Origin of the sequence: Rathayibacter sp. PhB179, assembly GCF_004345345.1 — a bacterium.
Classification (GTDB): domain Bacteria; phylum Actinomycetota; class Actinomycetes; order Actinomycetales; family Microbacteriaceae; genus Rathayibacter; species Rathayibacter festucae.
The window spans coordinates 229,540-287,210 of sequence record NZ_SLVD01000004.1; the positions used below are offsets into that span (position 1 = coordinate 229,540).

Below are 57,671 nucleotides of genomic sequence, written 5' to 3' on the forward strand. Positions count from 1 at the left end.
GCAGCGTTCCGATTCCTCGGAATCGCCGCCGCCGGCTCCCTCCTCGCCGGAGGACTCGCCGCCTGCTCCACCGACAACGCGGGCACCAGCGCCGACGGTGACGTGACGATCAACGTCGCCCTGGCCGCCAACCCGCAGATGAAGACCGCGGAGTCGCTCATCAGCGACTTCGAGGAGAAGAACCCGGGCATCACGGTGAAATTCACCACGCTGCCCGAGAACGACCTCCGCCCCACTGTCACCAAGGACGTGGCCACGAAGGCCGGGCAGTTCGACGTCGCCATGATCGGCTCCTACGAGGTCCCCATCTGGGCTCAGAACGGCTGGATCGTTCCGCTCGACGACTACGCGAGCGAGGACGCGGCCTGGAACGAGGCCGACCTCACCGCGCCGATCAAGGACATCGTCTCCGACGACGGCACCCTGTACGCCGCACCGTTCTACGGCTCGTCCTCCTTCCTGTTCTACCGCAAGGACCTCGCCGAGAAGGCCGGCGTCACCATTCCCGAGAAGCCCACGTGGGACGAGGTCGCCGCTGCGGCGGCCGCGATGGACGACGACGCGGCCGGTGTCTCCGGCATCTGCCTGCGCGGGCTCGCGGGCTGGGGCCAGAACCTCGCCTCGCTCACCACCGTGATCAACACCTACGGCGGCAGCTGGTTCAACGAGGACTGGGAGCCCCAGCTCACTTCTCCCGAGACCAAGGAAGCTGTGCAGTTCTACGTCGACCTGCTCCGTGAGCACGGCCAGCCCGACGCCGCCAAGGACGGCTGGGAAGGCTGCCTGCAGCAGATGAGCCAGGGCACCACCGCCATGTGGTACGACGACACCGTCTTCGCAGGGTCCGTCCTCGACCAGGCCACGCCCGAGGTCGAGCCGAACATCGGCTTCGCGATGGCACCCACCGGACCCTCCGGTCTCGCCTCCGGCTGGCTCTGGTCCTGGGGCCTGGGCGTCACCTCGAGCAGCAAGAACCCCGACGCGGCCTGGAAGTTCATCTCCTGGGTGACCAGCGAGGACTACATCGAGCTCGCGGGAGAGAAAGCCGGCTGGGACTCGATCCCGCCCGGATCCCGCACCTCGACGTACGAGATCCCCGAGTACACCGAGGCCGCCTCGCGCTACGCGGACCTCACTCTCGCCTCCATCGAGGCCGCCAACCCCAACCAGCCCACGGTCGATCCGGTTCCGTACACGGGAGTGCAGTACGTGCAGATCCCCGAGTTCGTGGACATCGGCGACTTCGTCTCGCAGCAGGTCGCCGGTGCGATCAGCGGCTCCCAGACGGTCGACGAAGCCCTGCAGAAGAGCCAGGACTACGCCACCGAAGCCGTGACCTCCGCCGGCTACCTCAAGTAGCACACCCCCGCTCCGCCCGCGGGTCCTCTCACCGGACCCGCGGGCGGAGCCCTCCTGATCGGACCCTCATGGCCTCCACCACGATCTCTCCCGCCCCGCCCGTCGTCCGTCCGCCCACCGTCTCCCGACGCGAGCGCTGGAATCTGCGCGGACCGCTGCTGCCGGCGCTGATCTTCACCCTCGTCATCACCCAGATCCCCTTCGTGATGACCCTGATCTACAGCTTCCAGGACTGGAATCTGCTCGGCGGCCGCCCCGCCACCTTCAATGCCGGCGCCAACTTCCTCTCCACCTTCAAGGACGAGATCTTCTGGAAGTCGATCGGCAACACCACCCTGATGACCGGCATCTCCACGATCGCCTGCATCGTCTTCGGCCTGCTCCTGGCCCTCCTGCTCAACCACTCCTTCCCCGGCCGCGGCCTGGCCCGCACTCTCGCCATCACGCCCTTCTTCGTCATGCCCGTGGCCGTCACCCTCTTCTGGCGCTCCGCGATGTTCGACCCCGGCTTCGGCCTGTTCGGCTGGATCTCCCGCGGCCTCGGCCTCCCCCCGATCTCCTGGCTCAGCGAGTACCCGCTCGCCGCGCTGATCATCCTGCTCACCTGGCGCTTCACACCCTTCGCGCTGCTGATCCTCATCGCCGGACTCCAGTCCGCGCCTCAGGAGCAGCTCGAGGCAGCCCGAGTGGACGGCGCAGGACCCCTGCGCCAGTTCTCGGCGATCCTCGTCCCGCACCTGAGGCCCTACATCGAGCTCACCGCGCTCCTGCTGGCCATGAACCTCATCCAGACGTTCGGCGAGATCGCACTGCTGACCGCCGGCGGCCCCGCCTACGCGACCACCAACATCACGTACTACATCTATCTGAAGGGGTTCAACTCCTTCGACTTCGGAGCGGCGTCGGCCTTCGGCGTCGTCACGCTCGTCCTCACCATCGCGCTCATTCTGCCCGCACTGCGCCTGCTGTCCGGCATCTTCCAGAAGGAGGGGCGACGATGACCGCCACCCTGATCACCCCGCCCAGCACCGTCACCGAGACCGAGCGGAAGTCTCGCCCCCGCAGCGCGATCCGCGTGCACCGCACACCCTCCAAGCGCATCGCGAGCGCGCTCATCGGACTCGGCGGCTGGATCGGCAGCCTGATCCTCTTCCTCCCCATCGCCTACATGGTGCTGAAGAGCTTCCAGACGGAGCCCGACGCGGCCGCCGCGGTTCCCAAGCTGATCTTCACCCCGACGATGGAGAACTACGCGGGCGTCTTCGAAGCGGGATTCTGGCCGTACGCGATCAACTCCCTCGTCGTCGTCGGCGTCTCCACACTGCTCGTCATCGTTCTCGCGGTCCCCGCCGCCTACGCGCTCTCCGTGCGCCCCGTGGAGAAGTCGCAGGACGTCCTCTTCTTCTTCATCTCCACCAAGATGATGCCCATCGCGGCAGCGATCATCCCCGTCTACGTCGTCGCGACGGCGCTGGGCGTCCTCAACACGCTCGGACTGCTCATCGTGATGCACCTCGGGATGAACCTCCCGCTGGGCATCTGGATGATCCGGTCCTTCATGCAGGAGCTCCCCGGCGAGATCATGGAGGCCGCCGCCGTCGACGGCGCCTCCCGCTGGAGAGCGCTGCGCTCGATCATCCTGCCGCTCTGCCGACCCGGCATCGTCTCCACCGCGCTCCTGTGCGCCGTGTTCTCCTGGAACGAGTACTTCTTCGCCCTGAACCTCACGAACTCGAACTCCACCCTTCCGCTGTTCCTGCAGAAGTTCCTGAGCTTCGGAGAGCTCTACACCGCCCACGTCGCCGCAGTCGCGACCCTCGTCAGCATCCCTGTCGTCATCGCCGGATGGATCGCCCAGAAGTCCCTCGTCCGCGGCCTCCTCTTCGGCGCGGTCAAGTAGATCCGGCGGAGGGGGGCACTCGACCCCTCCGCCTCGCGCATCAGGTCCCCGTGATCCGGTGCGTCTGGACAGTACGTACAAGAAGAAGTAGAGTCGCCTCTGGTACTCACCACTCGCCTGATCCGGGCGGCGCGGCGAGTCCTCAGGGCCGAGGATTCTCTTCAGCCACGACCGATGAAAGGTATTCACATGCGCGCAGTGGTTCTCGACGGCAAGGGCTCGATCGACGTCACAGAGCTGCCCGACCCGGTAGCCGGCTCCGGCGAAGTCGTCATCGCCCCCGAGGTCGTCGGTATCTGCGGAACCGACATCCACCTTGCCTCCGGCGACTATCCGACCGGCACGTTCCCAGTCGTTCCGGGACACGAGTTCGCGGGGACCATCGTCCAGGTCGGACCTGGCGTCGACGGCTTCTCCGTCGGCGATCGCGTCTGCGTTGACCCGAACGTCGCCTGCGGCCACTGCGACCAGTGCGTTGCCGGTGCCACCAACCTCTGCCGCAACCTCGTTCCCATCGGCGTCACCTCCAACGGCGCCGTCGCCGAACTCGTCAGCGTCCCCGTCGGAGTCGTCTTCGCCCTTCCCGAGGGCATCGACTGGACAACCGGCGCCCTGATCGAGCCTCTCGCGTGCGTCCTGCATGCCCTGGACCGGGTCGACTCCGTCTCCGGACAGCGCGTCCTCATCTACGGCGCCGGCTCGATCGGCCTGCTCGCCGCCGCCCTCGTCCGCGCCCGCGGAGCGTCCACCATCGATGTCGTCGAGCCCAGCCCGGTCCGGCGCCAGGCCGCCCTGGAGTTCGGCGTCGATGCCGTCTTCGCGCCGGGGGAGCGCGCGACCGAGCGCGACATCGACCTCGTCATCGAAGCCAGCGGACATCCCACCGCCGTCTCGGACGCTCTCGTGCGCCTCGCCGAGCGGGGCACACTTCTGCAGATGGGCGTCGTCAGCCCGACCGCCTCCATCGACCTCTTCCCCTACGACCTCTTCGATCGAGAACTGAAGATCATCGGATCGCAGTCCCTCGCGACCTCCTACCCGGCGGCCGTCGAGGATATCACGTCCCTCCCCGAGCTCGCCGAGCGCATGGTGACCCACACCTTCGGCCTCGCCGAGTACGCGGAAGCGCTCGCGGCCGCCAGCTCGGAGTCCGCGCGGAAGGTCCACATCTTCCCCCAGCGCTGACGGAAGCCCGCGTCGTCAGCGCGCGGGACACCCGCGAGAAAGGAACGGCCCGAGTCCTCACGAGGGCCGTTCCACTCACCGATTCAAGTCCCTCCGCGAACTGAGCACATCGCGAGCCGCCGTGCTCGGAAACCCTGCAGGTCCCGGGTCCCCGCCGATCGCGGCGACGGCTTCGGTGATGGTGCTGCACGAGCAGTTCGCGAGCTGGGCCTGCCCTCAGCCCAGGGATGGGTCGGCCAAGCACGGCCGGCGCGAAGCGTGCGACCCTAAGGACTGCATGTCAGCAAACTGAAATGCTCTCGATTAGGAGCGGCGATGGAGGCGCCCGGGGGAGCGCGCAAGCCCTACCCCGCCCTCGACGGGCTTGCGTACCGTCGCTGACGACCCGCACCACTCCTCGAGGCACCGGACCGGTGCAGAACAGGTGACAGCACATGACTCGCGAGCAGAACATCGCCGCCCAGCAGGCCTTCGGCGAGGCGGTCAACGTCGGCGACTTCGCCGCGTTCGACGCACTCGTCGCGCCCGACTCGGTCGACCACGACCCGGCGCCCGGCCAGGCACCCGGCCCGGAGGGATACGCCGCGTTCTTCGGCGACCTGCGGACCGCGTTCCCCGACATGGCGCTCGAAGTCGAGAAGCTCGTCGCGGACGACGACAGCGTCGCTTTCGCCTACACGCTGACCGGCACGCAGACCGGTGTGTTCCAGGGCCACGCGCCGACGGGCAGGTCCGTGAAGATCCGCGGCATGCAGATCAGCACCTTCGTCGACGGCAAGCTCGCCGAGCGCTGGGGAAGCAGCGACGAGCTCGGCATCCTCACGCAGCTCGGCCTCGCACCCGGCGCCTAGCAGGCGGGACTCCGGCGGGCTCCGAGGCTCGTGTGCAACCCACGCCTCGGAGCCCGTCGAGCGGAGCCCCTGCGAGCGAACTGACATGGCTTTGATTAGCGGCAATTGCTAGAAGGCGCACCGGCGGCGGTGTCAGTCGGTCGGCTCGCCGCGATGATGCCGGCTCTGACGTCGACCGTTCGGTGTTCCTTCGGCGGCCGGGATTCGTGGGTGCAGGTGGCGACGGCCACCGCGGATGAGAATCCCACCGTCGGCCGGTGCGGCACGTCGCCGCGGAGCCGGTCGTCGACGAGCGCGAGGGAGACCCGAGCTGCCCAGAGAGGGACGGCTCCATCGCGCCCTTCTTCAGCTCGATCACGACGTATCGGAGCTGACGGACGTGGAAGAAGAGCAGATAGATGGAGAAGTCCGACCCGTCGACCTCCTGCTCCTCGAGCTCGTCGATGAGGACTCGGACGTGGACCACGGTGAAGGTGCAACAGCCTGTGCACATTTCTGAGGCCCGCCCACCAGGCCGCGACGGGCCGCACGGAGAGCGGATTCCTGCTCGACGACCCTGTGTCCCTCGGGCTAGGGACTGGATCCGTCCCCGCCGCCGGCGATGTCCGCGGTGAGCAGCGCCACCTGCGCGGCAGCCTCCGCGTGCGTCATCGGGCGGCCCGGGACGCCGGGCCGCGTCTGCCACGGCAGCGGTCCATCGGCGCGGCGGTACTCGACCCCGAAGGCGTCGAGCCGGGTCAGGTGGTGGGTCAGTCGGGCCTCGAAGTCCTCCGTGTCGCGGTGCCCGCCCGACCAGAGCGCCTCCGCCAGCGCGCAGAGCCGGGGGAAGGCGAGGTAGTCGAGGGTGCGCGGAGAGTCGGCGTGCTCGGTCCAGAGGTTCCCCTGCCCGCCGAGGACGTGCCGGGCCTGCTCGGGGGTCAGCTCGGGCGGGACCGGGTCGAAGGCGAGGACGTCGGCGACCGTCGTGACGGTCGAGACCGGGATCGGCTCCGACGCCGCCTCGGACTGCCGGTGATCGAGGTAGGCGGTGTCCTCGGGGCAGGCGATCACGTCGTGGCCGGCCCGGGCCGCCGCCACCGCCCCCACCCGTCCCCGCCAGGACAGCACCGTCGCGCCGGGTGCGAGGCCGCCCTCGAGGATCTCGTCCCAGCCGAGCAGGCGGCGCCCGCGGCGGGCGAGGTGGGCGCCGATGCGCCCGACGAACCAGCTCTGCAGCGCGTTCTCGTCCGGGATCCCCAGCTCGCGCATCCGCTCCTGCGTGCGGGCGTCGGCCGCCCACTGGTCCTTCGGGCACTCGTCGCCGCCGATGTGGACGTACGCGGAGGGGAACAGCTCGATCACCTCGTCGAGGACGTGCTCGAGGAACTCGATCGTGCTCTCCTCGACGTTGAAGACGTTCGTGCTGACGCCCCACTCCGTCCAGGTCTCGAGGCTCTCGCCCCGCACCCCCAGCTCCGGGTAGGCGGCCAGGGCGGCCTGCGCGTGGCCGGGCAGCTCGATCTCGGGGACGACGGTGACGCCCCGCGCCGCGGCGTAGGCGACGATCTCGCGGATGTCGTCCCGGCGGTAGTACCCGCCGTGCGGCCGGTCGTCCTGCCCCGCGGTCGGGCCTGCGCCCACCTGCGACCGCCGCCGCCAGGCGCCCGCCTCGGTGAGCCGCGGGTAGCGCGGGATCTCCAGGCGCCAGCCCTGATCGTCGGTGAGGTGCAGGTGCAGCACGGTCAGGCGGTGCAGGGCCAGCAGGTCGATGACGCGGAGCACCTCGCGGACGGGTAGGAAGTGCCGGGCGACGTCGAGCAGCATCCCGCGCCAGGCGAAGCGCGGCTCGTCCTCGATCGTCACGGCCGGCACCGCCCAGCGGACCCCGGGCAGGGGAGCGGACCGGTGGATCGCCGGCGGCAGCAGCTGGAGCAGCGTCTGCACGGCGTGCAGCGCGCCCGCCGGGCCTGCTGCGGTGAGGACGACCGAGCGGTCGTCGACGCGGAGGCGGTAGCCCTCGGGTGGGAGCGCCGGATCGAGCGCGAGCCGGATGCCGGCCGTCGCCTGGTCGCCACGCTCGAGCGCGGATCCGGTCGCCCGGCCGACCGTGGCGCGGAGCAGCCGCGCGGCGCCTTCGAGGGCCTCCGGGCAGGCGATCCGGGTGCTCGCGGAGAGCACGAACTCGCCGGTCTCCGGGCGCAGCGAGCGGGGTCGGGGGAGGAGGGACGGCACGGCGGGCTCCGTTCTGCGCGGGGGATGCGACTCTTCGCGCCTGTCAGTGAAGCCTCGTTGACAGGGGTTCGCAAGGGTTCTTTACTAACTCCGTCGCAACTGGCGCAGGATCCCGGATCGCGACGCGGCACCCATACGGAGGAGAGAGCTGTGGCCTGGAAGAACGTGGTCGGGAAGTACGCATCGGTGCGGCGCAGGGCGGTCGTGCTCGGCGCCCTGGGGGTCGCGGGCGTGCTCCTGCTCACCTCGTGCACGACCAGCGACGGCGGGCCGGACGGGGCACGCGAGGAGGGCCGGACGCTGACCGTCTGGAGCATGGACGGCGACTACTCGCCCGAGACCCTCGCCGCCGTCGAGGAGCGCTTCACGAAGGCCACCGGCGCGGAGGTCGACGTGCAGGTGCAGACCTGGGAGGGGATCGCCACCAAGGTCTCGACGGCGCTCGCGACCGACTCCCCGCCGGACGTCCTCGACATCGGCAACACCCAGGTCGCCGGCTACGCCGCGAACGGCGGGCTCCTCGACCTGACGGAGCACCGGGACGAGCTCGCGCAGGGGCAGACCTGGCTCGACGGCCTCGTCGACCCGGCGACGTTCGACGGGCACCTCTTCGCCGTCCCCGGCTTCGCGGGCGCGCGGGCCGTCGTCTACAGCAAGAAGCTCTGGGCCGAGGCGGGCGTGATGACCCTCCCCACCAGCTACCAGGAGCTCACCGCCGCGCTCGACAAGGTGAAGGCCGCGCACACCGGCACCCCCGACTTCTCGGCCTTCTACCTCCCGGGGCAGTACTGGTACGCGGGGCTGCAGTTCGTCTGGGACGCGGGCGGCCGGATCGCGATGCAGGACGGCGACACCTGGTGGTCCGCGCTCAGCTCGAGGGCCTCGCGGTCCGGTCTCGAGGCGTTCAAGGAGTTCCAGAACGCCTACTCCAGCGCCTCCTCGGCGACGCTGAACACCCTCGACCCCGACCAGAACCAGATCTTCGCCGACGGCAAGACCTCCGCGATCCTGACCACCGGCGTCGCCGGCGTCCTGAAGGCGAACCCGGAGCTGTCGGAGGACGAGCTCGGGACCTTCCCGATGCCGGGCGTCGACGGCGGCACGCAGCCGGTGGTGCTCGGCGGCTCGAACTGGGCGGTCGCCGCCAAGTCGCGGAACGCCGACCTCGCCCGGCAGTGGATCGCCGTCGCCACGAGCCCCGAGGTGCAGCGCGACTTCGTCCACGGCGTGGACGGCTGGATCCCGAACAGCCGGGAGGGGATCGAGGCGGCGCAGTCCGATCTGAGCGAGATCGAGCGCGCGTTCTTCACCGCCGCGCTGACCTCGGAGTCCGTGCCGGCCAATCCGAAGTGGGCCGCGATCGAGAGCAACCGGGAGATCGAGTCGCTGTTCTCCTCGATCGCCTCGGGCGCGAAGAGCGTGCAGGAGGCGTCGGAGGAGTTCGACGCCGCCGCCGACGACACGCTCAACGGCCACTAGGCCGGCCGGGCGATCGCGCGATGTCCACCGCCCCCGCCACCGCCCCACCCCGCCCGGCGGCGGCGGCCCGCCGCGCCCGGCGCCGCTCCTCGCTCGCCCCGCTGCTGCTGCTCTCCCCGGCCGGGCTGGTGCTCGCGGGCGTGACGATCGCTCCGATCGTCTTCCTCGTCCTCACCTCCTTCACCGACTACGACCAGCGCAGCCTGTTCACCGGTGCCTACGACGTCGTCGGGCTCGCGCAGTACGCCGACATCCTCGGCGACCCGGAGTTCTGGCTCGCGCTGGTGCGCACCCTCGTCTTCACGAGCGCTCTCGTCGCGGGCAGCGTGCTGATCGGCGCGGGGATGTCGCACCTGCTGACCCGGCTGCCGGCGGCTCTGCGCCTGCTCACGACCGTGGTGCTGATCCTCGCCTGGGCGATGCCGAACGTCGCCTCCTCGCTGATCTGGCGGTGGCTCTTCCAGCCGCAGTACGGCGTCGTCAACTGGCTGCTCACCCGGACGGGGCTGGTCGGCGATCTGACCAGCACGAACTGGGCCGCCGACCCGCGGCTCGCCTGGGTCTGCATCTGGCTCCTCGTCGTCTGGCAGGCCGTGCCCTTCCTCGCCCTCACCCTGCACGCCGCCGAGACGCAGGTGCCGATCGAGCGCAAGGAGGCCGCGCGGCTGGACGGCGCCTCCGAGCTCGCGGTCTACCGGGTCGTCGTGCTCCCCGCACTCCGGCCGACCCTGCTGCTCGTGACGATGCTCTCGGTGATCTGGGACTTCAACGTCTTCAACCAGATCTGGCTCGTCTCGGCCGGCGGGCCCGACGGCGCCACGTCCACGCTCGGTGTCTTCACCTTCACGACGGCGTTCTCGGGCGGCGCCCGGATCGGCACCGGCTCCGCCATCGCCGTGTCGTCGACGCTGATCCTGCTCGCCCTGAGCGCCGTCTACATCCTCACCCTCGTCCGCTCCGGAGAGGAGCTCTGACCGTGACCTCGACCTCGACCTCGATCCGGCGCCGGCTGCGGCGCTACCCGTGGATCAGCTCGGCGATCGCGGTGCTGTTCTGCCTGCTCTGGCTCTTCCCGGTCTACTGGATGGTCAACACGGCCTTCAAGCCGCAGTCCGAGATGCTCAGCTCCACCCCGCACTTCCTGCCCGAGTCGCCGACCCTGGACAACTTCGTCCGGGCGCTCACCCAGGGCGACTTCCTGCGCCACCTGCAGAACTCGGTCGTGGTGGTGGGCGCCGCGGTCGTCGTCGCGATGGTGCTCGGGCTGTTCGCGGCGGCGGCGCTGGCGCGGTTCCGCTTCCGGGGCCGGCGGGCGATCCTGGTTCTGCTCCTCGTCGTGCAGATGCTCCCGGCGACGGCGCTGCTCCTGCCGCAGTTCCTGCTCCTGAACGCGGTCGATCTGATCGGGACCTCCGCGGGTCTCGCCCTCGCCTACGTGGCGGGCGTGCTGCCGTTCTCGATCTGGGTGATGCGCGGGTTCTTCCTCGCACTCCCCGTCGAGCTCGACGAGGCGGCGCGCCTGGACGGCGCCTCGACCTGGCAGCTGCTCACCCGCGTCCTCTTCCCGCTGGTGATGCCCGGGATCGTCTCGAGCAGCGTCTTCGCCTTCATCGCCGGCTGGAACGACTACATCGTCGCCTACACGTTCCTGAAGGATCAGGCCCGCTACACGCTCCCGGTCTGGCTCGCGTCCTTCAGCACCGCGTCGGGCGGTCAGGTGGGGACGGACTACGGCGGGCAGATGGCCGGGGCCGTGCTCTTCTCGCTCCCGGTGGTCGTGTTCTTCCTGATCATCCAGCGTAATCTCGTGTCCGGGATGTCGGCCGGCGCCGTCAAGGGCTGAGCCGGTCACGGGCTGAGATGAAGGACCATGGGCCAGCTGCGCGTCACCGAGAAGGCACTGCCGTCGCACAACCGCCGGCACAACCGCTCGCTCGTCCTCCAGCGCCTCTTCCACGACGGTGAGATGAGCAGGGCGGATCTCGCCCGGATCAGCGGTCTCACCGCGGTCACGATCTCCGATCTGGTCGGCGAGCTGCACTCGGAGGGGCTGCTGCTCGACCTCGGTCCCCGCGTCGACGCCCGGGTGGGCAAGCCCGCACTGGTGATCGCCTTCGACCACGGGGCGCGGAGCATCGTCGGCCTCGACCTCTCGGCGGAGGCCGAGTGCACCGGAGCCCTGGTCAGCCTGCGCGGCGAGATCCGGGAGCACCGCCGGCTCGCCCGCGACGGCGCGTCCGGGGCGGACGCGGTCGAGCTCGCCCTCGGCCTCGCGGCCGAGCTGATCGCCTCGTCCCAGGCTCCGGTCCTCGGGATCGGGATCGGCTCACCGGGGGTCGTCGACCACGGCGGCGTCGTGCGCGAGGCCCCCAACCTCGGCTGGCGGGGCCTCGATCTGCGGAGCGTCTTCGCCGAGCGGTTCGGCCTGCCCGTGCACGTCGCGAACGACGCCAACACGGCCGCCCTGGCCGTGCACACCTTCCACCGCGGCGGCGGAGCGAACCTGCTGCTCGTGCTGCTCGGCGACGGCGTCGGGGCCGGACTGATCATCGGCGGTTCCCTCGTCGAGGGCGATCAGTTCACCGGCGGCGAGATCGGCCACGTCGTCATCGACGAGGACGGCGAGCAGTGCTCGTGCGGGCGGCGGGGCTGCCTCGAGTCCGCGGTGTCCGTCGCGCACCTCGGCCCCCGGCTCGCGGCGGCCTCGGCTCCGGAGCAGGAGCGGCTGCTGCGCCGGGCCGGCCGGTCGCTCGGGATCGCGCTGGCGCCGATCGTCGCCGTGCTCGGGATCGACGCGGTCGTCCTCGCCGGTCCGGAGCGCTTCGTCGAGGGGGTCCTGCTCGAGGAGGCGCGTGCGACCATCGCCCGCCGCACGCTGCCCGCCGTCACCCGCGAGCTGCGGATGGAGTCCCGCACGGACCCCGGCGAGCTGGTCCTGCAGGGCGCCGCGGCGCTCGTCCTCAGCCACGAGCTCGGCATCTCCTAGCCGCCGGCCCGGTCCTCGAACGTCGTCGCACTAGGCGCCGAGGACGACGACGTCCTCGGACTCCTCAGAAGTTGTCGTACTCGAGCGCCGAGTACGACAACTTTCGGAGAGTGGCGGGGCGTCGGCCGGTGCGGTGCGCGGGTCAGTCGCGGGCGCGGCGGGTCTGCTTCGCGTTCGCGCGCTGCAGGGCGTCGACGAGCTCGGCTTTCGTCATGCGCGAGCGGCCGGAGACGTCGAGGCGCTTCGCGAGGTCGAGCAGGTGCGCCTTGGTGGCGTTCGCGTCGACTCCGCCGGCCGTGTCGCCGTCGCCGTCCGGGCCGCGCTGGGCGGCGCGGTCGTCGGAGGGGCCGCTCTCGGCCTTGCGCTCCCAGTGGTCGCCGACCTTCTCGTACTCGTGCTTCAGCGCGGCGAACGCGGTGCGGTGCGCCCGCTCACCCTCGCCGTAGCTGTCGACGGCCGAGTCGTGCGCGGCCGACCACAGCTTCTGCGCGTGCTCGTCCGACCGCTCGATCGTCGACGGGATCTCCTCTTTCGCGGGCATGCTGCCTCCCTCTCGTCGCTCCGACGCTACCCCCGCCGTCCCCCTCCGCGAGATGCCACTTGTGCACGCCTTTCACGGCGTGTCGCGTACACAAGTGGCATCTCGCGGAAGGGAGAGAGGGGGTCAGCCGAGGAGGCGGTCCTGGACGAAGGCGCTGGCGAAGCGGTCGGTGGGGTCCCAGGCGGAGCGGAGGGTGCGCCACTCGTCGAGGTGCGGGTAGAGCGGGGCGATGTCGGCGGCGGTCGCGAGGAAGTGCTTGCCCCAGTGCGGGCGAGCGCCGAGCGGGAGCAGCGCGCCCTCGACGGCGGGCAGCACGGCGTCGACGCCGGCGCGGTCCTTCTTGAAGGTGAAGTGGATGCCGACGCTGTCGCGACCGGAGGCGGGGGAGAGCCACTGGTCGTCGCCGTCCATGGTGCGCAGCTCGGTGATCAGCAGGACCTCGTCGATCCGCTCGCCGATCGCGCGCAGGGCGACGAGGGCCTCGCGGATGTTCTCGCGCGGCACCATGTACTCGCTCTGGATCTCGTCGCCGGCGCTCGGCTCGCGGTCGAGGCGGAAGTGCGGCAGGCGCTCCGACCAGGGGCCGACGGAGCCGCCGAACGGGTTGAGGTTCGAGTCGACGCCCTCGGAGACGGCGAACAGCGAGGCGGAGGCGGCGACCGCACCGAGGTGGGTCGCGTCGACGTCGGCGACCGAGCCCTGCTCGACCTTGGTCTTCAGCCAGAGCTGCTCCACGGTGGGGCTCGACCAGTGCGTCATCAGGCTCACGCTGTAGGCGGAGGAGGTGATCGCGTCGAAGTCGTCGAGCACGCGGTCCCAGGGCAGGTCGACGAAGGCGTCCTGGCGGACGTCGAAGGTCGGCTGGATGTCGAGGGTCACCCGGGTGACGACGCCGAAGGCGCCGAGGCCGACGACGACGCCCTCGAAGCCGGGCTCGCCGCGGCGGATCGTGCGCAGCGAGCCGTCGGCCGTGACCAGCTCGAGCGCCGAGACGGCGGAGGAGAGGTTGGCGTTGCGGTCGCCCGAGCCGTGGGTGCCGGTCGAGATCGCGCCGGCCACCGAGATGTGCGGGAGCGAGCCCATGTTGTGCAGGGCGTAGCCGTTGCTGTGCAGGTGCGAGGCGACGATTCCGTAGCGGGTGGCGCCGCCGACGGTGATCGTGCTCGCCTCGGCGTCGATCACCGGGTCGGGGGCGATGCGGCCGAGGTGCAGCAGTGCCCCCGCGGTGTCGGGGAGGGCGTTGAAGGAGTGGCGGGTGCCGAGCGCGCGGACCCGCTCGTTCTCGCGGACGAGGTTCTGCACCTCGTCGATCGACTCCGGCTCGAGGATGTCGGCGGCGCGGTACTCGTAGGTGCCCGCCCAGTTGCTCCGTTGCGTCATGTCCCCATTCTGCCGGGCTCGCCGCCGGTTTGTTGCCAGGTGCAACGAATCCGCGGCGAGCCCTCGGTGGCGAGCGTCCAGCGAGCGTGCAGTGGCGCTCAGTACTCGATGCGACCGTGGCGGTCGTGGAACTCGCCGGTCGGGCCGTCCGGGCCGAGCAGGGCGAGCGCGACGGTCGCGTCGGTGCCCTCGGTGACGGTCTGGTGCCCGCCGTGGCCGTTGAAGTCGGTCGCGGTGTAGCCGGGGTCGCTCGCGTTGATCCGGAACTCGGGCAGGTTCTTCGCGTACTGCACGGTCAGGGTGATCACCGCGGCCTTCGAGGCGGCGTAGGGGATCGCGGGCACGCCGAACTCGTCGCGGCCGGGCGTGACCAGGGCGCGCGGCCAGCCGACTCCGGAGGAGACGTTGACGACGACGGGCGCGGCCGAGCGGCGCAGCAGCGGCAGCGCGGCCTGGGTGACGCGGACGATGCCGACGACGTTCGTCTCGAGGACGCTCGCCATCGCCTCCGCCGAGAGGTCGTCGACGCCGAAGGAGGTGCCGAGGATCCCGGCGTTGTTGACCAGGACGTCGAGGGCGGGGAGCGAGGCGAGGGCCGCGTCGACGCTCGCCTGGTCGGTCACGTCGAGCTGCACGACCTGGGCGCCGAGCGCCCGGGCGGCGTCGCCGTTGGCGGGGTCGCGCATGCCGGCGTACACGGTGTGGCCGGCCTCGATCAGGCGGCGGGCGGTCTCGAGGCCGAGGCTCTTGTTGGCCCCGGTGATCAGTGTCGTTGTCATGGCTCCATGCTCCGCCCCGGCGCCTCCTCCGCCCAGGCCCCGGTCGACGGGAGGACCAGCAGTACCAGGACCGCTCCGCCCCCGCGGGGGATCATGGGGGCATGAGCGAATTCGCGGACGTCCTCCGCTCCTGGCGCGAGCGCGTGACGCCCGCCGAGGTGGGCTTGCCCGCCGGACCGAGCCGCCGGACCGCGGGCCTGCGCCGCGAGGAGCTCGCCGCGCTGGCGGGTGTGAGCGTCGACTACATCGTGCGTCTCGAGCAGGGCCGGGCCGTGCATCCCTCGGCGCAGCTGCTCGGCGCGCTGGCCTGCGCGCTGCGGGTGACGGAGGCGGAGCGCGACCACCTCTACCGGGTCGCGGGGGTCGCGCCGCCGACCGCGACGCAGGTGCCGCAGCACATCACCCCGGGGGTGCAGCGGATCGTCGACCGCTGCGGCGACGTGCCGCTGGCCGTCTTCAGTGCCGCGCACGACATCCTGCTGTGGAACCCGCTCTGGGCGGCGCTGAACGGCGATCCCTCGCGGCACACGGGTCTGGACCGCAACCTGGTCTGGCGCTACTTCACCCAGGGGCACGAGGGCACCGAGTTCGACGACCAGCACGCCGAGGACTTCGCGAACGACCTCGCGGCGGATCTGCGCGCGGCGGTGGGCCGCTACCCGGACGACGCGGCGCTCGCGCACCTGGTGGCGCGGCTGCGGGCGACCTCGCCCGACTTCGAGCGGCGCTGGGCCGTGGCCCGGGTCGCCGAGCACCGCTCCAGCCGGAAGACCGTCACCTCGACGCCGGTCGGGCCGATCACCATCGACTGCGATGTGCTCGCGGTGCCGGGAGGCGACCTGCGGATCGTGATCTACACGGCGACGCCCGGCTCGACCGATCAGACGCGTCTCGACCTGCTCCGGGTCACGGGGCTGCAGGAGCTCGTGGCGCACTGACCGCGTCGGCCGATCGGTCGTCTGCGGGCGGGGTGGCGCCGAGCCGGTGCCGGCGCTCGATCGCCTGGCCCGCGTAGCCCGCGGCGACGATCAGCGCGGCGCCGACCGCCCCGAGCGGCCCGATCGCCTCGCCCGCCACGACGACGCCGACGAGCAGCGCCCAGACCGGCTCGGTGCCCATCAGGATGCTGGCGCGCGCCGCCGAGGTGCGCCGGACCGCCCAGAGCTGGACCACGAAGGCGAAGACGGAGCAGAGCAGCCCGAGGAAGAGGACGCCGGACCAGCCGCCGGCGTCCAGCGCCCGGGCGGCGGCGGGAAGGTCCGGCCCGGCGAGCAGCGAGAAGACGGCGGCGCAGACGACCAGCTGCACCAGGACCACGCCGAGCGAGCCCTCCGTGCGCCCGCGGACGAGCCGGGCGCTGGCCGTCACGTGCACGGCGCGCACCACGGCCGCCGCGAGCACGAGGGCGTCACCCCAGGTCGGGGTGCGCAGACCGCCGTCCGAGACGAGCAGGGCCACCCCGACCACGGCCGCGACGGCGGTGACGAAGAAGGAGCGCGGCAGCCAGGAGCGCGAGGCGAGGCCCTCGAGCGCGGGGGTGAGCACCAGGGCGAGGCTGATCAGCAGGCCCGCGTTGGTGGCCGAGGTGAGGTGGACGCCCCAGGTCTCGAGCCCAATGATCGCGGCCTGCGAGGCGCCGAGGAGGGCGGCGACGGCCAGCCCCCGCCCGCGGGGGAGGCGCTCGCGGCGGGCGAGGCAGAGCAGGGCGAGCGCGGCGGCGGCGGTGAGGAAGCGCAGCGCGACGGTCGAGGGGACGCCGATGTCGGCGGCGACGTCCTTCGCGGCGACGAAGCTCGCGCCCCAGACGGCGGCGACGGCGAGCAGCAGCAGGTCGACGGCGAGGTCGGGGCGGGAGCGGAGGGGCACGGGGACAGCGTCGCAGGCGGGAAGCGGAAGAGCGACCGGCTGCTCCTTCACCGACGATGAAGCGCTCGCTTCCCGGTTAGGCTCGCGCCCATGGATCCCGCCCGCCTCCGCCTGCTCCGCGAGCTCGGCGATCGCGGGAGCGTGGCCGCCGTCGCCGCCGCGCTCGGGGTGAGCCCCTCCGCGGTCTCGCAGCAGCTCGCCGCGCTGCAGGCGGGCGTCCCAGTGCCGCTGACGGTGAAGGAGGGGCGGCGGCTCGTGCTCACCGAGGCCGGCGAGGCGCTCGCGATCGCGGGGACGCGGGTGGAGGAGGCGCTCGCCGAGGCGGCGGACACCATCGGCTCGTTCCTCCGGCACGACGATCGCGCGGTGCGGGTGTCGGCGTTCCACAGCGCGGGGCTCGCCTTCTTCGGCCCGCTGCTCGCGGCGCTCGCCGACGGCCCGCGAGTGGCGCTCGCCGATGCGGACGTCGCGCAGAGCCGCTTCGCCGGGCTCACCGCCGACCACGACCTCGTCGTCGCGCACCGGCTGCCGCAGGATCCGGAGTGGCCGCGGGCCCGGCTGGTCGTCACCCCGCTCCTCGTCGAGCCGCTCGACATCGCGCTGCCGGCCGCGCATCCGCTGGCCGCGCAGTCGAGCATCCGGCCCGAGCAGCTCGCCGACGAGCAGTGGGTCTCCACGCACGAGGGCTTCCCGCTCACGGGCGTGCTCGAGCACCTCGGCGCGCTGATCGGCCGCGCCCCGCGGGTCGCGCACCGGATCAACGAGTTCTCGGTCGCCGCGCAGGTCGTCCGGTCCGGCGCCGCGATCGCGATCCTGCCCCGGATCACCGCGGCGCCGCTCGCCGTCGACGGCATGGTCCTCCGCCCGCTCGAGGGCGCCGGCCTCGTCCGCCACGTCGACGTCCTGGCTCGCCCGGACGCGCTGGCGCGCACCGCGGTCCGCACCGTGCTGGCGGCGCTGCGCCGCGTCGCCGCCGGCTGACGGCTCCACGTCCGGCGCCGGCGGATCTCGATACGCCCGCTCCCCGGGCCACTCGATCAGCATGATCGGCCGGCCCACCGTGCAGGATGCTCGATCGGCAGGGCCGGGCTGCCCTTGCATGCTGGTCGAGTAGCCCCGGAGGGGCGTATCGAGACCCACCGTCGCCAGCAGGGCTGGTCGGCGGACGCTGGTCTCAGCGAGGGTGATACGCCCTGCGCGGGCTACTCGATCAGCAGAGAGGCGCTCGAACGGTGGGGAGCGCTCGAGCGCTGCAGAACATCAGCTGAGAAGGGGTGGCCTCCGCTGTCAGGGGAGGGACCCTGCTCTCAGCTGATGTTGTGCGCACCCCCTGCTGGTCGAGGAGCCCCGGAGGGGCGTATCGAGACCCGGCGTCGTCAGCGGGGTGGTCTGCAGGCTGCTCGTCTGGAGCTGGGGGATCTCGATACGCCCGCTTCGCGGGCTACTCGATCAGCGTGAGAGAGAGAGGGCGGCTCTCCTCTAGAGGACCCTCCGCGGAAAGTGGAGGAGCCACCGGAGAACGGCGTCGAAGACTCCACGATGCGTGGAGGGGGCGGCCGGGATGCGAGGCTGGAAACCTGACTGCAACACGGTTTGTCCGTGCATCGGGGAGTCGGGGCCGTCGCGGCGCGGAAATCCTCCGTGCGACGACGCGGTGGAGTGCCCGGCTGCGGTCGACTGGGTCAGCGCCGCCCCCTCGGCGCGTGCCTTCCCCCGGGTCCGCCCCATCGGGTCCGCCCCACCCCCCGCCCTCGACGCCCCTTGGAGCCCGCATGCCCCGCACCGCCCCGTCCCGGTCCCGCCTCCGCTCCGTGCTCGGCGTCCTCGCCGTCGCTGTCGTGGCCGGCACCACGCTCGCCGCCTGCTCCAACGGCTCCGACGCCGCCGAGTCCGGTGACGCCGGCTCGTTCGGCGAGGCCACGATGCAGCTCTCCTGGGTCCCCCACGTCGAGTTCGCGGGCGAGTACCTCGCCGACGCGAACGGCTACTTCGCCGACGCCGGCTTCGACTCCGTCACCCTCACCCCCGGCGGCACCGGCGCGACCGGCGCCGAGACCGCCATCGCGAGCGGCTCCGCCTTCGCCGGCGTCTCCTCGCCGCTGATCACCGGCCCCGCGATCTCGGAGGGCGCCGAGATGAAGATCGTCGGCGCGACCTACCAGAAGAACCCCTTCGCGATCGTCTCGCTGACCGACGCCCCGATCGAGACCCCCGAGGACATGGTCGGCAAGACCATCGGCGTCAGCGACAGCAACGACCTCGTCTGGCGCGCCTTCCTCGCCGCGAACGAGATCGACGAGGACGACGTCACTCGCGTGCCGCTCACCGACTCCACGCTGCTCACCACCGGCCAGGTCGACGGCTACATCGGCTACGCGACCGCCGGCGCCAACACGCTCAACCAGCGCGGCTTCTCGGCGCAGCAGTTCCTGCTCGCGGACACCGGCCTGCCGATGGTCGGCGAGACCATCGTCGTGGCGCAGGAGAGCATCGACGACGACCGCGAGAAGGTCAAGGCGCTGCTCTATGCGGTCGCCCGCGGCTGGCAGGACGCCGTCGCCGACCCGGACGCGACCGCCGCGACCGTGGTCGCCGACTACGCCGCCGACCAGAACTACAAGGTCGAGGAGCAGGCGCAGGTCATGGTCACCCAGACCGAGCTGATCAGCACCCCGGACACCGACGCGAACGGCCTGCTCACCATCACGCCGCAGCTGCAGGACGAGTCGGTCGCCTCGCTCGCCCTCACCGGCATCGAGCTCGACGCCGACGAGCTCTTCGACACCACGCTGATCGACGAGGTCTACGAGGAGCACCCGGAGCTGCTCGAGGGCTGACCCTCGACCCGGCCGGGCCCTGCGGAGGACCCGGCCACGACCACCACGGACCGCGCGGAGAGGACGAGCAGTTGACCGAGCAAGCGACCACCATCCAGGACGAGGGCATCCGCCTGTCGGGCCTGAGCAAGCGCTTCGACCTGGGCAGCCGCTCGGTGCAGGCCCTCGCCGAGGTCGACCTCGTCACTCCGCGCGGCTCCTTCCTCTCGCTGCTCGGCCCCTCCGGCTGCGGCAAGTCGACGATCCTGCGGATGCTGGCCGGGCTGGAGAAGCCGACCACCGGCTCCGTCTCGATCCACGGCACCGCCGTGCTCGGCACCAAGCGCTCGGCCGAGCTCGGCATCGCCTTCCAGGACTCGGCCCTCCTGCCCTGGCGCTCGGTCCGCTCGAACGTCCGGCTGCCACTGGAGCTGACCCGGCAGGCGGCGAAGCGCGACAGCATCCCGGACCTGCTCGACCTCGTCGGGCTGACCGGGTTCGAGGACGCCTACCCCTCGCAGCTCTCCGGCGGCATGCGCCAGCGCGCCTCGATCGCCCGCGCGCTCGTCGTCCAGCCCGATCTGCTGCTGCTCGACGAGCCGTTCGGCGCCCTGGACGACATGACCCGGCAGCGGCTCAACCTGGAGCTGCAGCGGATCTGGACCGCGCGCCCCGCGACCACGCTGATGGTCACCTACGGCATCGCCGAGGCGATCCTGCTCTCGGACACGGTCGCCGTGATGTCGCCGCGGCCCGGCCGGATCGTCGAGGTGATCGACATCGACCTGCCGCGCCCGCGGACCGTCGAGATGCTGCGCAGTCCCGAGTTCCACGCGATCGAGGACCGCATCACCGACATCCTGTTCTCGCAGCACGGCGTCGCGATGGAGGACGAGGCGTGACGCCCTGGATCCGCACCAACTGGCGCGTCTTCGCCGGGCTCGCCGTCTTCGTGGCGGTCTGGTGGATCCTCGCCGACACCGTCTACCGCGAGAGCCGCGCCGTGCCGAGCCCCGGCGCGATCATCGCCGCGTTCGTCCGCGACGGGCCGCTCTTCTACCTCCGCAACGTCGGCGACACCGTGCTCGCCGCCGGCCAGGGCTACCTCTGGGGCAACCTCGCGGCGCTGGCGCTGGCCGCCGTCGCGCTGCTGCTCCCGTGGACCCACCGCGTGATCGAGCAGATCGGCGTGATCAGCCACTGCCTGCCGCTGACCGCGGTCGGCCCGGTGATCCTGGTGATCTTCGGCGGCCGCACCACCTCGATCTTCCTCGCGGCGCTGCTCGTCTTCTTCACCACGCTGATCGGCGCGCTGCTCGGCGTCCGCTCGGCCCCGCGCACCGCGCTCGACCTCGTCTCGGCCTACCGCGGCGGCCGCTGGGCGAAGATCGTCAAGGTGCAGGCCATCGCGGCCGTGCCCGCGACGATCACCGCGCTGCAGGTCGGCGTGCCGGCGGCCATCCTCGGCGCCGTGCTCGGCGAGTACCTCGGCGGAGTGACCACCGGCCTCGGCGTCGCCCTCGCGGTCGCGCAGCGGCAGATGGACGTCGAGCGGGCCTGGGCCTTCGCCGTCACCAGCGGACTCGTCACGATCATCGGCTACGCGCTGATCGCGGCGCTCGGCCGCTGGCTGATGCCGCTGGTCGTCGGCCGCCCGCGCGCGAACCGCCGCCGCGCCCGCGTCGAGGTCGCCCGCGGCACGGGAGGCGTCGTATGAGCACCGCCACCCGCACCTCCTCCTCCTCCCCGTCCTCCTCCTCCTCGCGCGCCGCCCGCCGCCCGAGCGACCTCACCGGCCGGATGGTGCTGCGCATCGTCCGCGGCGAGCTCGTGCCGCTCGCCGTCGCCGCGGTCCTCGCGCTCGCGTTCTGGTACGCCTTCCTCGCGATCACCGACATCTCGCCGCTGCTGGGCAAGACGCCGACCGACGTCGCCGAGTACCTCTTCGTCGAGGCCGACGCCGCGGAGAACCGTGCGATCGTCTTCGGCAACCTCGGCGTGACGGCCGTCGACGCGCTCGTCGGCTACGTCGCGGGCCTGCTGGTCGCCCTCGCGATCGCGGTGCTGTTCGTGCTGATCCGCTCGCTCGAGGCGACGGTGATGCCGATCGCGATGCTGCTGAAGTCGATGCCGCTGATCGTGGTGACGCCGCTGGTGACCCTGGCGATCGGCAACGGGATCGGCGCAGTCGCCACCGTCGGTGCGATCGCGGTCTTCTTCCCCGCGCTGGTCACGGTCGGCTTCGGCCTCCGCTCGCTCTCGCGCGAGTCCTTCGAGCTGGTCTCGGTCTACGGCGGCTCGCCGCTGGACGTGCTGCTCAAGGTGGCGCTGCCGACCGCGGTGCCGGCGATCTTCGCGGCCGCCAAGGTCGCGGTGCCCTCCGCGCTGAGCGGCGCGATGCTGGCCGAGTGGCTGGCGACGGGGCAGGGGCTCGGCGGTGCGGTGCAGCGCGCCTCCGCCGGGTTCCGCTACGACGAGCTGTGGGCGTCGCTCGCGGTGATCACGGCACTGGGAGTCGTCGCCTACGCGGTCGTCGCGATCGGCGAGAGACTGGCAGCCGTCCGCTTCGGCGGACAGAACTGAGGACGGACATGAGCACCACCACGAGCATCACCGGCGCCGTCTGGGACGGCACCCGCGCCCTCGGCACGGCGACCCTGACCTGGAGCGGCGACGCGATCGCCTCCGTCGAGCCGGCGGACGGCCCGGTCGGCGAGCGCGGATCGGGCGAGTTCTCGATCATCCCCGGCCTCGTCGACACCCACGTGCACCTCGGCGCCTACTCCGGCGCGGGCACGGCCGACTTCGCCTCCTGGCCGCTGGTCACCCCGCGCGAGGAGCGCGTCTTCCACATCGCGAACAACGCGCGGAAGGCCGCGCGGGCGGGAGTCACCACGCTGCGCGACCTCGGCGCGGACGAGCTGCAGATGACCGTGGCGCGGATGTTCGAGCAGGGCATCGCGGAGGGTCCGCGGATCGTCACGCACGGCGCGGTCGGCATGACCGCCGGCCACGGCGACCTCTTCGTGCCGCCGCACTACCCGCACCGCGACCGCGTCGCCGACAGCCCCGACGAGTGCCGCCGCCTGGTGCGCACCTGGGCGCGGGCCGGTGCGGACGGCATCAAGATCTACACCAGCGGCGGCGTGCTCTCGATGGGCGACAAGGTCGGCTGGCGGAACCAGACCGACGAGGAGATCGCCGCGACCATCGACGAGGCGCACGCGCTCGGGATGCCCGTCGCGGCGCACACCCACTCGGAGGTCGGCCTCGACCGGGCCCTCGCGCTCGGCGTCGATTCGATCGAGCACGGCACCGCGATCGGCCCGCAGCACTGGGCCACGCTCGTCGAGCGGAACCTGCCCGTCGCGCCGACCCTCTTCATCAACGACGTGATCGCGGCCGGCCGGGCGCCGTCGTCGCCGGAGGCGTCGCTCAAGGCGCAGGACGTGGTCGCCGTGCGCGACGCGGGCTTCCTCGCCGCGGGCCAGGCGGGCGTGCGCTTCGTGCTCGGCACCGACGCGAACGGCGTCTACGTGGACTGGGGCGAGCAGCTCGACGAGGTGCGGCGGATGCGCGAGTCCTTCGGCTGGAGCTCCGAGCGGGCCCTGATCTCCGCGACCTCGGACGCCGCGGCGGTCGTCGGACTCGGGGCGAAGGTCGGCCGGCTTTCACCCGGTTTCGGCGCGGACTTCGTCGTGCTGCGCGGCCGCCCGTGGGAGAGCATCGACGACCTGCGCGCCGAGAGCATCGTCGCCGTCGTCTCGCGCGGCCGCGTCGTCTCGGGGGAGCTGCCGCGATGACCGCCACCGCGACCCGCCGCTTCGTGACCGCGGAGGCGCTCGGCGCCCCCCGTGGCGCGTACAGCCACGCCGTCGAGGCGCACGGCGTCGTCTACGGCTCGGCGATCGGGCCGTTCGCGCCCGGCGACGGCTCGGTGCCGGAGGGCACGGTCCCGGAGGGGATCACCGCGCAGACCGCCGCGGCCCTCGACAACATCGAGCGGCTGCTCGCCACGGAGTTCGGTCTGGGCCTCGGCGACGTGGTGCGGGTCACGATGATCCTCAGCGACTTCGAGCGCGACTTCGCGGCCGCCTCCGAGGTCTACGGAGCGCGGTTCGCCGTCGATCCGCCGGCCCGCACCGTGATCGGCGCGGTGCTGCCGGGGCCGCTCGTGGCGCTGGACTTCATCGCGGCGCGTCCCTGATCCTGCTCTCCGCTCCCGACCGCACGCACCACCGCACGCACCACCGCCGGCACCGACGAAAGGCTCCCGTGACCTCCGACTCCTTCCTCCTCGGTCTGCCCAAGGTCGAGCTGCACGTGCACCTGGAGGGGACGCTCGAGCCCGAGCTGCGCGCGCAGTTGGCCGAGCGCAACGGCCTGCCCGTGCCCGAGGCGCTCGCCTACGACTTCGACTCGCTCGCCTCCTTCCTCGCCGTCTACTACCCGGCGATGGACGTGCTGCGCGAGGAGCAGGACTTCTACGACCTCGCGACGGCGTACTTCCGCCGGGCCGCGGCGGACGGGGTCGTCCGCGTCGAGGCGTTCTTCGATCCGCAGGCGCACACCTCGCGCGGCGTGCCGTTCGAGGCGGTGATCGGCGGCTACCACCGCGCCGCGCAGGACGCCGCGCAGCTGGGCGTGGACGCCGCGCTGATCCTCTGCTTCCTCCGCGACCTGTCGGCCGAGAGCGCGGCGGAGACGCTCGAGCGCGCACTGCCGTTCGCCGACCGCCTGATCGGCGTGGGCCTGGACTCGGACGAGCGCGGCAACCCGCCGGCGAAGTTCCGCGAGGTCTTCGCGCGGGCCCGCGAGGCCGGGCTGAAGCTGACGATGCACTGCGACGTCGACCAGCCGAACGGCGTCGAGCACCTGCGCCAGGTGCTCGAGGAGATCGGCGTGGACCGGATCGACCACGGCACGAACATCGTCGAGGCGCCCGAGCTGATCGACGTCCTGGTGGACCGCGGTCTCGCGCTGACCTGCTGCCCGCTCTCCAACTCCTTCGTCTCGAGCGACTCGAAGGCGCCCGAGATGCGCGCGCTGCTCGAGCGCGGCGTGCGGGTGACGGTCAACTCCGACGACCCGGCCTACTTCGGCGGCTACATCGCCGACAACTACGCGGCGCTCGCCGACGCGGGCTTCACCCGCGACGAGCTGGTGCAGCTGGCGCGCAACTCGGTGCTGGGGTCCTGGGCGTCCGACGCGTCGAAGGCGGAGCTGCTGGCGCGGATCGACGCGTACGCGGGCTGATCCGCGGGCGGAGCCGCACGAGTGGACCCGGACCGGGGCCTGACCCGGTCGCAGCGCCCCGTTCGCGTCCGGTCGCGCGCTCGCAGCCCTTCGAGTGGAGGCGTGCCGGGGTCTGCGGCGGTAGCGGAGCCCGTTGCGCGTCCAGTCGCGCCTGGCGCGCGCTCCGGCTGCTCAGTGCTGGTGCTCGTCCTCCCAGCGGGGGAACGGGTCGGCGAGGGTGCGCCAGAGGTCCGGGCCGGCGAGGAGCTCGCGCGGCGTGAGCAGGCAGCCGTGCAGGACGCGGGTGAGCTCGTCGACGTCGAGGTCGCGGCCGAGGAAGACGATCTCCTGGCCGACGGGCGCGTCGGTGCTCCAGCTGCGGATCGCCGTCGGGTCGAGGCTCAGGACGTCGCCGGCGATCGACCAGCTTGCGACCCGATCGGCGCGGCTGGCGAGCCGGACCAGACCGCGCGAGCGGAGGATCCGGCCGACGCGGTGCGCGACGAACTCGTCGGCGACGGCCGTGTTCAGGCGGCCGGGGTGGAACGGCAGCGGATCGCGGAAGACGAACGTGGTCACCGATCCCGCGTCGCTCGAGACGCCGCGGAGGGCCCGCTGCCAGCCCAGGTCCGAGGCGAGGCGGTGCGCGCGCTGCGGGGTGAGGACGGCGCGGCGCTGCCGGTAGCGGTCGAGGTCGCGCTCGGTGAGGATCTCCGCCCCGGGCGAGAGCACCCGCAGCAGGTCGACGGCGGGCGAGGCTCCCGCGCCGTCGCCGTCGGTCAGGACGATCAGGCCGGCGAACTCGAGGCGCGCCGCGAGCCGCTCGGCGCGGTCCCACTGCTGAGGCCCTAGGTCCTCGGCGCCCTCGCCGAGCAGGACCCGGGTCACCTCGTCGACCGAGGTGACGGCGACGACGTCGAGGACGCCGATCCGGGTGTCGCCGGGGTGCCGCCGGACGCAGAGGTGCTCGAGGACGAGGGCGACCTCCATCGGGTCGGCGACCGGGTCGAGCGAGATCGCGGTGATGCCGCTCTCGCCGTCGTCCGCCTGGCGGGCCAGCTCGGCGGCCAGCTCCGCCGCGAACTCCGCGCTGTCCGAGTCCGGGAGGTCGACGGCGACGCTCTCGACGGACGTGACTCCGCCGGACAGCTGCCGCGCGATCCGGGCGCTGTCGGCGGCGTCGGTCGCGCTCACCAGCGTGACGGCGAGGACGGGTGGTCGGGGCAGTGAGCGCGGAGTGTCCATGGCGAGCTACTCTAAACGATAATCGTTATCAACTAGAAGGAGCACTCGTGAAGGTCCGCAACTCGCTGAAGTCCATGAAGTCGATGCCGGGGTCGCAGGTGGTGCGCCGCCGCGGCCGGGTCTTCGTCATCAACAAGCTCAACCCGCGGTTCAAGGCGCGCCAGGGCTGAGGCCTTCGGGGCGCCCTCGAGGGCGGTGGCCGCGGTCAGCCCTCGAGGGCGTGCCGGACCGCGTCGTCGACGATGTGGCTGACGTGGGTGTCGGCGACGGAGTAGTGCGCCTCGCGCCCGATCCGCTCGACGGCGACCAGGCCGGCCGCTCGGAGGGTGCGCAGGTGCTGCGAGACCAGGGGCTGCGAGAGCCCGGTGGTCTCCGCGAGATGCCCGACGGTCGACCGCTCGCTCGCCAGGGCGCGGAGCAGGCGCAGCCGTGAGGAGGAGGAGAGCACCTTGAAGAGCTCAGCCGCGGGTTCGAGATCCTCGGTCATCGGCGCCTCCAGGTCATCTGCTCATCCAAGCAGACGTGCATGCGTCGCGCGGCCTGCCGGTCGAGTGGCCTCTTCCTTGCTGGTCGAGTAGCCCCGCAGGGGCGTATCGAGACCCGCCGTGAGCCTCAGCGGGCGAGGGCGCCCTCGCCCCGCAGCCGCCCGTCGGCCAGCGAGACGACGCGGTCGGCGAGCGCGATCACGGCCGGGTCGTGCGAGACGCAGACGACGGCGACGCCGCGCCCCGCCTCGGCGCGCAGGATCTCGCGGATGCGCTCGGCGCTCGCCGCATCGAGTCCGGTCGTGGGTTCGTCCAGGAGGAGCAGGTCGGCGCCGCGCGCCAGCCCCTGCGCCAGCAGCGTCCGCTGCCGCTGCCCGCCGGACAGCACGGCGAACGGCTCGGCCGCGAGTGCGGAGATCTCGAGCCGCTCCATCGCCGCGGCGACCACCGCGCGCAGGTCCGCGCCGACCCGGCGCCAGCGACCGGTGCGCCCCCAGACGCCGACCGTCACGACGTCGCGGACGGTGACGGGGAGGCGGTCCGAGACGGCGGTGCGCTGGGGGACGAAGGCGACCGCGGACGAGACCGTGCGCACTCCCCGGGAGGGCTGCCGGGTGCCGGCGATCACCTCGAGCAGCGTCGACTTGCCCGCGCCGTTCGGCCCCGCAATGACGGTGAGCGTGCCCGGCGGCACGTCGAGATCGACGCCGTCCAGCGCGGTCCGCTCGCCGAAGTCGACGCCGACTCCGCGGAGGCCGACGCGGGAGGAGGGCTGCTGACTGCTGGACACGGCCCCGAGCGTACCAGTTTGATAATCGTTCTCATTATCCGTTACGGTCGGGCACCATGCCTGCCCTCCTCTCCGGGATCCTCGAGCCGTTCGCGCTCGACTTCCTCCAGCGCGCCCTCGCCGGCGGCGCCCTCGTCGCCGTCCTGTGCGGCGTCGTCGGGACCTGGGTCGTGATCCGCGGCATGGCGTTCCTCGGCGAGGCGCTCGCCCACGGGATGCTCCCCGGCGTCGCGCTGGCGACCGTGCTCGGCGCGCCCGTGCTGGTCGGCGGGGCGGCGAGCGCCGTCGCGATGAGTCTCGGCATCGCCGCGCTGCAGCGTCGGGGCCGGCTGTCGTACGACACGAGCATCGGCATGCTCTTCGTCTCGATGCTCGCGCTGGGCGTGATCATCATCAGCCACTCCGGCAGCTTCGCGACCGACGCGACCTCGATCCTGTTCGGCGACATCCTCGCCATCGCGCCGGTCGATCTCGTGCTGCTGGCCGTCGCCGCCGGAGTCGGGCTCGCGGTGGCGGCGGTGTTCCACCGGTCGCTGGTGGCGCTCGCGCTCGATCAGCGGATCGCCGCCGTCCTCGGGCTCGGGCCGCGCTCGGCCCAGGCCGCGCTGGTCGGGCTGGTGACCCTCGCGGTCGTCGCCTCGTACCAGGCCGTCGGCTCGCTCCTGGTCGTCGGGCTGCTCCTCGCACCCGCCGTCGCCGCGGGTCACTGGACGACGCGGATCCCGACCCGGATGGCGCTCGCCGCCGTGCTCGGCGTGCTCTCCGTGCTCGTCGGGCTGCTCGTCTCCTGGTACGCGGCGACCGCCGCGGGCGCCTCCGTCGCCGCCACCGCCCTCGCCGTCTCCGGACTGTCCTGGGCGCTGCGGGCGATGACCGTGTCGCGCCGTCCGCGCCGGGTCGCCGTCCCCGCCTGACCCTCGTCCCCCCTCCGAAAGGACCCCGTGCTCTCCCGCTCCATCCGCTCCCTCCGCACCGCCCCGGCGCTCCTCCTGGGCGCCCTCGCCCTCGCGGCCTGCTCCGCCGACCCCGCCGCCCCGCCGGTGGACGACGCGACCGGCGAGGGTCACGGCGCGATCTCGGGAGCCGCGGAGCTCGCCGAGCCCGCCCTCGGCCTCACCTGGATCGACCCGGCCGGCGCCGTCTCGCACCTCGACCTCCTGGACGAGAGCGTCGCCGAGCTCGGCACGGTCGGCGCCCCGTCCGCGCTGACGACCGACGGCCGCTACCTCTTCGCTCAGACCGCCGCCGGGGTCGAGATCGTCGACAGCGGCGTCTGGACCTGGGACCACGTCGACCACTTCCACTACTACCGCGCCGAGCCGGCGCTGCTCGGCACCGTCGCGGGTGAGGGGGAGGCGGTCGTCGCCACCACGAACCTGTCGACCTCCGGCGGCACCGGGCTGTTCTTCCCGGAGTCGGGCGAGGCGGTGCTCCTCGACACCGAGGCGCTGTCGAAGGGCGAGATCGTCGAGTCGTTCCGCCTGGACGGGGAGCCGGGGCCCGGGATGGTCGTCCCGGTCGGCTCGTTCGCGCTCGTCACCGAGGGTGCGGGGGAGTCGGCGTCGGTCGTCGGGCACTCGGCCGACGGCGAGCGCACGGGCCTCGTCGAGGCGTGCCCGCAGCCCACGGGGACGATCACGACCCGCGTCGGCGCGGTGATCGGCTGCGCGGACGGCGCGCTGCTCGCCACCGTCGACGGCGAGGAGCTCGTCGTCGAGCGGATCCCCAACCCCGAGGGCACGACCGCGCCCGCCGCGACGGGCTTCGCGAACCGCGAGGGCCGGCCGACCGTCGCCGGGCTCGCCGGCGGCGAGGGGATCTGGCTGCTCGACACCCGGGCCCGCTCCTGGTCGCTGCTCCCCGCCCCCGCGCCGCTGGCGCAGGTGTCCGCCGTCGACGACGAGGACGACCACGTGCTCGCGCTCGCGCAGGACGGCCGGGTGCTCGTGCTCGACGGCGCGGACGGTGCGGTGCTCGCGCAGACGGAGCCCCTCGCGGCCGAGTCGCTCGCCGCGGGCCTCGCCCCGACGCTCGTCGCCGACCAGCAGCGCGCCTACCTCAGCGCCCCCGCCGAGCGGCGCCTGCACGAGATCGACTACGCCGACGACGCCCGCCTCGCGCGCAGCTTCGACACGGCGACCGAGCCGGCGTTCACCGCCGAGACGGGACGCTGAGCATGCGACGCCGACGACTCCGCGCACCTCTCGCCGCGGCCGCCGTCGCGCTGCTCGCTCTCACCGGCTGCTCGGCCGGTGCCGACGACCGCCCGCTGGTGATCGTCTCGACCAACATCCTCGGCGACGTCGTCGAGCGCCTGGTCGGCGAGGAGGCCGAGGTCGTGACGCTGATGAAGCCGAACGCCGACCCGCACTCCTTCGAGATCTCCGCGCAGGAGGCGGCGCGGCTGCGCTCGGCCGACCTGGTCGTCTCCAACGGCCTGGGCCTGGAGGAGGGGCTGCAGCAGCACCTCGACGCCGCGGCCGCCGAGGACGTGCCGGCCTTCGTCGCCGGCGACGCGATCGACGTGCTCGACTACTCCGAGGGCGACGCCGAGGGCAGCCCCGACTCGCACTTCTGGACCGACCCGGCCCGGATGATCGCCGTCGTCGACGCGCTCGCGCCGGTGCTGGCCGACCTCGACGGCGCGGACCCCGCGTCCCTCGAGCGCAGCGCCGCCGAGTACCGCGCCGAGCTCGAGGCGCTCGACGCCGAGATGACGGCCGCCTTCGCTGCGATCCCGGAGGAGCGCCGCGCCCTCGTCACCAACCACCACGTCTTCGGCTACCTCGCCGACCGCTTCGACTTCGACGTCGTCGGCGCGGTGATCCCCGGCGGCACGACCCTCGCGGCGCCGTCCGCCTCCGACCTCGCCGACCTCGTCGAGGCGGTCGAGGAGACCGGCGTCCCCACGATCTTCGCGGAGTCCTCGTCTCCCGACCGCCTGGTCCAGGCGCTCGCGAGCGAGGCCGACATCCGCGTCGAGGTGGTCGAGCTGTTCACGGAGTCCCTCACGGGACCCGAGGGCGGCGCTCCCGACTACCTCAGCATGATGCGCGTGAACACGCAGCGCATCGCCACCGGGCTCTCACCGTGAGCGCCCACGACCAGCACCAGGAGAACCACATCCCCATGCGCACCAGCCCCTTCCGCCGAGCGCCGCTTCGGCGAGCGCCCCTCCGCCGAGCCGGCCTCGGCCTCCTCGCCCTCGGCGCGATCGCGACCCTCGCGGCCTGCTCCTCGAGCAGTGCCCCCGCGGCCGATCCGACCGCCGTCGCCGCACCTGACGCGGCCGGCACCCGGCTCGCCGTCGCCTACGAGGGCGGCATCCTCGTCCTCGACGGCGAGACTCTCGAGACCGTGGCCGACCTGGACTCCGAGGAGTTCACCCGCCTGAACCCGGCGGGCGACGGCCGGCACGTCATGGTCACCATGAGCGAGGGCTTCCAGCTCCTCGACACCGCCGCCGGCACCGACGGCGAGCCCGAGCTCACCGACGTCGTCTTCGCCGCCGACACCCCCGGGCACGTCGTCCGCCACGGCGGCAAGACGATCCTCTACGCCGACGGGACCAGCGACACGACGGTCATCGAGACCGCGGACCTGGCCGACGCCGAGGGCGTGCCCGAGGTCGAGACCATCCCGGGCGTCCAGGCGCACCACGGGGTGTCGATCGTCCTCGAGGACGGCACCTTCCTCACCACGGTCGGCACCGCCGACGGCCGCACCGGCATCGAGGTGCGCGACGCCGCGGGCGCCGTGGTCGCCACGAACGACCAGTGCCCCGGCGTGCACGGCGAGGGCACGGCCGAGAACGAGGTCGTGGTCTTCGGCTGCGAGAACGGCGCCCTCGTCTACGACGGCGGCGAGATCACCAAGCTCGAGGCGCCCGACCAGCCGTACGGCCGGATGGGCAACGCCTGGGTCAGCGAGACCAGCCCGATCATCGTCGGCGACTACAAGGACGACCAGGACGCCGAGGGCTACCTCCTGCACCGCCTCGCGCTGATCGACACCGAGGCGAAGACCCTCGACGTCGTAGACCTGCCCGAGGGTGTCGAGTACACCTTCCGCGGCGTCGCGCGCGGCCCGGACGACCTCGCCTACCTGATCGGCTCCGACGGAGCGGTCCACGTGATCGAGCCGGAGACCGGGGAGATCACCGACTCGTACCCCGTCGTGGACGCCTGGGAGAGCCCCGTCGAGTGGCAGGACCCGCACCCCGCCATCACGGTCGCCGGTGACATCGCCTATGTCACCGACCCGGCCGCGAAGAGCGTCCACGCGCTCGACCTGACCACCGGGAAGGTGCTGTCCAGCGCCGAGCTGGAGGTCACGCCGAACGAGATCGCGCTCGCCGCGAGCTGACGCACGGGACGACGGAAGGGCGCGGGGCTGCTGGCCCCGCGCCCTTCTCCGCGTCGGGTGCGGTTTCCGAGGGTGACCCGTGCGGTCAGCCGGCGGCGCGGTTCCCGCGTCGACGGCGGCCGAGGAGCAGGCCGAGCGCGCCGAGCAGGCCGAGGACCCCGGCGGCGGGTAGCGCGGACACCGCATCGACGCCGGTCTCGGCGAGACGGGTGGCGGAGGCGTCCGTCGTCGGCCTCGTGCCGGTGACGCCGGAGTGGGGCGAGCCGGAGCCGGCGCCGGACGGGGTGGTGCCGGTGATGCCGGTGCCTGACGTGGTGGTGCCGGTGCCCGACGCGGTGGTGCCGGTGCCCGACGCGGTGGTGCCGGACGCCGTGGTGCGGGCGTCCGACGTCCCGGCGCTCGCCGCAGCGGCGCCGCCCGAGGAGGTCGTCCCCGAGGCGATGGTGCCGGTCGTCGTGCCGGCTCCCGGTCCGACGGCGCCCGGGGTGGCGGTTCCGGTCGTGCCGGTGACGGTCGGGCGAGTGCCGGTGGTGGTGTCCGTGGTGCGCGGACCGGCGGTGCTCGGGCGCGTGCCGGTCCTGCCGGCGTCGGTGGTGCCCGTGCTCGGAGTGCCGGTCCCGGCTGTTCCCGGGGTCCCGGTCGCGGGTGTGCCCGTCCCGGTGGCTCCGGCACCGGCCGTGCCCGTTGCCGGTAGGCCTGTGCCCGTGCCCGGCGTGCCGGTGGGCGCCGGGGTGGCCGGTGAGCCGGTGGGCGCGGGAGTGGACGGAGTGTCGGTCGGTGCGGGAGTGGTCGGCGTGCCGGTGGGTGCGGGAGTGGAGGGGGTCCCGATGGGTGCGGGGATGGACGGGGTGGCGGTGGGCGCAGGGGTGGCCGGTGTGCCGGTGGGAACCGGAGCCGACGGAGTCCCGGTGGGAACCGGAGCCGACGGGGTCCCGATGGGTGCGGGAGCCGACGGGGTCCCGATGGGCGCCGGCGTGGACGGGGTGCCGGTGGGAGCCGGGGTCGGTGGGGTGCCGGTCGGTGTGGGAGTGGACGGTGTGCCGGGGGGAACAGGACCTGACGGGGTCACGGTGGGCGCGAGGGTCGACGGCGTGCCGGTGGGTGCGGGGTTGGACGGGGTGCCGGTCGGGGCGGGAGTCGAGGGGGTCCCGGTGGGCGCGGGTGTCGGCGCGGTGCCGGGGCCGCCGGTGGTACTGCCCCGGGGGATCGGGACGGCGGTGACGAGGAGGTCGGAGGTGTAGGCGGCGCCGCGTGGAGTGGTCGCGGTGATGGTGCCCGAGCGGCGGTACTCACCCGCCTCCACGTCCGACTGCTGGACAGGGCCCGCGAGGGTGCGGACCGCGCTCTCGCCCGGCGCGAGGGTGAACGGCGGCAGAGTGTCGACACGGACGTCGGTGAGCGCGACGTCACCGCGGTTGACGATCGTGAAGGTCGTGTCGACGATGGTGCCCACGGCGACGGCTGCTCCCGGTGCGAGCCTGGGCGTGCTCGTGGTGGTGACGGCCAGGAGGGGGCGCTCGACGGGGATCGCGAGCTGCGCGCCGCTGCGCACCGTCGTGGGGCGGCCCCCGATCACGGCGGTGGTGTCGGCGACGATGTGGGTGAGGCCGCTCGCGAGATCGTCCTCCGTGACCGTGGACTCGAGGTGCAGCTCGGCGCTCCCGCCGGGCGCGACGAGCGCCGCCTTCTCACTGGTGCTGCCGGGGCTGCCGGGGGCGGTGCCCACCCGGACCGCGACGAGGTCCCGCACGTCGCCGGCGCCGGTGTTGGTGACCGTCGAGGTCCAGCGGACCTTCGTGCCGGCCGTCACCTGCTCGCCGGGCTGCAGCACGAACTCGCCCCGGAATCTCCAGGCCGCGTCGCTCGGACCGTTGGCCGCCGGTCCTCCTGCGGTGGCACCCGGTGCGGTCCCCGTCGTGCCGGGCGCGGGCGTCGCGGTGCCGGCCGGGCTGGAGATCGTGGGCGTGGGCGTGGGCGTGGGCGTCGGTGTGGGCGTGGGCGTGGGGGTCGGTGTCGGTGTGGGCGTGGGCGTGGTCGTGGTCGTTGTGCCTCCCGCGGAGCCCGGAGTCGTGCCGGTGGGGGCCGGCTTCGGGATCGCGAGGACGATGGTGGCGGGGGTGGACCGGTGCTCGGCGCCCCGAGGTGTCCGTGCGGTGGCGAAGCCGCCCACGCGGCGGTACTCGCCCGCGGTCAGGTCCGACAGCGAGATCGTGTCCGAGAGGCGCTGGACGCTGACCTGGCCCGGCGCGAGGCTGAACGGCGGGAGTCCGGCGAGTCGGATGTCGTTCAGTGCCACGTCGCCGCGGTTGGTCAGCGTGACGGTCGCGTCGACCAGGGTGCCGAGGGTGACCGGTGCGCCGGGTGCGAGCCGGAACGACGGGGCGTAGGTCACCTCCAGGGCGGGCCGCTCGGCGGCCGCCGCCGGGCCCCCGGGCAGGGCGAGCTCGCCGACCACGGGGAGCGCGAACCTGCCCTGCGTCGAGCTGAGGTCCCAGGTGAACGCGTACGACACCTTGCCGGCGTCGAGATCGGCCTGGGTGACTGTCCGAGAGAACGTGACGTCCCGACCGTCGCGGCTCGCGCCCGGTGGGATGACGAGGCCGGATCCGGAGACCGTGACCGCGACAGGGCCGTCGTTGCGGAAGGTGACGATCCACGTCACCTTCGTGCCGACCGTCGGCTTCTCGCCCGGCTTCAGCTCGAGCGTCCCCTTCGCCGTCGCGCTCACGAGGTGGTCCCCCGTGGCGGCCGGAGACGTCGGCGGAACGGGTGCGGGGGTCGACGGCGTGCCGGTGGGCGCGGAAGTGGGCACGGTCCCGGTGGGCACGGCGGTGGCCGGCGTGCCGGTGGGTGCGGGAGCGGGCGCAGTCCCGGTGGGCGCCGGAGTGGACGGCGTGCTCGCGGGGATCGCGAGCGTCGCGCCGCTGCGGACCGAGATCGTCTTCCCGCCGGTCACCGCGTTCGCATCGACGACGAGGTGGGCGAGGCCGCTCGCCAGGTCGTCCTCGGTGACGGTGGACTCGAGGTGCAGCTGCGCGGTCCGGCCCTTGGCGAGGACGGCCAGCTTCTCGCTGGTGCTGCCGGGGCTGCCGGGGACGGCGCCCACCCGGACCGCGACGAGGTCGCGCAGGTCGTCGGGGCCGGTGTTGGTCAGCGTCGAGGTCCAGCGGACCTTCGTGCCGGCCTTCACCTGCTCGCCGGGCTTCAGGACGAACTCGCCGCGGAACCGCCAGGACTCGTCGGCCGTGCCGCTCGCCGGGGACCCTCCGGCCCCGGCACCCGGCGCGGGAGCCGGCGTGGCGGTGCTCGTCGCGCCGACGACGTTCGGCTTCGGGAACGGCAGCCTCACGGGGGCGATGGTCTTGTAGGCGGCGCCCCTCGGGGTGCGCGCGGTGACGTAGCCCTCGCCGCGGCGGTACTCGCCGGCGATCACGTCCAGGTGGTCGACCTTGTCCTTGACGCCGAGAACGGCCTGCTGGCCCGGAGCGAGGCTGAACGGCGTGGTGCCGGTGAAGGTGATGTCGTGGAGGGTCACCTCCCCGCGGTTGGTCACCGTGACGGTCGAGTCCACCACGGTGCCGAGGACGACGGGCTGGCCCGGTGCCGGCTCGAACCTCGGGGTGAAGACGACCTCGAGCGCGGGGTTCTCCGCCGGGATCGGCAGCTCGCCGCGCACGGGGATCCAGTGCACGCCCGCCGGCGTGACGATGCCCCAGGTGTTCGCATACCTCATCACTCCGGCGTCGAGATCGGCCTGGGTGACCGTCTGCTCCTTCACGTCGTCCCGACCGTCGCGGCTCTGCCCCGCCGGGATGGAGAACTGGGTTCCGTAGACATCGGCGGTGGTCGTGCCGTTGTTCCGGAAGGTGATGATCCACTTCACCTTCGTGCCGACCACCGGCTTCTCACCCGGATTCAGCTCGAACGTCCCCCTCACCGTCGCGCTGACCAGGGAGTCCCCGGTCATGGGCGCGGACGGCGGCGGAGCGGGCTGCTGCTGGGCGGCGGCGACCGGCGTCTCCGACGCGGCGGCAGGAGCCTCGAGCGTCGGCGTCGGCGTCGCGTCGGGTGCCTCCGGCGCGAGAGAGGGGACCGGTGCCTCCGGTGCGGCCGCGACGCTCGGCGGGGTCGTGACGTCGACCGCGGCCGGGGCCGGAGCGAGAGCGGCCGCGGGCGGGGCGGTCTCGGGAGTCGGCGCCGGGGGAGCGGGGGAGGGAGCGGCGTCCGGCACAGCGGGGGCGGCGCTCGGTGCGGCGGAGGCGGCGGCCGGGGCGGCCTCGGGCGCAGCGGGTCCGACCGACGGCGCGGCATCGTCCGGTGCGATCGAGGGCGTGGCCGTCGGGAGCGCGGGCACCGACGGGGCGTCCTGTGCCGGTGCCGGTGCCGGTGCCGAGGTCGTGGCGTCGGCGCCTCCTTCGGCGTGGGCGGCGACGGAGGTCGTTCCGAGCAGGCAGGCGCTCAGCGCGACGGACGCGGCGATGCTGAGGGGCGTGCTGGGTGTTCGGCGCGGTCTTCGGGGGTCGGGGCGTGAGGGGGTCAAGGGCACTCCTGGGCAGGGATCGGCGAGAGGTCGAGACGATTCCGGGAAGGTTCACACAGGTGTTCCCAGGGCTGCGAATTTCTGGCGCGGAAGCGGGTGCCCGGCAGTCTTCGACACCATTGGCGGTGCAGGACGGCCGAGGGCCGGTGGCGTCGAATCGAGTCGACGCCACCGGCCCTGGGCCTGACCGACGGTGCGTCAGTCGGCGGTGCGGCCGCGACGGCGGCGGGCGCCGAGCAGCATGCCGAGCGCGCCGAGGAGCCCGAGGACGCCGGCAGCCGGAAGCGCGGACGACGCGTCGACGCCGGTCTGGGCGAGGTGCGCTGCGGAGGCGCCCCCGCGCTGCGGAGTCGTGCTCGCCGCGGCCGGGGCGCTGGGAGCCGATCCTGCGGCTGCGTCGGGACGCACGCCCGCGGCACCGGCGAGTGCCACGAAGCCGGTCGGGGCCTTCTCGTCGGCGGTCGCCGCGCCGACGGTCGGCCCGGTCACGGAGGCGGTTCCTCCGGTGGTCGCGGCTTCCGTGGTGGTCCCGGTGCTCGTCTCCGTCTGCGTCGGCGTGCCGGTGGCGGCTCCGTCCACGGCCGCCGGGATCAGGAGGACGCCGAGGAAGGGCGCGGAGGTGTAGTCGGGGCGGTCCTTCCGGATGCCCGTGGCGGTGGAGACCCGTCGCACCACTCCCGCGTCCAGATCCTTCTGCGTCACGGCGTCGACCACCTGGTAGACCTTCGTCTCGCCGACGGCGATGCTGCCGGGACCCTGCTGGTCGAGGTCGAGGAAGGACACGTCGCCGGTGTTCTTCACCGTGACGGTCCAGATGATCGTCGAGCCGACCGTGACGGGCTGTCCCGGCTCGAGGTCGAACGCGCCGGTGGAGCTCGCCTCGAGGCGCGGGTGCTCGGTGCCGATCGCGAGCTCGCCGGAGGCGGAGGCGGAGAAGGGGCCGTCGCCGGTGCGCCCGACGAGGTCGGCGACGAGGAGGGTGCGGTTCTCCGCGAGGTCCTGCGCCGTGACGGTGGTCTCGAGGTGCAGCTGCCGGGTCTCGCCCGGGGTGAGGACGGCGATCGTCTCGCTGTGGGCGTCACCGTCGGCGGAGAGGTCGTGCAGGTCCGTTCCGGCGGTGTTCGTCACCGTGACGGTCCAGCTCACCAGGGTGCCGGCCTTCACCTGCTCGCCCGCCGTCAGCTCGAGCGCGCCGGTGGTGATGACGGCGACGCGTCCCTCGTCGGAGGTGAGATCGAGCGAGTCGTTCAGCTCGAGGCTCGCAGTGGAGCCGGCCGGGGTGAGGCCGCTCGCGTGGAAGGTGTCGAAGGTGAAGCCCTGGACGATGTCCCTCCGGGTGACGGTCGAGTAGAAGGTCAGGTCCTTCGTCTCGCCGACGGCGAGGGCGGTGTGCTCTCCCGCATCGGTGACGTGGACGTCGGAGAGGGCGACGTCGCCGGAGTTGGTGAGCGTGGCGGTCCACTTCACCGGCGTGCCGACCTGCACCCGCCCACCGGCCGGGAGCACGAACTCGCCGGCGATCCTCCCGGTGAGGGAGGGGTGCTCGGCGGCGGCCGGAGCCGGAGCCGGCGTCGGGAGGGTCAGCTCGCCGCGCGCAGGGATCGTGTAGCGGCCCCCCGGTGCTTCGACGCCGAACTCGCTCTCATAGCGGACGACGCCGGCGTCCAGGTCGGCCTGGGTGATCGTGCTCGGCTGGGTGGTGTCCTCGACGTAGCCGCTGCGGCCGGGGGTGAGCTCGAGGGTGGTTCCATCGATCTTCACGGTGTCGGGGCTGTGGTGGAGGAAGGTGACGATCCACTTCACGGTGGTGCCGACCGTCGGCTTCTCGCCCGGCTTCAGATCGGGGACGCCGCGCACGGAGGCGGTCACCCGATCGGACGCGGTGGTGGTCGGAGTGGGGGCGGGTGCGGTCGTGGCCGGCGTCGCGGTCGGGCTCGTGGTCGGCGTCGTGCTCGGAGTCGGTGCGGTCTCGGGCAGGTCGAGTGCGCCCTGCGCGCGGATGATCTGGCGGCCGTCGCTGGAGACGATGTCGTAGCGGCTGGTGTAGGTGACGCGGCCGGCGTCGAGGTCGGCCTGGGTGATGGTCGTGGGTGCGAGGTTGTCCTCGACCTCGCCGCTCTCGCCGGGCTCGAGGTGCAGGAGCGCCTTGAGGACGTCGATGGGGTGGGTGGTGGCGTTGTGGAGGGTGATGGTCCACTTGACCGGGGTGCCGACGTGGGGCTTCTCGCCGGGCTCGAGGTCGAGGACGCCCTTCACCGTCGCGGTCACGCCGACCGACGTGGCTGCTGACGCGGCCGGAGTGGGCTGCTGCTGGGGTGTCGAGACCGGCGTCTCGGTCGCGGGCACGGCGGGCACCGGGGTGGCGGCGGCGACCGGCATCGTCGCTTCCTCGGGCGCAGTCGCCGCGGGCGCCACTGAGGCGGCGGGGAAGACGGGGTCCGGGGAGACGGGCTCCGGAGCGGCCGTCGGGGCGGACGGCTGCGCGGCCGGAGCGGGCTCGGCCTCGGGTGCGGCGGGTGCCGAGGTGACGGGCTGTGCGGTGGTGTCCGCGGGGACGGCCTGCGCGGTCGTCTCGACGGGGACGGCCTGCGCGGTGGTCTCGACGGCGGCGGGAGCGGTGGACTCGTCGGCGTGGGCGACGAGGGCGGTGGAGCCGAGCAGGCAGGCGCTCAAGGTGAGCGAGGCGGCGATGCTGAGCGGTGCTCCGAGGGGCCGGCGGGGTCCCTGGATGTCGTGGCGGCGGGGGGTCATGCGAACTCCTAGGCGGTGGTGATTCGAATATCGAGTGAAGCTCGGAAACGATCACATCGGAGAGGAGGAGTTGACACATCGGTGGCGTGGAGTGGGCAATGAGGCGCTCGATGAGAGTGATGGCACTCATGTGCAGTCGTGGCGGGCGTTGTGTCGAAGTGGGCAGGTCGGCGTCGAGGGAGGGCCGGTCATGGGCCCGATCGGCCGGGTTCTGCTGGTGGCAAGGCCCCGGGGAACGCGAGAACGGCCTGAACCCGTCCGGGAGGGCGGGTTCAGGCCGTCGTGGCTCGGCGGCGGTGTCGAAGGGCGTCGACTCCGCCGGCGAGCGGTCAGTGGGCGGAGCGGTTGCGCCGGCGACGACGCCCGACGAGCACGCCGAGCGCGCCGAGTGCGCTGAGGATCCCGGCGGCGGAGAGCGCGCCGGCCGCGTCGGACCCGGTCTTCGCGAGGCGGTTCTTCGACGCCTCGGCGGCGTTCGAGCTCTTCGTGGTGGAGCCCGTGGTGCCGGCGGCTGCGGGCACGACGGGGGCCGGGGTGGTCGGTGAGGGCTTCGGTGCCGGGGTGGGTGCCGGTGCAGGGGTGGGCGCCGGCGGGGTGGGCGTCGCCGGCGGGGTCGGGGTGGGTGCCGGCGGGGTGGGCGTGGGCGTCGGGAGGGCGAGTCGGGCGGTGACGGGTGTGCTGATCGGTTCGATCTCCTCCCCGGAGAGGTCGAGTCCGTCGACGATGTCGTCGAGCACGGTGTAGCCGTTGGTGAGGTCGGCCTGGGTGAGCTCGGTCGTGGCGGTCAGCTCGTCGGTCTCGCCGGGCTGCAGGTCGAAGAAGTTCTCCGCGGTCCTGCTGGTGATGTCGTAGACGGTGTCGGCGCGGGTGTTGGTGACCGTGATGGTCCACTCGACCTCGGTGCCGACCGCGGGGTTCTCGCCGGGCGCGAGGACGAGCTCGCCGCTGGCGGACACCTCCAGCGCGCCCTGGGAGGCCGGGGTGGGCGTCGGTGTCGGTGCGGGCGTGGGGCCCGGCGGGGTCGGGGTGGGTGCAGGCGGGGTGGGAGTGGGCGTCGGGGGAGGTGTCGGCGGGGTCGGAGTCGGCGTGGGTGCCGGGCCCGGGAGCGCTAGTTCGCCGTTGAGGTGTGCGTAGGCCAATGGGCCGCGAGGTGTCCTCGCGTCGACGAACACATCGAGGTCGGCGTAGCCGTCCGCGAGTTGCTTCTGGTCGAGGGTGGTCGACGTGGTCACCTCGCGGGCCTGACCGGGTTCGAGGCGGAAGCCTGGTTCGGCGAAGACGGTGGCGACGTCGTCGAGGGGGACATCGCCGGTGTTCGTGACCGTGACCGTCCACGTCACCTGGGTGCCGACCTGGGGCTTCTCGCCGGGCTTGAGGACGAGCTCGCCGCGGGCGGTCGCGCTCAAGGAGGCGCTTCGCGCAGGTGTCGGGGCCGATGTCGGCGTCGGCGTCGGTGTGGTCGGGGCCGGCGTCGGTGTGGTCGGGGTGGGGGCCGGGGTCGTCGGAGTGGGTGCCGGTGTGGTCGGGGTCGGTTCGGGAGTCGGGCTGGGGAGGGCGAGTCGGCCGCGGACGCGTGTGTAGACCGAGACGCCGTCGGGTGTCCTCGCGCCGGTGAACTCGTCGAGGACAGCGGAGCCCTCCGTGAGTTGCTTCTGTGTGAGGGTGGTCGACGAGGTCAGCTCGAGGGTCTGGCCGGGTTCCAGATGGCGGCCGGGTCCCGCGATCGTTCGGGCCACGTCGTCGAGAGGGACGTCGCCGGTGTTGGTCACCGTGACGGTCCACTTCACCTGGGTGCCGACCGTCGGCTTCCCGCCCGGCGGGAGGACGAGCTCGCCGACTGCGGTCGCGCTGAAAGCGGCGCCCTTCGCAGTCGCGCTCGCGATCGGCGTCGGGGTGGCCGTCGGCGCCACGGCGGCGTGGGCGGCCGTGGCCGAGCCGAGCAGCCCGACGGTCAGGGCGAGGGAGGCGGCGACGGTGAACGGGGTCCCGGCGCAGCGGCGCGGGCGGAGGGGGTCGGGACGACGGTGCACGGAGCTCCTCGGGAGGTGATGAAAGGCGAGACGACGAATGCTCGCATCCAGCCGCATCGGCCGTCGAACATCTGGCGCAGGTGAGACGGTCTGGCGTTCGCAGCGCACGCTGGCGCGGGCGATGGATCTGGGACTGATGAGCTCGGCGGTGACAGGCTGCGTTATCTTCCCGCCCGCGGTGGGGGGCGATCGTGCGGAGAGCGCAGGAACGGCCCGGGTCCGCCGAAGAAGCGGGCCCGGGCCGTGGTGGATCGCCGGTGGCGTCGAAGGGCGTCGCCGTCACCGGCGATCGGTCAGTGGCCGGCTCGGTCGGTGGCCGGACGGGTACGGCGGCGCCGGCGGCCGACGAGCACGCCGATCGCGCCGAGTACGGTGAGGATCCCGGCGGCGGACAGCACGCCCGCCGCGTCGGATCCGGTCTCGGCGAGGCGGCGCTTCGACGTCTCAGCGGCGGTCGGGCTCTTCGTGGTCGAACTCGACGAGCCCGTCGTGCCGGAAGCGGCGGGTACGACAGCGGCCGGTGCCACTGTGGCGGGTGTGCCCGGTGCGGGAGTGACCGGGGCGGATGTCGGCGTTGCCGGCACAGGGCCCGGAGGAGTGGGTGCGGGTGCCGGTGTGGTCGGAGTGGGCGTCGGCGTCGGGGGCGTCGGGGTGGAGAAGTCGAGTCGGGCGGACAGCGGGGCGATGATCTCGGCGCCCTTCGCGTTCTTTCCGGTGACGGGGACGTCGAGGACGGCGTAGCCGTTGGTGAGGTCGGTCTGGGTGAGGCCGATCGTTCCGATGAGCTTTCCGCTCCGGCCGGGCTGCAGGTCGAGGAGGCCCCCGATGACCTTGTTGAGGATGGAGTCGATGCGGACGTCGCCTGTGTTCGTGACCGTGATGGTCCACTGCACCGGGGTGCCGACCTTCGGCTTCTCGCCCGGCTTGAGCAGGAGCTCGCCGTGGGCGGTGGCCGTCAGGGCGCCCTCACCAGCTGGGACGGGCGCCGGAGTGGTCGGGGTGGGTGCCGGTGTCGTCGGAGTGGGCGCCGGCGTGGTCGGAGTCGGTGCGGGAGTCGCGCCGGGGAGGGCGAGTCGGGCGCGGAGGGGTGTGTAAACCTCCGTGCCGTCGGGTTCCGTTGCGCCGAGGGTGTCGATGCTGACGGCGTAGCCATCCGCGAGTTGCTTCTGGTCGAGGGTCGTCGAATAGACGAAGTCGCGTCCCTGGCCGGGTTCCAAGTGGATGCCGCGTCCGGCGACCACAATAGCGACGTCGTCGAGGGGGACATCACCGGTGTTCGTGACGGTGACGGTCCACTTCACCTCGGTGCCGACCTTCGGCTTCTCGCCGGGCGGGAGGACGAGCTCGCCGACTGCGGTCGCGCTGAAAGCGGCGCCCCGCGCGGGTGTCGGCGTCGGTGCCGGTGTCGTCGGGGAGGGCACAGGTGTCGTCGGAGCGGGCACAGGTGTCGTCGGTGTGGGAGTCGGCGTCGGCGTGGCCGTGGGCGTGGGCGCGGGTGCGGGCGCGGGGGTGGGGGTGGGGAGGTCGTGTCGGGCGGTGATGGGGGTGGTGATCTCGGTGTCGGTGGGGGTGAGTGCGGTGGCTTGGGTGGTGAGGAGGGCGTAGCCGTTGCTGATGATGTTCTGGGTGAGGAGGTCCTGCTCGATGAAGTCGTGCTTCTCGCCAGGCTGGAGGGTGATCAGTCCGTCGCTGAAAGTGGTGGCGACGTTGTGGAGGGGGACGTCGCCTGTATTGGTGACCGTGATGGTCCACCTCAGCGGTGTGCCGGAGGCCGGCTTCTCGCCGGGCTTGAGGACGAGCTCGCCGCGGGCGGTCGCGCTTAGGGAGGCGGAGGCGGAGGCGGCGGTCGCGCTCGCGGTCGGGGTCGGAGTGGCCGTCGGCGCCACGGCGGCGTGGGCGGCCGTGGCCGAGCCGAGCAGCCCGACGGTCAGGGCGAGGGAGGCGGCGACGGTGAACGGGGTGCCGGCGCAGCGGCGCGGGCGAAGGGAGTCGGGACGACGATGCACGGAGGCTCCTCAGGAGTGAATGGAAGGTGAGACGACGAATGCTCGCATCCATCCTCATCGGCCGTCGAACATCTGGCACAGACGGGACGGTCTGGCGCCCGCAGCGCACGCTGACGCGACACGGTCGACTGGCGCAGGCCGTGTCCTCCGGCAGGTGCCGGCCCGCTACAGGAAGCGCAGCGCCAGGTGCAGGTCGACGCGGTCGGCCATCGCGGAGAGGTCGCGGCCGGTGAGCGCCTCGATCCGCTGCATCCGGTAGCGGAGGGTGCTGGCGTGCAGATGCAGGCGGTCGGCGGCCTGGCGCCAGGAGCCGCCGCTCTCGAGGAAGACGCGCAGGGTCTCGACCATGTCGCTGCGGTGCTCGTCGTCGTAGCGGACGAGCGGTCCGAGGACGGTGAGCGCGAAGGCCGCGCGGGTGCGCGGGGCGACCAGCTCGAGCAGGGCGCCGCTCGAGACGGGGACCGTGTGCTCGACGATCGAGACGGGTTCGTCGGAGGAAGCGCGGCTCGCGCGCTCCCTGGCCGCGAGGAGGGAGACCCCCAGCTGTTCGACGGCGCGCGAGGCATCGCCCACGCCGATCGCGATCCGGCGCTCGTGCAGCAGCCACGGCGCCGCCTCGACCGCCGAGCGCAGCGCGGGCCCGGGCGACGACCTCTCGTCCGCGGGATCGCCGAGCAGCAGCACGGCGGCCCCGTCGAGCACCGCGCCCAGCGCCCGCGCGTGCTCGCGCTCGGCGGCCGCGCGCAGCGGCTGCAGCAGCGCCTCCGGGGGCAGCGACGGGTCGTCGGTGCGCGCGACGACCACCCGGAGCGGCGCGCCGAGGCGGAAGCCGAGCAGCCGCAGCCGCACGGCGGTCTCGGACTCGGGCAGCTCGTCGTGCAGGAGCGCCCGGAGCAGGTCGAGCAGCGGAGCGGCCGACGTGCGCTCGCGCTGGCGGGCGAGGTCGAGCCGGCCGGCGACCGCCCCCGCGAGCAGCTCGACGCCGTCCGCGGTCTCCTCCGACCAGCCGCGCTGATCGCCGGTGACGACGAGCACGCCGAGCCGCTCGCCGGCGGCGGAGAAGAGGGCCCGGCGGGAGAGCGAGCGGCCGTGCTCGGTGACCTCCCAGCGGCTGTCGGGGGAGGAGAGCGAGGCCTCCCAGGCGGCGCCGTAGTCGGCGGCCGTGGGCAGTCCGCCGGCGGAGGCGACCAGGGTGCCGGCGCGGTCGACCGCCCAGCTGCCGTGCGCGAACTCCTCGAAGAAGGCGCGCAGGGCGACCTGGACGCCCTCGCCCGAGGCGGGATCGGCGAGCAGGCGCCGGGCGAACCGCGCCTCGCGGCCGAGCGTCGGCAGGTCGGCCTGCGCGATCACTCCGGCGACCGTCTGCGCGATGGTCTTGAACGACACGTCCGGCGCCACCGTCAGCAGAGCGATGCCGTGCCGGCGGCAGACCTCGAGCATCCCCTCCGGGAGCGAGCCGACCGCGATCAGGCCGACGACGATGGCCACGACTCCGCGGTCGGCGACGCCGCCGACGAAGCGCTCGACGCTCTCCCGGCCGGAGGTCCAGAGCGCGCTCGTCAGCACCACGTCGCCGGGGGAGAGGAAGCGTCCCGGATCCGGCAGGTCGATCGTGTAGGTGCCCGAGATCGCACGGGCCAGCTGCACGTCGTCGCCGCCGACCAGGGTGAGCTGCAGCTCCGGGTGGCCGAGCAGCTCGCGGACGTTCACCCAGGTCTCCTCGTTCGTGCGGCGGACGCTCTCAGACTAGGCGGCGGGCCGAGAGCCCGGCGACGATGGTGTCGACGCCCCGCTGCGGGCCGTCGCTCTCGCGGATGTCGAGGCGGAGTGGGCGTCGGCCGACCGCCTCGTGGTCGAGCTCTGAGCCGCGCCCGCCAGCGGGTCCCGCTGGAGGTGGACCCCCTCGGCGGTCGGAGAGGAGGATGACTGGATGGAGGGCCGAAGAGGGCCTGTGCGGACGTCCGGCGTCGACCTGCCGTCTGTCGGGGGTGTGCGTCATGCTGACGGCTCATCGGTACAGAGGAGGTTCAATCATGGGTGCAGTCGCTACGACGGTGGTCGTTCCCCCCGCCGAGGAGGTTCCGCTCGCAGACGGGCGCGAATTCCTCCGGCTGCGCGTCAGCGACCGGCTCGGCATCACTCTCGGCGAGTTCTTCGACCGGGTCGATGCCGGAGAGTACGACACCACCGAGGATGCATCGATCCTCCGCCTGGTGATGGCCGTCCCCTACGCCCGATAGGCCACGGTGCCCGGCCGGACGCCCGCGGAGGCGTATCGCGCGTTCATCGAGCCTCTCGAAGCCGCGATCGCCTGCCTCGGGACTGCGAAGGTCACTCGTTCCCACGACGGCATGCGTCCTGGCGGGATCCGCGCGTGGAGTCTCATCGGAGGCAGCGGGATGGCGCTCTCCGGGGCGATGCTCTTCGAGGCGTGGGGGATCTCGATACGCCCGCTTCGCGGGCTACTCGATCAGCATGGGGATCCCACGCCGCAGGGTGATCTTCCTCAGCCGGCGGGCAGGATCACGCGGAAGCGCGCTCCGGCGGCGCCGGGCAGGCAGACCAGGTCGCCGCCGAGGGCGCGCGCGAGGCCGCGGGCGATGGGCAGGCCGAGGCCCGAGCCGCCGTCCGCGCGGTTGCGGGCGTCGTCGAGGCGGACGAGCCGGTCGAAGACGCGGTCGCGGTCGGCCTCGGGGACGCCCGGGCCGTCGTCGTCGACCGTCACGGTGACCCGGCCGTCGGCATGGGCGAGCGTGACGTCGATCCGGGAGCGGGCGAAGCGGGCGGCGTTCTCGAGCAGGTTGCCGACGATCTGGCCCAGCCGGTCGGCGTCGGCGTGCACGGGAGGCGCCGCGGGGTCGCGGTGCAGGACGATCTCGGGGCCGGAGCCGCGCAGCAGCTGCCGCTCGATCGCGGCGGCCGCCACCGCGCCGGCATCGAGCGGCCGGGCGTCGAGGGCGAGCCCCTCGTCGAGCCGCGCCATCAGCAGCATGTCCTGGATGAGCCGGCCGGCCCGCAGCGATTCGCGGACCACGTGCACCGACAGCCGCTCGCGCTCCTCCTCGGTGCCGTCGGCGCGGACCAGCGCGTCGGCGGCCGCCTGGATGCCGGCGACCGGGGTGCGCAGCTCGTGCGCGGCGTCCGAGACGAAGGCGCGCATCCGGCGCTCGGCGGCCAGGGCGGACTGCTCGGCCTGCTCGAGGTCGTCGAGCATCTCGTCGAACGCCGTGGCGGTGCGGCCGAGCTCGGTGCCGGGCCGCGAGGGGCGCAGGCGGCGGCCGCGGTCGCCGTGCGCGATCGAGCGGGCGACGGTGGTCATCCGCTCGAGCGGCCGCAGGGTCGCGCGGACCACCAGGACGAGGGCGCCGGCGGCGAGCAGGAGGAACACGGCCGAGGCGCCGAGCAGGATCCCGTTCAGCGACGCGAGGGTCGAGCCGACCGAGCCCGCCTCGCTGCTGAGGGTCAGCACGGTGCCGTCGCTGAGGACGGACTGCAGGGTGATCAGGCCGTCGTCGCCGGAGACGCTGCTCGAGGCGACGGTGACGGTGACGTCGCGCGGCGTGGGCACGGCGGCACCGGTGCTCCCGGGCGGGCTCGGCGGCTCGCCCAGCTGGTCCGCCGCTCCCGGCCCCTGGCGCAGCTGCTCGGGGCTCGGGCCGGCGACGACCTCCTCACCGTCGGGGCTCCGGATCCGCACCGCGACACCCTGCGCCGAGAGCCGCGAGGCGAGCTCGTCGTCGGCGATCGTGCCGACGAGGGCCGCGGCGGCGGAGGCGCGATCGGCCAGGCGCTCCTCGATCTGGTCGCGGAGGCGCTCGCCGAGCACGACCTGCACCGTCGCGGACAGCGCCAGCAGCAGCACCGCCAGCAGGGCGAGCACGGCGAGCACGGTGCGCAGGCGCAGGGAGCCGGTGCGCAGCGGGGCGGATGCGGGGCGTGCGGCGGGGGTGCCTGCGGGGGCGGTGCCCGCGGCGTCGGCGCCTGCCGGGACGCTCACGCCTCCACCCGGTAGCCGAGCCCGCGGACGGTGTGGATGAGGCGGTCGCCGTGCGCCTCCATCTTCTTGCGGAGCGAGCTGAGGTGCACCTCGACGAGGTTCGGGTCGACGTGGTCGTAGCCCCAGACCTGGGTGAGGATCTGCGTCTTGGTCAGCGTGCGGCCGCGGCTTCCGGCGAGGAACGCGAGCAGCCGGAACTCGGTCGCGGTGAGGTCGAGGGGCTCGCCGCCGCGGCGGGCGCGTCCGGCGTCCGGGTCGACGACCAGGTCGCCGATCTCGATGATCGAGGGGACGCGGCCGCGCCGACGGAGCACCGCGGTGACCCGGGCGACCAGCTCGGCGAGCACGAACGGCTTGACCACGTAGTCGTCGACGCCCTCGTCGAAGCCGCGGAGCCGGTCGTCGACGGCGTCGCGCGCGGTCAGCATGATCACGGCCGCGTCGCTGGTGCGCCGGATCCGCTCGGCGAGCACGATGCCGCTCGGGCCGGGCAGCATCCAGTCGAGCACGACCAGGTCGGGCGCGAAGTCGGCGAGCTCGCGGGCGAGGTCCTCGCCTGTCGGCAGGGCGCGCACGGTGTAGCGCTCGCCGCGGAGGGCGGCCTCGACGGAGGAGCGGATGGCGTCGTCGTCCTCGACGAGGAGCACGCGGGCGGAAGGGAGCATGCTCCGACCGTAGGGGGCGCGGATCGGCGTCGACCGCCACTCGGCTGGGGAGCCTCTGTTCTTAAGGACCGCTTCAGATTCGGCTCGGAATCTGAAATGGAACCGGCCGCAACCGCTCCCGAACGGGAACGGCACCGGGCCGGACCGAGGAGACTCCCATGAGCAAGAACCCCGACAGCCGCACCCCCGGAACCCAGGGCTCGGGTACTGAGGGCCAGGGCTTCGGCCCGCGCCGGCCCCGGACCCGTGCCATCGCCCTCTGCATCGCGGCCGGCGCCCTCGGCTTCGCCGCGATCGGATCGACCGCCGCCTTCGCCGATTCCGCGCCCACCTCCGGCTCGACGAGCTCGAGCACGATCGAGACGACGCCGAGCGCGACGGCCAGTGCGACGCCGACCCCGGACTCCAGCGACGCGCCGACCCTCACCGGCCCGGCCTCGACCGGCCCGGCCGCCTGCGGACCCACGGGCGCCGGACTGCCGAAGCCCCCGGCGCCCGGTGCGGACGGGTCGATGCCGACCCCGCCGGCCGCGCCCGCCGACGGCGAGGCGCCGACTCCGCCCGCCGCTCCCGCGGACGGCGAGGCGCCCACGCCCCCCGCGGACGGCTCGATGCCGACCCCTCCGGCGGCACCCGCTGACGGCGAGGCGCCGACGCCTCCGGCCGCTCCCGCCGACGGCGAGACGCCGACCCCGCCCGCGGCCCCTGCCGACGGCGAGGCGCCCACGCCTCCCGCCGCTCCTGCCGACGGCGCGACGGCGACCCCGCCCGCCGACGGAGTCCTCCCGACCCCTCCCGCCGCGCCCGCGGACGGCGACGCCGTGACCCCGCCGACCCCGCCGGCCGCGCCCTCGGGTGACTGCGCGCTCCCGACGCCCCCGGCGGACGGCTCCGCGCCGACCCCGCCCGCGCCCCCGGCCGCCGGTGAGGCGCCCGCCGGTCCCGCGCGGCCCGGCACCGGCCCCGCCGCCGGTGACGCTCCCGACGCCGGTGCGACCCCCTCCGTCCCGAGCGACACCGCCACCCCCGAGGAGTCGGACGCCCCCTCCGGCAGCTGACCCCCGGGCCGCACCTCCGGCACGCGAAACGACCTCCGGCTCGTCGGAATCCACGGATTCGACGAGCCGGAGGTGTTTCCGCGTGCCGGAGGTCCTCGGCGAGCGGGGCCGCGCACCCTGCTGATCGAGTTGCTCGCGGAGCGGGTCCTCCATGCTGATCGAGTAGCCCGCGCAGCGGGCGTATCGAGATCCACCGGCGCCAGAAGTGGCGTCTGCAGGCCCGCCGTGTCGACGACGGTGGGTCTCGATACGCCGCGTGCCGCGGCTACTCGACCAGCATGCGGGGCCGCGTGCCGCGGCTACTCGACCAGCATGTGCAGCGGACGTCTCGAGATCTCGCGGCGTCAGCGCGCCGTGCGGCGCCTCCGGGCGAGGCCGAGCACGAGGGCTCCGCCGGCGAGGAGGGACAGCGCGGCGGCCGAGAGCCAGCCGGTCTCGACACCGGTCGAGGCGAGCGAGCCGGAGCCCGAGCCCGTCCGCGGCGGCACGGCACCGGCGGGGTGCGTCGGCGCGGCCGTGGGCTGCGCGGTCGGCGAGGTGGTGGGCTCGGCCGTGGGCTGTGCGGTGGGCGCATCGGTCGGCTCAGCCGTGGGCTCGGCCGTCGGCACCGCGGTCGGCTCGGTCGTCGGCACCGGGGTCGGCGTCACCGCCGCTCCGAACACGTCCTCCGCGGAGCCGAGTGACGCGAGCACCGTCTCGCCGTTCGCGTCGTCGACGCCGTCGTTGTCGGTGACCGCGAAGACCTCGCCGGCGCCGGTGATGCCCAGGCCCTCGAGCTTCTCCTGCGTCCAGCCGTGGCCGGCCTCGAGCGCGGGCAGGACGTCGACGGCGAGCGTCTTCTCCAGCACGGGGAGCTCCTCGCCGATCGCGGCGCCCGGGCCGGTCGGCAGCGGCACCGTGTACACGGCCTTGAGCGCCGCATCCGGTCCGTTGCGCTTGTCGCGCTCGATGACCGCGAGGGTCCCGGCGGGCGTCAGCGTGATCTCGGAGAGGCCGTTCCAGTCGCCCTCGGCGCCGGACGGCGCCTCCAGCGGGTAGCCGAAGAAGCTCCAGCTGCCTGCCGCGACGTCGTAGCGTCCGATTCGGACGATCCCGTCGGCGTCGGTCGACGCCTCCCGCTGCAGTGCGGTCCAGACGATCTCGCCGCCCTCGCCCGCCTCGATCGTGACGCCCTCGAAACCCTGCGAGCCGAGCGCGTCGCCCAGCTCGGCGGGGAGCGCGATCCGCTCGAGCACCGCGGCGGAGGCGTCCAGGCGCAGCAGCGCGTTCTCCGGCCCGGTCGCGCCCTCGGTCACGGCCCAGAAGCCGCCGTCCTCGCGCGCGGCGATGCCCTCGAGGTCGAGGGCTGCCGGCTCACCCGCCTCCGTCACGGTCAGCGTGGAGTCGATCAGCGCCGGGACGACCGAGGTGTCGACCGAGTGGATCGTGCTCGGCGCATACGCGCTGTCGCTCACGGCGTAGAGACGATCCGCGGCGGCCGGGTCGCCCGACAGGCCGGAGAGCGCACCCCACGGCAGCGGCGAGCCGTCGACGTCGGCCGACGCGATGGTCGGGAAGGCCGGGGCGGAGGCGCCGAGCGCGTAGAGCTGCACGCTCGCGCGCACCGCCGCCTCGGCGTCGTCGGTCTCGCTCGAGACGACCAGCAGGTCGCGCTCGGGCAGGGCGAGCAGCCCCTCCGGACCGGGCGTGGACGGCAGCGCCTGCACGAGACGGGGCGCGGTGGGGTCGGAGACGTCGTAGACCGCGACGAAGTTGGCGCGCTCGGCGCCGACGAAGACGTACGGCACGCCGTCGAAGGTCGCCGAGAGCAGTCCCTCCGGCTCGGAGCCCTTCGCGTCGGACCGCTTGTCGGGGTAGAGGCCGAGGCTGACGGCGAGGTGGTCGAAGGTGTTGCCGGCGTCCCAGACCACGGCGCCGGAGGCCGCGTCGAGGATCGACCAGCCGCGGGTGCCGCCCTTCCAGTCGCCCTCGTTCGCGATCGCGACGTGGTCGTCGCCGACCCAGCCGATCGCGTCGGGCTCGCGCGGGACGTCGGTGATCGAGTCGGTCAGCGCGATGCGGTCGTCGTCGAGGGTGTCGATCCCGGAGACGGAGGCGGTGCCGGCCGAGTAGGACGCGGTGACGGTGCGGGTCGCCAGGTCGAGGATCGCGACGGCGTTGTTCTCCTGCAGGGTCACCGCGACGGCGGTGTCGGCGGGGTTGATCGAGACGTACTCGGGCTCCGGGTCGCTCGGGGTGTCGAGGCCCGCGAGGCCGGTGAGCGCGATGTGCTCGGCGACCCAGGCGGACGGGTCGGCGGTGAGGTCCATGACGACGAGCTCGCCCGCGGGGGCCTGCGGGAGGTCGCCCTCCTCGGCGCCCTCGGGCGTGAACTCCTCGTCGCGCTGGTTCTCGATCGCGATGACGGCGAGGTCGCCGGCGGTGGTGACGTCGATGGAGTCGGGCTGGCCGCCGAGCTCGATCGTCGCGACCGGGGCGAGGTCGCTGGCGTGCAGGACGCTGACGTGGCCCGAGGGGTTCGCGAAGTCGCCGTCGGAGGTGTCGACGACCGCGAGCACGTACTCGCCGGTCGCGTAGACCGAGGTGGGCTCGCCGCCGACGCCGACGCCGCCGAGGGGCTTCGGCGCATCCGGGTCGCTGATGTCGAGGACGTTGATCCGCTGGCCGGCGGAGTCGGTGGAGTAGACCAGGCGGCCGTCGGGCGAGGCGCTGGAGATCTCGGCGACGGCGGAGTCGACGGCCGGGTCGGCGGCGTTGAGGTACGCGGGCACCGTGGCGACGCGGGTGAAGAAGGAGTCGCCGGCGGCGGTGGCGGGCAGTGCGGCGCCGACGGTGCAGCTCGCGAGGACGAGGGTGAGCGCGGCGCCGGCGGTGCGGCGGGGGGCGAAGTGACGGGGCACGGGTCTCCTGAGCGGTTTCGAAGGAACCCGCCCACGCTGGCCCCTCCGGGTGAACGCCGCGGCGCGCGCACGTGTCCGGCGGGCGAACGCCCGGGGGCGGCTGGGTCTCGATACGCCGCGTGCCGCGGCTACTCGACCAGCATGGAGCGCCGACGTGCGGGGGATGCATGCTGATCGAGTAGGGCGCGGAGCGGCCGTGACGAGATCCACCTGCGTCAGAAGAGGGGTCTGCAGAGCCGTCCTGCTGGGGACGGTGGGTCTCGATACGCCGCGTGCCGCGGCTACTCGACCAGCATGGAAGGGGGCGTGCCGACCTTGTCCGCGCGGGGGAATGCATGCTGATCGAGTAGGGCGCGGAGCGGCCGTATCGAGATCAGCCCGCGCCAGAAGTGGAGTCTGCAGAGCCGTCCTGCTGAGGACGGTGGGTCTCGATACGCCGCGTGCCGCGGCTACTCGACCAGCATGAATGGGGCCGCGTGCCGCGGCTACTCGACCAGCATGGGTCCGCGCGCCCTCGCCCGTCGGGTCAGCGGGCCGCGAGGCCTGCCGCCGCCGAGCCCCAGCCGGCCAGGGCGGCGCGCACGCGCTCGTCGCGCGCGAGGCCGAGGGCCTCGGCGTAGCCCTCCTCGAGGACGTCGTCGATGCGGACGCGCGCGCCCGTCTCGGAGGAGCGCACCGCCGCCTCGACCATCGCGAGGCTCCGCACGTTCGCGTGCACCTCGCCCGAGGGCACGGCGCCGGTCCCCAGCACGCGCACGAACTCGGCGAGCGAGCCGGCGATCTCCTGCGGGCCGGGCTCGAGCGTCGCGGTCTGCACCGCCTCCGACTCCTGTGCCTGCCAGGAGGGCGCGCCGTCGCCGTCCCAGTGCGCGGTGCCGCCCGCGCCGGTCACGCGCCAGTCGCCGTTCCAGGACGTCTCGAGCCCGTCGGCGCACCAGCTGCCGGTGTAGCTGAAGCGGACGCCGCCGGCGAACTCGAAGACGGCGCTCGCCGCGGCACCGTCGGCGTACCAGCTCCAGCCCGGGTTGTACTCCTCGCAGTAGACGGCGACCGGGTCGCGGTCCAGGACGTAGCGCGCCGCGTCGAAGGCGTGGATCGCCATGTCGACCAGCAGCACGTGCGGCATCTCCTCGCGGAAGCCGCCGAAGTGCGGCGCCTTCGCGAACAGGACCGACGCCGTTCCGAGCTCTCCGAGCCCGGCGACCTGCTCGCGGAACGCCGCGATCGCGGGGTAGTACCGCCGCGACTGGCTGGTCATCAGCAGCCGCCCGGCGACCTCGCTCGTCGCGGCGAGGATCAGCGACTCGGCGATCGTCGGCGCGATCGGCTTCTCCGACAGCACCGGCAGCCCCGCGAAGAGCGCCTCGCTGCTCACCGGCAGGTGCGCGCGCGGCACGGTGACGTTGACGACCGCGTCGGCGCCGGAGCGCGCGGCGACCTCGGCGACGGAGCTGCCGACCGCGATCGGCCCGACCCCCTCCTCCTCGGCGGCCCGCTCGGCGAGCGCGACGTCGAGGTCGACGAGGCCGACCAGCTCGGCGTCGGGGTGGTCGCGGATGGTGCGGATCCACGCGCGCCCCATGGCGCCCGCTCCGACCTGGACGAGACGGACGGTCATCGGACGAGCGCCCCCTGGTAGTCCTCGCCGGTGAAGAACTCGCCGGACTCGTAGCGCTGCAGCACGGGCAGGCGGCGCTCGGGACGGTCGGAGTGCGCCCACTCGACGCCGTTCGCGATCACGCGGCGGACGTCGGCGTGGTGGTAGACGGGGAAGTCCTGGTCGCCGGGCGAGAAGAAGAAGATCCTCCCGTGGCCGCGCTTCCAGGTCATCCCGGAGCGGAAGACCTCGCCGCCCGAGAAGGTGGAGAGGAAGATCAGCTCGTCGGGCGCGGGGACGTCGAAGAACTCGCCGTACATCTCCTGCTGCGGGATCGTGAAGGGGTGCGGCACGCCCTGCGCGATGGGGTGCGTCGGGTCGACGGTCCAGACGATCTCGCGGTCCTCGGCCGAGCGCCAGCGCAGCGTGCAGGTGGTGCCCATCAGCTTCCCGAAGATCTTCGACCAGTGGCCGGAGTGCAGGACGACGAGCCCCATGCCGGAGAGGACGTGGCGCTGCACGCGCTCGACGATCTCGTCGGCGACGGCGTCGTGCGCCATGTGGCCCCACCAGACCAGCACGTCGGTGCCGGCGAGGACCTCCTCGGTGAGGCCGTGCTCGGGCTCGTCGAGCGTGGTGGTCGAGACGGTCGCGCGCTCGCCGAGGTTCTCGGTGATGCCGGCGGCGATCGTCGTGTGCATGCCGTCGGGGTAGATCGCGCGGACCTTCTCCTCGATCTGCTCGTGGCGGTTCTCGCCCCAGACGAGGACGCGGAGGGGAGCGGCGGGTGTGGTCACGGAGGGTCCTTCTTCGTCGGAGGTGTCGAGTGCGCCGGTGCAGCGGTTAAGCGCTTTACCGGCGAGTGCTCCTAGACTGCGGGACACCGCGCCCCCGCGTCAACCGCGGCGGGGCGCGTCGAGCGGAGGGAGGCGCGATGGCGACCATGCAGGACGTCGCGCGCCGCGCGGGCGTGTCGATCGCGACCGTCTCCTTCGTCGTCAACGCCAGCAAGCCGGTCTCGCCGGAGACGGCTGAGCGGGTCCGGGAGGCGATGCGCGAGCTCGGCTACCGCCCGCACGCCCTCGCCCGGGCGCTGGCCCGCCGGCGCTCGATGATGATCGCGATCGTCTACCCGCTGGTCCCCTCGCGTCCGCTGAACACCGCGACGACGTTCCTCGCCGGCGCCGCCGAGGCGGCCGCCGAGAGCGGCTACTCGATCGTGCTCTGGCCCACGGTCGGCGGCGCGGAGAAGCTCGCCGATCTGCGCGCCGACGGCCTGCTCGACGGCGTCGTGCTGATGCAGGTGACGTCGGACGACGAGCGGGTGGCGGTCCTGCGCGACTCCGGCACCCCGTTCGCCCTGCTCGGCCGCACCCGCGACCCCTCGGCGCTCGACTGGGTGGACATCGACTTCGAGGGCATGGTCGAGGAGGCGCTCGAGCGCCTGACCGCCCTGGGGCACCGCCGGGTCGCGCTCGTGCTCGGGCCGGAGGGCGGCGCCGACTTCGGCCCCTACGCGCGGACCCGGGAGGCGTTCGAGCGGGCGGCCGCGGCCCGCGGACTGGCCGCCGCGCTCCTGCACTGCGAGGAGACGCCCGCCGGCGGGCGCGCGCTGGCCCGCTCGCTCGACCCGGAGACGGCGACGGCGGTGCTGGTGATCAACGGCGGCGCGGCCGTCGGCTTCGCGCACGAGCTGCGCCACCGCGGCGTGCGGGTGCCCGAAGACCTCTCGATCGTGCTGCTCGCCTCCGACCCCGACGTCGCGGACCTCGCCGACCCCGCGCTCGATCTGCTCGTCGCCCCGGGCCACGCCCTCGGCCGCCGCGGGGTGGAGGCGCTGCTCGCCCGTCTCGCCGATCCGGCCGCGCTGCTGCTGCAGGAGCGCATCGGCGGGCCGTGGCGCCCGGGCGGGTCCGTCGCGGCACCGCGCGGCTGAGCCGCGGCGCGTTCGCGCCGCACCGGTCGGTCGACCGTCCCATCGTCCAGGTGGCGCAGACAAGGCATCTGTGGCGGTTCCTGGGTGATCAGCGAATCCTCCAGTCTTCTGCGGAGGATCGCCCGTGCGGATCGGGCGGCACGAGGCCTAGCGTGGGAGCACCGTTCCGGCCCGAAGGAGCACCCGGCATGACCCGCGCGACCCGCTCACCCCGCCCGCCCGCTCACCTGCCGCCGCGGCTGACCCTCTCGCTCTGGGACTTCTCCTGGTACACGCGGACGATGCCGGGCGAGCCCTTCCACGACCTCGGGCGCGCGTTCGACGAGGCGGTGGAGCGCGGCTGCAACACGGTCCGGATCTGCGCGGCTCCGCTCCTGCTGTTCGGCGACCACTCGATCGACACCTCGCAGCTGCGCTTCTCGAACATGGGCGGTGACGTCGGCCGGGGCACGCGCTGGTACGACGCCGTCGGCGGCGCCGTGCTCGACCTGCGGGCGCGCCTGGTCGAGCTGTTCCGCCAGGCCGCCGCGCACGACGTGTTCGTCATCGTCTCCTCCTGGGAGTACCAGCAGAGCCCCGCGTTCCTCAGCGACTCGTCCTGGCACGACATGCTGGCGGCGATCCCGCCGACCGAGCGCCACGAGGCTCTCGCGCGCGCCGAATCGCGGCTGATCGCCTTCCTCGAGGCCGAGGGGCTGGCCGACCGCATCGCCTACGTCGAGGTGCACAACGAGGTCGACCTGTCCCGGCTGGGCGAGGTGCCGGCGGAGGGGCTCGACACCTTCTGGGCGCAGAAGCCGTACCTGACCGCCGCGCTGGAGATCCTGCAGGCGGATCATCCGGACGTCCTGTCGACCGTCTGCTACGGGATCCCGCCGTACCTCGACCTCGACTCCGTGCCGGAGAACGCGCAGGTCGCGCACGTGCACTTCTACGTCTACGGGGTCCTCGCGGCGCTGGAGGAGTGGGCGGGAGTGCGGGCCGAGCCGCCGGTGTTCCCGAGCGCCGAGCTGAGATCGCTGCTGCGCGAGGGGGCGCCCGAGTTCGACGCCCTGGCGCACACCGTCGAACCGTGGCGGCTCGCGGCGACCGGCATCAGCCCGAGCATGTTCTACGCCTACGACCGGGTCGATCCGGTCGCGTGGGACTCCTGGCTCTACTCGCACTACGGCCGCTACGAGGTCGCGATGCGGGAGGCGATCGACGTCCGGCTGCGCGCGGTCGCGACCTGGGCGCGCCGCCGCGGAATCCCCGCCGTGGTCGGCGAGGGCTGGATCGGCTACACGCCGTTGGAGGCGGAGTTCGAGGACGGGCCGGCCGGCCGGGTCCTCGCCGGCTACGCCGTCCAGCGCTGCATCGACCTCGGCTACTGGGGAACGCTCGTCGGCTCCAACTCCGCGCCGCAGCACCCGGGCTGGTCGAACGTCGAGCTGCAGCGGCGGCTGAACGGCCTCGTCCTGGCGTCCGGGGAGTCCGGGGAGACCTGGGGGACCGCGCCCGCGCCGCAGTCCTCCGCTCCGCTCAGTTCCGAGTCCGGTACGCGTGCGGAGTCAGGCCGTGGATCCGCTTGAACTGCCGGGCGAAGTAGAAGGAGTCCTCGTAGCCGGCGGCGGCGGCCACCTCGGCGATCGGCCGCTCCGTCATGTCGAGCAGCTCGCGGGCCCGCGCCATCCGCAGCTCGGTCCGGTACTGCAGCACCGGCATTCCGAAGCGGCGCCGGAAGAGGGCCGCGAAGTGCGACGGGCTCAGGCACGCCATCGAGGCGAGCTCCGCCACCTCGATCCGCTCGGCGGGGTGGTCGTGGAGGAACTGCGCGGCCCGGTCGAGGGCGGTGCTGCGCGCGTCGCCGGGCGGGCGGTCCGAGGCGAGGATCGCCAGCAGGTGCCAGCCGGCGCCCGATGCGGCGAGCAGGCTGTTCGTCGTCGAGTCGCAGCCCAGGTGCGTGATCGCCGCCGAGATCAGCGCGACCGCGGCGTAGACGTCGGACAGGGTGCGCACCGGAGCGTCGACCGTGGCGCGCGCGGCCTGCAGGAACTCGGGCAGATCGCTGCCGGCGAGGTGCAGCCACCACAGCGTCCACGGGTCGGCGGCATCGGCCCCGTAGCCGTGCGGCTCACCGGGCGGCAGCAGGACGATCTGCCCCGCGGTCACGGCGAAGGTGCCCGCCGCCGTCGTGCACCAGCCGGAACCCCGGGTGCAGACCAGGACGACGGCGTCCGCGATCGGGCTGGTGCGCACTCGTCCGTGCCCGCGCGCCTCGGGGAAGTGGCCGCAGTCGGTGACCAGGAGGTGCGACGTCCCCGGCTGCGTCAGCGCCTCCCGGACGCGGGGGCGCGGCAGGACGTGCATCGTCTCGCCCGGGAAGCCCGCCCCGAGGATCGTCGGCGTCCGTGCGCACCTCATCAGCGTTCCGTCCAGAAGTTCCACGGGTTCCGTCCTCCGTTCCGGCCTCGGATCTCATCTTGACTGGGCGTCATGCTCGATGACAGCGCTGCCATTTCCGCAGACAGTACCAGTGGAACGTCCAGGGGAAGCGCTGCGCCTCCGCCCCCGCCACCCGCTCCGGAGGACGTCGCGTCCAACGACGAGCTGTTCCTCCTCGGTCTGCACCTCGAGGAGCGCCCGCGCTCCGGATGCGCGCCCGAGCACTACTGGGAGGAGGCGGTCTGGCGGGACCCCGGCGACACCCGCTGCCATGTCGCGCTCGCGCGGTCGCTC

Annotated in this window: 47 protein-coding genes (2 of these 47 only partly in view); 28 read left to right on the forward strand and 19 right to left on the reverse strand. The window is 73.3% G+C overall.

The features are described from left to right. The 5 genes from EDF43_RS10560 to EDF43_RS10580 all read left to right on the forward strand — a co-directional run. A protein-coding gene (locus EDF43_RS10560) for a sugar ABC transporter substrate-binding protein (RefSeq protein ID WP_123734232.1) crosses the window boundary here: on the forward strand, window positions 1–1,359 show its 3' portion. It extends 27 nt beyond the left edge of the window; only the last 1,359 of its 1,386 coding nucleotides appear in the window; the start codon falls outside the window, past its left edge; its stop codon occupies window positions 1,357–1,359. 68 nt (window positions 1,360–1,427) lie between these two features. Further along, complete coding sequence (locus tag EDF43_RS10565; protein ID WP_132436716.1) at window positions 1,428–2,360, forward strand: sugar ABC transporter permease; 933 nt, start codon at window positions 1,428–1,430, stop codon at window positions 2,358–2,360. After that, window positions 2,357–3,259 carry a carbohydrate ABC transporter permease gene (locus tag EDF43_RS10570; protein ID WP_132436718.1) on the forward strand — a complete coding sequence of 301 codons (903 nt, stop codon included), beginning with the start codon at window positions 2,357–2,359 and terminating at the stop codon, window positions 3,257–3,259. The genes EDF43_RS10565 and EDF43_RS10570 overlap by 4 nt, the downstream gene beginning before the upstream one ends. A gap of 189 nt (window positions 3,260–3,448) precedes the next feature. Further along, window positions 3,449–4,444: an alcohol dehydrogenase catalytic domain-containing protein gene (locus EDF43_RS10575; RefSeq protein WP_165909078.1), complete on the forward strand. Its 996-nt coding sequence runs from the start codon at window positions 3,449–3,451 to the stop codon at window positions 4,442–4,444. A 434-nt stretch (window positions 4,445–4,878) separates the two neighbouring features. After that, entirely contained in the window at window positions 4,879–5,295 is a 417-nt protein-coding gene (locus EDF43_RS10580) for an ester cyclase (protein WP_132436722.1), read from the forward strand. Window positions 5,296–5,865: 570 nt separating this feature from the next. Here the strand turns inward: EDF43_RS10580 and EDF43_RS10590 are convergent. Further along, window positions 5,866–7,506: a beta-N-acetylhexosaminidase gene (locus tag EDF43_RS10590; protein ID WP_132436726.1), complete on the reverse strand. Its 1,641-nt coding sequence runs from the start codon at window positions 7,504–7,506 to the stop codon at window positions 5,866–5,868. 150 nt (window positions 7,507–7,656) lie between these two features. Here EDF43_RS10590 and EDF43_RS10595 point away from each other — a divergent pair, with 150 nt between their 5' ends. From EDF43_RS10595 to EDF43_RS10610, 4 genes are read left to right on the forward strand one after another with little or no spacing between them, the layout of a single operon-like run. After that, window positions 7,657–8,985, forward strand: a complete 1,329-nt coding sequence (locus EDF43_RS10595; protein ID WP_207901685.1) for an extracellular solute-binding protein — start codon at window positions 7,657–7,659, stop codon at window positions 8,983–8,985. A gap of 20 nt (window positions 8,986–9,005) precedes the next feature. Then, window positions 9,006–9,959: a sugar ABC transporter permease gene (locus tag EDF43_RS10600; protein WP_132436728.1), complete on the forward strand. Its 954-nt coding sequence runs from the start codon at window positions 9,006–9,008 to the stop codon at window positions 9,957–9,959. A 2-nt stretch (window positions 9,960–9,961) separates the two neighbouring features. Continuing rightward, complete coding sequence (locus tag EDF43_RS10605) at window positions 9,962–10,828, forward strand: carbohydrate ABC transporter permease (protein WP_207901687.1); 867 nt, start codon at window positions 9,962–9,964, stop codon at window positions 10,826–10,828. A gap of 27 nt (window positions 10,829–10,855) precedes the next feature. Next, entirely contained in the window at window positions 10,856–11,971 is a 1,116-nt protein-coding gene (locus tag EDF43_RS10610; RefSeq protein WP_123732559.1) for an ROK family transcriptional regulator, read from the forward strand. A 142-nt stretch (window positions 11,972–12,113) separates the two neighbouring features. Here the strand turns inward: EDF43_RS10610 and EDF43_RS10615 are convergent, their stop codons facing one another. The 3 genes from EDF43_RS10615 to EDF43_RS10625 all read right to left on the reverse strand — a co-directional run bounded on the left by EDF43_RS10615 (window position 12,114) and on the right by EDF43_RS10625 (window position 14,671). Further along, window positions 12,114–12,512 (reverse strand): ChaB family protein, encoded by a 399-nt coding sequence (locus EDF43_RS10615; protein WP_123706382.1) that lies wholly within the window; start codon window positions 12,510–12,512, stop codon window positions 12,114–12,116. Between the two features lie 123 nt (window positions 12,513–12,635). Continuing rightward, a complete protein-coding gene (locus tag EDF43_RS10620; protein WP_132436729.1) occupies window positions 12,636–13,892 on the reverse strand; it encodes a D-arabinono-1,4-lactone oxidase in 1,257 nt (418 codons plus the stop codon). A gap of 98 nt (window positions 13,893–13,990) precedes the next feature. After that, complete coding sequence (locus EDF43_RS10625; protein ID WP_123446999.1) at window positions 13,991–14,671, reverse strand: SDR family NAD(P)-dependent oxidoreductase; 681 nt, start codon at window positions 14,669–14,671, stop codon at window positions 13,991–13,993. A gap of 101 nt (window positions 14,672–14,772) precedes the next feature. Between EDF43_RS10625 and EDF43_RS10630 the strand changes: the two genes are divergently transcribed. Next, entirely contained in the window at window positions 14,773–15,609 is an 837-nt protein-coding gene (locus tag EDF43_RS10630; RefSeq protein ID WP_123706385.1) for a helix-turn-helix transcriptional regulator, read from the forward strand. Here EDF43_RS10630 and EDF43_RS10635 read toward each other — a convergent pair. Beyond that, window positions 15,578–16,537, reverse strand: coding sequence for a DMT family transporter (locus EDF43_RS10635; RefSeq protein WP_132436731.1), 960 nt, complete (start codon window positions 16,535–16,537; stop codon window positions 15,578–15,580). The genes EDF43_RS10630 and EDF43_RS10635 overlap by 32 nt on opposite strands. Before the next feature lie 90 nt (window positions 16,538–16,627). Between EDF43_RS10635 and EDF43_RS10640 the strand changes: the two genes are divergently transcribed. From EDF43_RS10640 to add, 8 genes are all read left to right on the forward strand, one after another. Next, window positions 16,628–17,518, forward strand: coding sequence for a LysR family transcriptional regulator (locus EDF43_RS10640; RefSeq protein ID WP_132436733.1), 891 nt, complete (start codon window positions 16,628–16,630; stop codon window positions 17,516–17,518). A gap of 791 nt (window positions 17,519–18,309) precedes the next feature. Next, the gene (locus EDF43_RS10645) at window positions 18,310–19,374 is read left to right on the forward strand and encodes an ABC transporter substrate-binding protein (RefSeq protein ID WP_132436735.1); all 1,065 of its coding nucleotides are present in this window, start codon (window positions 18,310–18,312) and stop codon (window positions 19,372–19,374) included. Window positions 19,375–19,445: 71 nt separating this feature from the next. Beyond that, the gene (locus tag EDF43_RS10650; protein WP_132436737.1) at window positions 19,446–20,255 is read left to right on the forward strand and encodes an ABC transporter ATP-binding protein; all 810 of its coding nucleotides are present in this window, start codon (window positions 19,446–19,448) and stop codon (window positions 20,253–20,255) included. Beyond that, window positions 20,252–21,070, forward strand: coding sequence for an ABC transporter permease subunit (locus tag EDF43_RS10655; RefSeq protein ID WP_185020174.1), 819 nt, complete (start codon window positions 20,252–20,254; stop codon window positions 21,068–21,070). The genes EDF43_RS10650 and EDF43_RS10655 overlap by 4 nt, the downstream gene beginning before the upstream one ends. Beyond that, window positions 21,067–21,936: an ABC transporter permease subunit gene (locus EDF43_RS10660; protein ID WP_132436739.1), complete on the forward strand. Its 870-nt coding sequence runs from the start codon at window positions 21,067–21,069 to the stop codon at window positions 21,934–21,936. Before EDF43_RS10655 ends, EDF43_RS10660 begins: the two co-directional genes overlap by 4 nt. Window positions 21,937–21,944: 8 nt before the next feature. After that, window positions 21,945–23,156 carry an amidohydrolase family protein gene (locus EDF43_RS10665; RefSeq protein WP_132436741.1) on the forward strand — a complete coding sequence of 404 codons (1,212 nt, stop codon included), beginning with the start codon at window positions 21,945–21,947 and terminating at the stop codon, window positions 23,154–23,156. Continuing rightward, entirely contained in the window at window positions 23,153–23,560 is a 408-nt protein-coding gene (locus EDF43_RS10670) for a RidA family protein (RefSeq protein WP_132436743.1), read from the forward strand. Before EDF43_RS10665 ends, EDF43_RS10670 begins: the two co-directional genes overlap by 4 nt. 68 nt (window positions 23,561–23,628) lie before the next feature. Further along, complete coding sequence (add, locus tag EDF43_RS10675) at window positions 23,629–24,609, forward strand: adenosine deaminase (protein ID WP_132436745.1); 981 nt, start codon at window positions 23,629–23,631, stop codon at window positions 24,607–24,609. Window positions 24,610–24,780: 171 nt separating this feature from the next. Here the strand turns inward: add and EDF43_RS10680 are convergent, their stop codons facing one another. Then, the gene (locus tag EDF43_RS10680) at window positions 24,781–25,833 is read right to left on the reverse strand and encodes a GTP-binding protein (protein WP_132436747.1); all 1,053 of its coding nucleotides are present in this window, start codon (window positions 25,831–25,833) and stop codon (window positions 24,781–24,783) included. A gap of 47 nt (window positions 25,834–25,880) precedes the next feature. On the opposite strand from EDF43_RS10680, the gene ykgO reads away from it, so the two are divergent. Next, window positions 25,881–26,003: a type B 50S ribosomal protein L36 gene (ykgO, locus tag EDF43_RS10685; protein WP_123446985.1), complete on the forward strand. Its 123-nt coding sequence runs from the start codon at window positions 25,881–25,883 to the stop codon at window positions 26,001–26,003. A gap of 35 nt (window positions 26,004–26,038) precedes the next feature. Here ykgO and EDF43_RS10690 read toward each other — a convergent pair whose 3' ends face one another. Both EDF43_RS10690 and aztA read right to left on the reverse strand, forming a co-directional pair. Then, the gene (locus EDF43_RS10690) at window positions 26,039–26,320 is read right to left on the reverse strand and encodes a metalloregulator ArsR/SmtB family transcription factor (RefSeq protein WP_123446984.1); all 282 of its coding nucleotides are present in this window, start codon (window positions 26,318–26,320) and stop codon (window positions 26,039–26,041) included. A gap of 125 nt (window positions 26,321–26,445) precedes the next feature. Further along, complete coding sequence (gene aztA, locus EDF43_RS10695) at window positions 26,446–27,108, reverse strand: zinc ABC transporter ATP-binding protein AztA (RefSeq protein WP_132436749.1); 663 nt, start codon at window positions 27,106–27,108, stop codon at window positions 26,446–26,448. Between the two features lie 56 nt (window positions 27,109–27,164). On the opposite strand from aztA, the gene aztB reads away from it, so the two are divergent. Genes aztB through aztD form a run of 4 tightly spaced genes read left to right on the forward strand, consistent with a single transcriptional unit; the run spans window position 27,165 to window position 31,473 of the window. After that, window positions 27,165–28,022, forward strand: coding sequence for a zinc ABC transporter permease AztB (gene aztB, locus EDF43_RS10700; protein WP_132436751.1), 858 nt, complete (start codon window positions 27,165–27,167; stop codon window positions 28,020–28,022). Window positions 28,023–28,049: 27 nt separating this feature from the next. Continuing rightward, window positions 28,050–29,282 carry an ABC transporter gene (locus tag EDF43_RS10705; RefSeq protein ID WP_243646278.1) on the forward strand — a complete coding sequence of 411 codons (1,233 nt, stop codon included), beginning with the start codon at window positions 28,050–28,052 and terminating at the stop codon, window positions 29,280–29,282. 2 nt (window positions 29,283–29,284) lie between these two features. Next, window positions 29,285–30,202, forward strand: a complete 918-nt coding sequence (gene aztC / locus EDF43_RS10710; RefSeq protein ID WP_132436753.1) for a zinc ABC transporter substrate-binding protein AztC — start codon at window positions 29,285–29,287, stop codon at window positions 30,200–30,202. Continuing rightward, on the forward strand, window positions 30,199–31,473 hold the full coding sequence (aztD, locus tag EDF43_RS10715; protein ID WP_243646279.1) for a zinc metallochaperone AztD: 1,275 nt from the start codon (window positions 30,199–30,201) through the stop codon (window positions 31,471–31,473). Before aztC ends, aztD begins: the two co-directional genes overlap by 4 nt. A gap of 85 nt (window positions 31,474–31,558) precedes the next feature. On the opposite strand, the gene EDF43_RS10720 is transcribed toward aztD, so the two are convergent. The 5 genes from EDF43_RS10720 to EDF43_RS10750 form a co-directional block, all read right to left on the reverse strand. Continuing rightward, window positions 31,559–36,013, reverse strand: a complete 4,455-nt coding sequence (locus EDF43_RS10720; protein ID WP_132436755.1) for an LPXTG cell wall anchor domain-containing protein — start codon at window positions 36,011–36,013, stop codon at window positions 31,559–31,561. A 198-nt stretch (window positions 36,014–36,211) separates the two neighbouring features. Continuing rightward, window positions 36,212–38,764, reverse strand: coding sequence for an LPXTG cell wall anchor domain-containing protein (locus EDF43_RS10725; protein WP_132436757.1), 2,553 nt, complete (start codon window positions 38,762–38,764; stop codon window positions 36,212–36,214). A gap of 329 nt (window positions 38,765–39,093) precedes the next feature. Continuing rightward, a complete protein-coding gene (locus EDF43_RS10730) occupies window positions 39,094–40,794 on the reverse strand; it encodes an LPXTG cell wall anchor domain-containing protein (protein WP_132436759.1) in 1,701 nt (566 codons plus the stop codon). Window positions 40,795–41,087: 293 nt separating this feature from the next. Next, window positions 41,088–42,800 (reverse strand): LPXTG cell wall anchor domain-containing protein, encoded by a 1,713-nt coding sequence (locus EDF43_RS21800; protein ID WP_165909080.1) that lies wholly within the window; start codon window positions 42,798–42,800, stop codon window positions 41,088–41,090. Window positions 42,801–42,965: 165 nt separating this feature from the next. After that, complete coding sequence (locus EDF43_RS10750) at window positions 42,966–44,510, reverse strand: PucR family transcriptional regulator (protein ID WP_123736407.1); 1,545 nt, start codon at window positions 44,508–44,510, stop codon at window positions 42,966–42,968. 323 nt (window positions 44,511–44,833) lie between these two features. Between EDF43_RS10750 and EDF43_RS10755 the strand changes: the two genes are divergently transcribed. Continuing rightward, window positions 44,834–45,040, forward strand: a complete 207-nt coding sequence (locus EDF43_RS10755; RefSeq protein ID WP_132436767.1) for a hypothetical protein — start codon at window positions 44,834–44,836, stop codon at window positions 45,038–45,040. A gap of 266 nt (window positions 45,041–45,306) precedes the next feature. Here the strand turns inward: EDF43_RS10755 and EDF43_RS10760 are convergent, their stop codons facing one another. Together EDF43_RS10760 and EDF43_RS10765 are read right to left on the reverse strand one after the other, a co-directional pair. Continuing rightward, window positions 45,307–46,797, reverse strand: coding sequence for a HAMP domain-containing sensor histidine kinase (locus EDF43_RS10760; protein WP_132436769.1), 1,491 nt, complete (start codon window positions 46,795–46,797; stop codon window positions 45,307–45,309). Beyond that, the gene (locus tag EDF43_RS10765; protein ID WP_123446969.1) at window positions 46,794–47,462 is read right to left on the reverse strand and encodes a response regulator transcription factor; all 669 of its coding nucleotides are present in this window, start codon (window positions 47,460–47,462) and stop codon (window positions 46,794–46,796) included. The genes EDF43_RS10760 and EDF43_RS10765 overlap by 4 nt, the downstream gene beginning before the upstream one ends. Before the next feature lie 158 nt (window positions 47,463–47,620). Here EDF43_RS10765 and EDF43_RS10770 point away from each other — a divergent pair, with 158 nt between their 5' ends. Next, window positions 47,621–48,520: a hypothetical protein gene (locus EDF43_RS10770; protein WP_132436771.1), complete on the forward strand. Its 900-nt coding sequence runs from the start codon at window positions 47,621–47,623 to the stop codon at window positions 48,518–48,520. Window positions 48,521–48,864: 344 nt separating this feature from the next. Here the strand turns inward: EDF43_RS10770 and EDF43_RS10775 are convergent, their stop codons facing one another. From EDF43_RS10775 to EDF43_RS10785, 3 genes are all read right to left on the reverse strand, one after another. Beyond that, window positions 48,865–51,420: an esterase-like activity of phytase family protein gene (locus tag EDF43_RS10775; protein WP_132436773.1), complete on the reverse strand. Its 2,556-nt coding sequence runs from the start codon at window positions 51,418–51,420 to the stop codon at window positions 48,865–48,867. Between the two features lie 526 nt (window positions 51,421–51,946). Beyond that, window positions 51,947–53,038, reverse strand: a complete 1,092-nt coding sequence (locus tag EDF43_RS10780; protein WP_123736396.1) for a Gfo/Idh/MocA family oxidoreductase — start codon at window positions 53,036–53,038, stop codon at window positions 51,947–51,949. Beyond that, window positions 53,035–53,814: a ThuA domain-containing protein gene (locus EDF43_RS10785; protein ID WP_132436775.1), complete on the reverse strand. Its 780-nt coding sequence runs from the start codon at window positions 53,812–53,814 to the stop codon at window positions 53,035–53,037. The genes EDF43_RS10780 and EDF43_RS10785 overlap by 4 nt, the downstream gene beginning before the upstream one ends. Window positions 53,815–53,951: 137 nt before the next feature. Between EDF43_RS10785 and EDF43_RS10790 the strand changes: the two genes are divergently transcribed. Further along, the gene (locus EDF43_RS10790) at window positions 53,952–54,953 is read left to right on the forward strand and encodes a LacI family DNA-binding transcriptional regulator (RefSeq protein WP_132436777.1); all 1,002 of its coding nucleotides are present in this window, start codon (window positions 53,952–53,954) and stop codon (window positions 54,951–54,953) included. A 188-nt stretch (window positions 54,954–55,141) separates the two neighbouring features. Further along, window positions 55,142–56,524 (forward strand): cellulase-like family protein, encoded by a 1,383-nt coding sequence (locus EDF43_RS10795; RefSeq protein ID WP_132436779.1) that lies wholly within the window; start codon window positions 55,142–55,144, stop codon window positions 56,522–56,524. Here EDF43_RS10795 and EDF43_RS10800 read toward each other — a convergent pair. Further along, window positions 56,475–57,356, reverse strand: a complete 882-nt coding sequence (locus tag EDF43_RS10800; protein ID WP_132436781.1) for an AraC family transcriptional regulator — start codon at window positions 57,354–57,356, stop codon at window positions 56,475–56,477. The genes EDF43_RS10795 and EDF43_RS10800 overlap by 50 nt on opposite strands. A gap of 72 nt (window positions 57,357–57,428) precedes the next feature. Between EDF43_RS10800 and EDF43_RS10805 the strand changes: the two genes are divergently transcribed. Then, on the forward strand, window positions 57,429–57,671 hold the 5' portion of the coding sequence (locus EDF43_RS10805; RefSeq protein WP_132436783.1) for a hypothetical protein. The gene runs 1,665 nt beyond the window's last position; only the first 243 of its 1,908 coding nucleotides appear in the window; the start codon lies at window positions 57,429–57,431; the stop codon falls past the right edge of the window.

Coding starts and splice junctions, on each gene's coding strand:
- EDF43_RS10625 (WP_123446999.1), bottom strand. CDS start 14,671: ATGACAACGACACTGATCACCGGGGCCAACAAGAGCCTCGGCCTCGAG.
- EDF43_RS10725 (WP_132436757.1), bottom strand. CDS start 38,764: ATGACCCCCCGCCGCCACGACATCCAGGGACCCCGCCGGCCCCTCGGA.
- aztC (WP_132436753.1), top strand. CDS start 29,285: ATGCGACGCCGACGACTCCGCGCACCTCTCGCCGCGGCCGCCGTCGCG.
- EDF43_RS10680 (WP_132436747.1), bottom strand. CDS start 25,833: ATGGACACTCCGCGCTCACTGCCCCGACCACCCGTCCTCGCCGTCACG.
- EDF43_RS10780 (WP_123736396.1), bottom strand. CDS start 53,038: ATGACCGTCCGTCTCGTCCAGGTCGGAGCGGGCGCCATGGGGCGCGCG.
- EDF43_RS10610 (WP_123732559.1), top strand. CDS start 10,856: ATGGGCCAGCTGCGCGTCACCGAGAAGGCACTGCCGTCGCACAACCGC.
- EDF43_RS10615 (WP_123706382.1), bottom strand. CDS start 12,512: ATGCCCGCGAAAGAGGAGATCCCGTCGACGATCGAGCGGTCGGACGAG.
- EDF43_RS10770 (WP_132436771.1), top strand. CDS start 47,621: ATGAGCAAGAACCCCGACAGCCGCACCCCCGGAACCCAGGGCTCGGGT.
- EDF43_RS10645 (WP_132436735.1), top strand. CDS start 18,310: ATGCCCCGCACCGCCCCGTCCCGGTCCCGCCTCCGCTCCGTGCTCGGC.
- EDF43_RS10565 (WP_132436716.1), top strand. CDS start 1,428: ATGGCCTCCACCACGATCTCTCCCGCCCCGCCCGTCGTCCGTCCGCCC.
- EDF43_RS10600 (WP_132436728.1), top strand. CDS start 9,006: ATGTCCACCGCCCCCGCCACCGCCCCACCCCGCCCGGCGGCGGCGGCC.
- EDF43_RS10690 (WP_123446984.1), bottom strand. CDS start 26,320: ATGACCGAGGATCTCGAACCCGCGGCTGAGCTCTTCAAGGTGCTCTCC.
- EDF43_RS10755 (WP_132436767.1), top strand. CDS start 44,834: ATGGGTGCAGTCGCTACGACGGTGGTCGTTCCCCCCGCCGAGGAGGTT.
- EDF43_RS10765 (WP_123446969.1), bottom strand. CDS start 47,462: ATGCTCCCTTCCGCCCGCGTGCTCCTCGTCGAGGACGACGACGCCATC.
- EDF43_RS10580 (WP_132436722.1), top strand. CDS start 4,879: ATGACTCGCGAGCAGAACATCGCCGCCCAGCAGGCCTTCGGCGAGGCG.
- EDF43_RS10660 (WP_132436739.1), top strand. CDS start 21,067: ATGAGCACCGCCACCCGCACCTCCTCCTCCTCCCCGTCCTCCTCCTCC.
- aztB (WP_132436751.1), top strand. CDS start 27,165: ATGCCTGCCCTCCTCTCCGGGATCCTCGAGCCGTTCGCGCTCGACTTC.
- EDF43_RS10640 (WP_132436733.1), top strand. CDS start 16,628: ATGGATCCCGCCCGCCTCCGCCTGCTCCGCGAGCTCGGCGATCGCGGG.
- EDF43_RS10570 (WP_132436718.1), top strand. CDS start 2,357: ATGACCGCCACCCTGATCACCCCGCCCAGCACCGTCACCGAGACCGAG.
- EDF43_RS10795 (WP_132436779.1), top strand. CDS start 55,142: ATGACCCGCGCGACCCGCTCACCCCGCCCGCCCGCTCACCTGCCGCCG.
- EDF43_RS10620 (WP_132436729.1), bottom strand. CDS start 13,892: ATGACGCAACGGAGCAACTGGGCGGGCACCTACGAGTACCGCGCCGCC.
- EDF43_RS10800 (WP_132436781.1), bottom strand. CDS start 57,356: ATGAGGTGCGCACGGACGCCGACGATCCTCGGGGCGGGCTTCCCGGGC.
- EDF43_RS10630 (WP_123706385.1), top strand. CDS start 14,773: ATGAGCGAATTCGCGGACGTCCTCCGCTCCTGGCGCGAGCGCGTGACG.
- EDF43_RS10670 (WP_132436743.1), top strand. CDS start 23,153: ATGACCGCCACCGCGACCCGCCGCTTCGTGACCGCGGAGGCGCTCGGC.
- EDF43_RS10665 (WP_132436741.1), top strand. CDS start 21,945: ATGAGCACCACCACGAGCATCACCGGCGCCGTCTGGGACGGCACCCGC.
- EDF43_RS10790 (WP_132436777.1), top strand. CDS start 53,952: ATGGCGACCATGCAGGACGTCGCGCGCCGCGCGGGCGTGTCGATCGCG.
- EDF43_RS10575 (WP_165909078.1), top strand. CDS start 3,449: ATGCGCGCAGTGGTTCTCGACGGCAAGGGCTCGATCGACGTCACAGAG.